Origin of the sequence: Pseudomonas sp. RA_15y_Pfl1_P11, assembly GCF_963970975.1 — a bacterium.
Taxonomy (GTDB): Bacteria; Pseudomonadota; Gammaproteobacteria; order Pseudomonadales; family Pseudomonadaceae; genus Aquipseudomonas; species Aquipseudomonas tritici.
Window position 1 is genome coordinate 56986 of record NZ_CAXAOY010000019.1, and the last position, 57671, is coordinate 114656.

Consider the following 57671-nt stretch of genomic DNA (forward strand, 5'->3'; position numbering starts at 1 on the left):
CTCGAGGGCACGACGCAGCTCATTGGCAATTTCCACGCGGTTCTGCGCAAGGGCGGTGAGTTCTTCGGTGTACAACGCGTAGCCTTCGCGGCCGGCGCTCTTGGCCTTGAACAGCGCAGAGTCGGCGTTGCGCAACAGCTGTTCGGCGCTCAGGGCATCGCTGGGAAAGAGGCTGATGCCAACGCTGGCGCTGATAAACAGCTGATGGCCGTCGAAGATGAACGGCTGCTTCATCGCATCGAGGATGCGTTGCGCCAAGGCGGCAGCCTGAACCACCTGTGGACAACTTTCCGCGAGCACCGCGAACTCATCTCCACCCAGGCGCGCCAGGGTCATGCCGGGGCCGAACAACCCCTGCAGCCGTTCGCCCACCTGCTTGAGCAACTGGTCTCCAACATTGTGGCCCAGGCTGTCGTTGATGATTTTGAAGTGATCCAGGTCCAGCAACAGCAGGCCGCAACCGCGCTTGTGGACTTGCGCCGAGGCCAGCGCCTGCTCGGCGCGGTCGGTGAACAGCAGGCGGTTGGGCAGATCAGTCAGGGGGTCGTGGTGCGCGAGGTGGGCCAGTTCGTGCTCGGAATCCTTGATGGCGCTGATATCGGAGAACACTGCGACGTAATGACTGGCGTGGCCTTGGTCATCGTGAATCACACGAATGGTTTGCCACTGTGGATAAATTTCACCGCTCTTGCGCCGGTTCCAGATTTCTCCGCTCCATTCGCCGGTGCTCTCCAGGCTCTGGAACATCTGCTGGTAGAAATTCGACGAATGGCGACCGGACTTGAACAGGCTGGGACGCTGGCCCATGACGTCTTCGCCTTGATAACCAGTGATCGCCATAAAGGCGCGATTGACGTGGACGATCAGCCCCTGGGCGTCGGTGACCAGCACGCCCTCACGGGTACAATCGAACACGGCGGCGGCTTGGCGCAGGCGCTCGCGGTTTTCCTTCAGGGGTTGTTGCAATTCGTGGGCACGGGCAAACCGGGCGTAGATCAGGTAAATCGCCAAGGCGCTGAAGGCCACCCACACATAGCCACTTACTTGCAACCAGTGGTTCAGCTCGCTGGGGTCATCGAGAAACTCGATCAATACCTGCCGAGTGAGGCCTATCCACAGAGTGGAAACCAGCAGGTAAAACAGCCCCGCACGCAGGGCACCTCGGCATGAAAACAGCATACGTTCATCAATCCTTACCCAAAAAAACAGAATCGTCCTACAAAGGCTGGGGATTATAGAATAAGAAACATCCAGTCACTCCTATCTGAAAGAGCGGCTGGTTTTCTGTGTAGGCTTAGTGATAATGCGTAAGCTGTTCTTTTCTTTATCTGAGGGCCATACAGCCTATGTGGTACAACGGTTTTCTTGACTTGTCAGCCTGGCAACTGGTTGCAGTCACCCTGTTGATGACCCACGTGACCATCGTTGGGGTCACGGTCTATCTGCACCGCTATTCAGCCCATCGCTCCCTGGAGCTCAATGCCGGCCTGAAACACTTCTTCCGCTTCTGGCTGTGGCTCACCACGGCGCAGAACACCCGCGAGTGGACTGCCATCCACCGCAAACACCACGCCAAGTGCGAAACCGTCGATGACCCGCACAGCCCGGTCATCAAGGGTTTGTCCACCGTTATGCGCAAAGGTGCCGAGCTGTACCGCGCCGAGGCCGAAAACCCTGAGACCCTGCGCATCTACGGCAAGAACTGCCCGGACGACTGGATCGAACGCAAGGTCTACACCCCTTACCCATTGTTGGGCGTGGCGATCATGGGCGTGATCGACCTGCTGTTGTTTGGCACGATCGGTATCACCATCTGGGCGATCCAGATGATGTGGATTCCGTTCTGGGCCGCCGGGGTGATCAACGGCCTGGGCCATGCCGTGGGCTATCGCAATTTCGAATGCCGTGACGCGGCGACCAACCTGGTGCCGTGGGGCATCATCGTCGGTGGTGAAGAGCTGCATAACAACCACCACACCTACCCCAACTCCGCCAAGTTGTCGGTGAAGAAGTGGGAATTCGACATGGGCTGGGCCTGGATCAAAGTGTTCAGTTTCCTGCGCCTGGCGAAGGTGCAACGCGTTGCGCCAATCGCCCACCGCGTCGAAGGCAAGGGCCACCTGGACATGGACACCGCCATGGCGATCCTCAACAACCGTTTCCAGATCATGGCCCAGTACCGCAAGTTGGTGATCGCCCCGCTCGTCAAGCAGGAGCTGGAAAAAGTCGATCACTCGGTTCGCCACCAATTCCACCGCGCCAAGCGTCTGCTGTCGCGAGAAACCAGCTTGTTGGATGACCGCCACCACCTGCGTATCCAGAGCATGCTGGAACACAGCCAGGCACTTAAAGTGATCTACGAAAAGCGCCTGGCACTGCAGCAGATCTGGCTGAAGACCAGTTCAAATGGCCACGATATGCTGGCAGCTATAAAGGAATGGGTGCATGAAGCTGAGGCCAGCGGCATCCAGTCCCTGCGGGATTTCGCCCACCAATTGAAGACCTATTCGCTGCGTCCTGCGGCGGTCTGACCGTAAGGTGGGAGGGCTTCCCCTCCCACCTTACGGCTTTTTGGCGTCATTTCTCGGACACCGGCAATCGATCCTGTTGACGGAACTTCACTGCAATTCGCCTCTCTCAATGAACACTTCGCCATCATGGTGGCCCTTGTAGTGACCGCTGTTTCAATGTGCGGCGCGCCCAGAGAGAGTTGTGCCGATGGTTCACGAAAAACCCTACTTGTCCGATCCGCCCACCGCTGAACATCCGCGTCCGGCTGCGGCGGCGACCCTCTTGGCGCTGGTGCACGCCCAGGGTGAAGTCGAACGGCTGAGTGAGCGCGAGCAGTTGCTCAGCTCAATGCTGGTGAGCGTGAACGCCGTGCTGTGGGCCATGGACTGGGAAACGCGCCGTGTACTTTATGTGAGCCCGGCCTATGAGCGGGTGTTCGGGCGCTCCGCCGGCCTGCTGCTGGCAGACCATAGGGAGTGGCGCAACAGCATTCACCCCGAAGACCTCGACTACGCCGAACACAGCCTGGCCCGCGTGCTGGGACAAGGCGCCGTGGAAGACCGCGAGTACCGCATCATCACCGCCGACGGGCAAATCCGCTGGTTGAGCGACAAGTGTTACATCAACCAGCAAATCGAACCTGGTGAGCCCTTGATCGTGGTAGGCATAGCCGAAGACATCACCGAAAAGAAACAGATGGCGCTGGAGCTGCACCGTCTCGCCACCACCGACGTGCTGACTCAAAGCAGCAACCGTCGGCACTTCTTCGAATGCGCCAATCAAGCCTTCGACAGTGCCTGCGCGCAAGGCGCGCCGCTGGCGTTCCTGCTGCTGGACATCGATGACTTCAAGGACGTTAACGACACCTACGGGCATCTGGAGGGCGACCAGGTACTGCGGCGCATCGCCGAGAGCGGTCGAGGGGTATTGCGCCGTGGCGATCTGTTCGGACGCATTGGTGGTGAAGAGTTCGCCGCCGTGCTGCCGGGCTGCGCGCCGGAGATGGCGCTGCAAGTGGCCGAACGCCTGGGCAAGGAGATTCAAGCGCTGAGTTTCAGCTACGAAGGCCAGGCGTTCAAGGTAACCATCAGCCAGGGCCTGGCCAGCCTCACCGAGGCAGACTCGACCCTGGACAGCCTGTTCGCCCGCGCCGACGCCGCCATGTACGAGGCCAAGCGCCTGGGCAAGAACCGCGTAATAGCGGGTTAAGCAATCGCATCCCCCTGTGGGAGCTGGCTTACCTGCGATAGCATCACTTCGAACTGCCTGAAGCACCACGCCACCTGCATCGCAGGCAAGCCAGCTGCCACATTGATATGTGTCGCCCGCTAGGCCTTGCGCACCCGCATCAGCTCAGACAAGCCAACTTTGAGCAGCCACGCCGCCTTGCCCTTGGCAAGCGCTTCCAACCCTTCATGCTCGGTCAATCGCGCCATCTGCGCGGCCACATTCATCCAGCACGCTCACTCGGTAATGCTGCGACCTTAGACAATGCCGCGGCCCACTGACAATGAACACGGCCTGAATGCGCTGGAGTGTGCATAAAAAAACCCGCCGAAGCGGGTTTTTTTCTGTCGATCAGGTCAGCGTCCGCTTACAGCTCGGAGAAGCACTCTTCAATGATCGCCAGGCCTTTGTCCAACTGCTCGTCCGGCGAGGTCAGCGGGACCAGTACGCGCAACACGTTGCCATAGGTGCCGCAAGACAGCAGGATCAGGCCCTTGTCACGCGCCTTGGCTACCACGGAAGCAACGGCAGCGGCGTTTGGTTTGTGGCTATCGCCACCTTCAAACAGCTCGACCGCGATCATCGCGCCCAAGGCCCGCACTTCACCGATCACCGGGTACTTGGCCTGGATGGCCTTGAGGCCCGTGACCAAGCGCTCGCCAACCGCTTTGCAGCGGTCCAGCAGGTGCTCTTCTTCAAACACTTCCATCACCGCCAGCGCCGCAGCGCACGCGATCGGGCTACCGGCGTAAGTACCGCCCAGGCCGCCTGGCGCGATGGCGTCCATGTACTCGGCCTTGCCGCACACACCCGCCAGCGGGAAGCCGCCGGCGATGGATTTGGCGAAGGTGGTCAGGTCGGCAGCAACGCCCATCTGTTCCATGGCGAAGAAGGTACCGGTACGACCGGCGCCGGTCTGCACTTCGTCGGCGATCAGCAGGATGCCGTGCTTGTCGCACAGTTCGCGCAGGCGCTTCATGAAGGATTTTGGCGCGACGTAGAAACCGCCTTCGCCCTGCACCGGCTCGATGATGATTGCAGCGATATCACGCGGCTCGGCATCGTTCTTGAAAATGCGCTCGATGCTGGCGATCGAATCGTCGTCGCTCACACCGTGCAGTTCATTCGGGAACAGCGCACGGAACACACCGCCTGGCATCAGGCCCATGCCGGCCGAATAAGGCACGACTTTACCGGTGAGGCCCAGGGTCATCATGGTGCGACCGTGGTAAGCGCCAGTAAAAGCAATCACACCAGCACGGCCAGTGGCGGCGCGGGCGATTTTCACGGCGTTTTCGACGGCTTCGGAACCGGTGGTGACCAGCAGGGTTTTCTTGGCGAAATCACCTGGGACCTTGGCGTTGATTTTTTCGCACAGTTCCACGTAAGGCTCGTAGGCCAGCACCTGGAAACAGGTGTGCGTCAGCTTGTTCAGTTGCGCGGTCACAGCGGCGATGATTTTCGGGTGCACATGGCCGGTGTTCAGCACGGCGATGCCGCCGGCGAAGTCAATGAACTCGCGACCTTCAACGTCGGTTACGGTGGCGTTCTTCGCGGATTCAGCGAAGATCGGGTGAATCTGGCCCACACCGCGGGGTACAGCGGCTTCGCGACGTTTCATCAGGGATGCGTTGGTCTTGCTCATAAAGTCCTCATTCGCCACTCATCGGGTGGCGTGGTCCAAGGAATACGTGGCGGGGAGGCAACTACGGCAGCATGCGATGATCGACTGCCACAGCTTTCCCGGCCACTACGAAGTACGGTATGAAACACGCAAAGGGTCAGCGCTCTCGTGCCCTCTGCGTTTACAGCAATGCCATGCCGGGCTCGTTAGATGCCCAGGCAGAGGTATTTGATTTCCAGGTAATCCTCGATCCCGTACTTGGAACCTTCACGGCCCAGGCCCGAAGCCTTGATGCCGCCGAACGGCGCCACTTCATTGGAGATCAGCCCAGTGTTGACGCCGACCATGCCATATTCCAGAGCTTCAGCCACTCGGAAAACACGGCCCAGGTCACGGGCATAGAAGTAGGAAGCCAGGCCAAATTCGGTGTCGTTGGACATCGCGATCACTTCGGCCTCGTCTTTGAAACGGAACAGCGGCGCCAGTGGGCCGAAGGTTTCTTCCTTCGCGACCGCAGCGTTTTTCGGCACATTGGTAAGGATAGTCGGCTCGAAGAAGTTGCCTTCCATCACCTTGCCGCCAGCCAGCAATGTGGCGCCTTTGCTCAAGGCATCAGCAATGTGTTCCTGAACCTTGGCCACGGCCTTTTCGTCGATCAACGGGCCAGTGGTGGTGCCTTCTTCCAGCCCGTTGCCGATCTTCAACTTGGCCACGGCCGCTTTCAGTTTTTCGGCGAACGCGTCGTACACCGAATCCTGAATGTACAGGCGGTTGGCACAAACGCAGGTCTGGCCGTTGTTGCGGTACTTGGAGATGATCGCGCCTTCGACGGCCTTATCCAGGTCCGCATCGTCGAACACGATGAACGGCGCATTGCCACCCAATTCCAGGGAGACTTTCTTGATGTCCTTGGCGCATTCGGCCATCAACTGGCGACCGATTTCGGTCGAGCCGGTGAAGGACAATTTACGCACGATCGGGTTGCTGGTCAGCTCGCTGCCGATGTCACCCGCACTGCCCGACACCACGCTGAAAACACCCTTTGGGATACCGGCACGCTGCGCCAGCTCAGCCAGGGCGAATGCGGAAAACGGGGTTTGCGACGCCGGCTTGAGGACCATTGTGCAACCGGCGGCCAGCGCCGGGCCGGCTTTGCGGGTGATCATCGCGGCCGGGAAGTTCCAAGGAGTGATGGCGGCGGTCACGCCAATCGGCTGCTTGATAACGATCAGGCGCTTGTCGGGCTGGTGGCCAGGAATCACGTCACCGTAGACGCGCTTGGCTTCTTCGGCGAACCATTCGATAAACGAGGCGGCGTAGACGATTTCGCCCTTGGCTTCGGCCAATGGCTTGCCTTGCTCCAGGGTCATCAGGCGGGCCAGGTCTTCCTGGTTCTCGATGATCAGTTCGAACCAGCGACGCAGCTTGTTCGCGCGGTCCTTGGCGGTCAGTGCACGCCAGGCCGGTAGCGCCTTGTCGGCGGCTTCGATGGCGCGGCGGGTTTCAGCGGCGCCCATCTTTGGCACGGTACCGAGAATCTCGCCCGTGGCAGGGTTGTTGACCTTGATGGTTTGACCGTTGTCCGCATCGACCCAAGCGCCATCGATAAAGGCTTGCTGGCGGAACAACTGGGTATCTTTGAGCTGCATGTCGGCTTTCCTTAACAGCACCGCGCGCACGCGGAGCGAATTAGAGTTGTTGAAAGGCGCCTTGTGGGCTGCCGTCAGGGAAATCAGCCCCAGCGCGCGGAAGAAGTGAAAGAGCGCACGGGAGACAGAGCGTTTGAAATCTCAAACGAATCCTAGGATCAATGGGGGTACAGGGCAATAGGATGTTCGAAAAAAAGAACGAAAACGGCGCATTTGCCGGTTTTTTCTGATCAGCGTAGCTGGGCCAGATTTCATTGCATCGTTCGGTGGCGCCCAGCGCAGGGCCTCTATACCGCAGAGTCCTACACTCAAACGCCCAAAGACCAGCATGGACGCCCAAGGTCGACATGGGTATGATGTCGCCCGCACAAGCATCCGTAGCTCAGCTGGATAGAGTACTGCCCTCCGAAGGCAGGGGTCGTGGGTTCGAATCCCGCCGGGTGCACCATCTTCTTTCCCTTGTATTACAAGGGGATAGCGCTCCTGACAGAAACCTGTCCTAGTCCTGAAAGTCGTTTTTGCCACAAATTTGCCACACTCAAAAGTGGCGGGAATGGTCGAAATGGCAACAATCAGGAATCGCGGCGAGTATCAGTGGGAAGCGCAAATACGCCGTAAGGGCTACCCAGCCCAGCGCAAAACCTTCGAAACCAAAGCCGATGCTCAAGCCTGGGCACGCATGATCGAAAGCGAAATCGACCGGGGTATTTTTGTCTCTCGCGTCGAGGCTGAACGCACCGCCTTTCATCAACTTATTGATCGTTATATCTCTGAGATTGCTCCGAAGCACAAAGGCGTGTATTCGGAAATCAAACGTCTGGAAGCGCTCAAGCGTCATCCATTGGCAACACGTATCGTTGCAACCCTCACCTCTTCAGATTTTGCCCGCTACCGTGACGAGCGCTTGAAAATCCGCAAGGGTAATACGGTGAAGCGTGAGCTGGCTTTGTTTCAATGCGTGATCGAGGTCGCTCGACGTGAGTGGGGAATTCATATGGCAGAGAATCCCGTCAGGATGGTCAGCCGTCCCAGCTACAACGACGAGCGCTCGCGACGCCTTGACCCAATTGAAGAGCAATACATGCTCAGCGCACTAGAGCTTCGTGAGCGCCGAGCGGATGGCACCTACGCCGATGCATCACACAATCCATGGATACGGCCCATCGTCCAATTGGCGATTGAGACAGCGATGCGCCGTGGCGAGATTTTCGAGCTGCGCTGGAGGCATGTGAATCTGGATCGTAGAACCGCGCACCTGCCCGCAACCAAAAACGGCCTGCCCAGAACCGTCCCGCTTTCGCCGAAGGCTATTCAGTTGCTGAAGGACTTGCCGCGTTCGCTGTGCGGGCGGGTCTTCCCCACCACCGCTGATGCGCTCAAGAAGGCCTTTGTACGAGGTCTGGAGCGAGCCAGGCTGAAATACTTGGGAGATTGTGGGATGGCGCAGGTAACACCTCAGGAAGACTTCCTAGTCAATCTGCGCTTTCACGATCTGCGGCATGAGGCGACCTGTCGGCTTGCGACCAAGCTACCGAATCTGATCGAGCTTGCGAGCGTGACGGGGCATCGGGAAGTGAACATGCTGAAGCGATATTACAACATCACGGCCGAAGAGCTGGCTGCCAAGTTGGCTTGATCAGTCGAACTCAAAACCGAACTCAATAGCCATTTCTTTGAACTGGCTATTGGTTTGAGCTCGACTAACGGTAGCAGCACTCCGCTCAAGCGCTTTGGTTCTGTAAGCCGCATTGAACGCACTGATCAAATCTGCTTTCGTGAACGTAAAATTTGTAATTTGCCTCCGGGTCTTTTCCTTCAAACCGCGCACTGCAACTTGCGCAGCCTCTCTGCGGAATGATTCCATGATCAAAAACGCAAAAACGTAATCCTGGATCCAGCCTTCGGAAAGAGCCCAAATCAATATCCTTTGATACGTCGGCCAAGCCATATGCGTTTGACCGCTAACGTATCGCCGCACAGTCCTTCCGTTTTCCGTGCCTATGATGCTTATCAGTTGATCTTCTAGCGAAATTTTTGACATTCTCGACGTACGTAATACAAGCCCGACCAGGTATTGAATCCTGTCCGCAGGCACCCGAACCAAGAAATTTTTACGACCCGACTCGCTATGATTCGTGATTTCAATCGCCATAAAATCCAGGGCTTCATCAGGCGGCACGTCGGGTAAAAGTAGTTGGGGTTGAGTGCTTACGCTCATAAAGTGATATCCCTCTGCCAAAAAGCTGTCCTAGAAGTGAAACGCTTGGTTAGCGAAAACTGGAGTCACTCCAGAGCAATCGAGCGGAACCAAGATGACAGTAGATTACGAAACCATCCTGAAAATCCAGAAGCTTGGAGATGACGTTCTCATTGGTGTCGCGGAGGTAGCAGCGCTGACCGGCTTCAGCTTGCTGACAGTGCGCCAACGAAAACTGCCCGGGCTTGATCCTGTTCCTGGCCTTTCGCGGTTGAGATGGAGGCTGGGTGACTTGAGGCAGTGGATGCGTCACGGGTCGGCGGCGACATCTATACCAGGCTCCCCTCCCACTCAAATAACCGATCGGCGCACGGTCGGACGCCCGACCAAAAAGGCTCAGGTGGAGGGGCGAAAATGAGTAATTTGGAGATATCGGTTGATACCAGTGATCGACAAGGACCAGAGGACCAACTGAATGTTGGCGCCGGCGCCGAATTGACCCAGGTGCCGAGATATCACTGATCCGGGCAGACTCCTCGCGAACCACTACTTTTACTGGATTTGTGTTGACTTGAGGGTGGGTTCATCCCACGTCAGCACGTGGGTCAATTGAGCGTTGGCGTTAATAGACCTGCTGCCCGGCTTCAATGCAGCCCCCACCAATTGGCACCGGCAGAACAGCAAAAACTGGTGCCCCCCTTGCCCCGCTGCTACCTGTGGCCAACGGCGTGTGGTACTGAGCGAAGGCGGGTCGAAACGGCATATGCTGTTGGTACTGGCCTTAAAGCGTTGGGTCTCGCGGTTGGTCTGTAGCCTGACGAGCGAAGCACCCCCCCGTTCGCCGTGACTGCGAACGGTTGCTCGACCGGCTGGACCCGCGCAATCATCTGCCAATCAGCATCTAACTAATCGAGCACAGGACCCGCGACTAGCCTATTGCAATGAGGCGGCGCGGATCACTTGAGCAGTCCGCTACTCGATCAAGTGGACCGAAGTTCCAGATGCTAGCGCACGTGCGTCGGCTGCGTGTTTCAGGATCCAATCATCAGTCATCACGTTTACTTGACCAACACTTTATCGATTTCCTGAACCAGGGACCTTGGTGCGGGCGTATCGGCGTACTCCTGAGCCATCTGCATTGGGTCGACCATTGGCGTGGTTACCCCGTCGAAGGAGAAACCGCCGACCACATAACGTGCGAAGGTAGGCGACGCCGGGTCTTCGTCGACCTGCCAATACCCGTCATACCGTGTCGCCAGGTACTCGCCGATGTAATAACCGATACGGGTAATGAACCATACACGGTTGGCCTCACTGATCACTGCACTTCGAAAACCGCTGTCCAATTGGGCCAAAAATTTACCGGGAGTGTTAAGGACCTCGTGAGGTCGTTCAAACCCAAGGCTGGTGCAGAATTCATGGAGCACCGGCAGGCGCTCGGACTTGAATGCTGCAAAGCCTGCTATGCGGCGGGTCAGGCCTTTCTCCGATGATCCTTGAAAAATATCCATACTACTTTTCATCATAGTTGAAGCTTGTTTTAACCTGGCCTCCACGCCGATAAGACATAACAAAAGAACGCCAGCACTCACCGCGGTCCTTGGCATTTTTATTGAGCTGCTTGGCAAGCATATACAGCGCCGTATCATCGAAATCAGTTCTGGCATCAGTGACCTCAACGCCTTCTCTCTCGACTGCCAACCCTGTATCGATGAAGCCGTCTCCCACTTCTACGTCATAACAAAAATAATCATAACCATCGACAATACCGGCATCGATGATTGAAAAAATCTTTTTAACGACTTCAATATCTTCAGTAATCATTCTTCAACCCTCTGGAATTCTATTGGGCTCATTTGCAAAAATTCTGGTTCTGACTTTACCATCAACCGTATAGGTCACGGACAACGTATCCGGCCTCGGAGAGCCAGGCATAGACCTATTGAATTTGATGGTGGTCAACCCCACTTCCTTTGTAGAGTCATTCAGCGCGCGTTTGATCTCGTTTTCATAGAAGACCTTGTAGGCCGAGTTGTTGAAGTTTCTATCCTGAGGAAACAGGTTATATCCATCACAGGTTCCACCCTGGCTACAAGCTTGTGCGTGACCACCCACATCGGTCTCTCGACCTTGCTTGCCGGCCTCTGTTTGCCTTACGTCTCGAGGCACCTTCGTATCGACTGGAGTGAACGTTAACTCGGCCACCTGACCTGCGCCGTTGGTTGTGAAGGTGTTCCCGTTATCAAGCTCGTATCGAGTATTCGCGGCCCTGGCAGCGGGGTCATTAAGCAATGCGTACTCCGGAGAACCTTTAATAGAGTTACTTGTATTCACTCGGACGATTGGCGTATCCGCGCCCAAGGTAATCTTCGTTTCATCGGCTAGCTTAACGGGTGGCTCAGGCTCAAACTCAATGTTTTCCAAACGCTGCCCGCCGCCGGCAACCTTGACATTCGGCTCGTCCACCACCAGTCGGCTTGGGCTGCCACCGTCAACTTTATCAAGCACCCGCTCGGTCGTACCCAGCTCTTCGCTCGCCTTGACCAGACCGCCCAATTTCGCCGCTTTTTCCGCGCGGTTGATGGGCAAGAAGGCCAGCGCCCACTCTGTCTTGTACTTTTCGATCACCGCGGCACTGTTGACCGGGTCACCCTGCAACTCGTACAGCTTGCCCAACCCGTAAGCTGTTTGGCCTTCAGCCCAGAGCCCACCGACCAGGTCGACAGGGTGGGAAGCCGTGTTGATCAGCCCAAAAGCGATCTGTTCCGAGGTGTCCACCGGATGGGTCAGCAAGTTCTTGCCGAGGGTAAAGATACCTTCTGCAGTACCCAAGAGCGCCTCGCGCTGACCTTTAAACGTACCCTCGGGGCTGGTGTAGCTCACAGGGCCGTAAGGCTGCCCTGTGTTTGCCCCTTCTGCAAAGTTCAGGTTTCGGTTGTAGAAGTCCAGCGCCTCGGTTTGATCCGAGTCGAACCTGGCAATCGGCATCAGGTAGTTGAGGTTGATTTTTTCGTCGGCAAACGCCGCCGCGTGGGTGAACTGGTAATTTTGCACCAAGCGCAGGGTTTCTTCAGGCGTGTAGTTTTTAATGGTTGGTGTAAGCGTCGGCACGTCGCTCGTCGGACCTGGATCGTACATATTGCCCAGCGGTGCCAAAGCCTGGCCAAGGTGGGTCAGGGTGAGATCGTCCGGTGGCAGGCCTTTACTGCCCAACAGACTCTGCCACCCGGCGTCGGTGTAGTACGCCAACGCCCTTCCCAAACGGGCCTGCGCTTCTTCCACACTGATACCTGCCGCCAGCGCCAACGCAGGCGCTTCGCTTATAAGCAGAGGGATTTCTTTCGGGTGCAACTGGCGGTTGTAAGCATCGACGGCGTTGCCGGTGTTCGCCGCCGTCACTTGCCCGCCCACATTGCCTCCCGAGGCGGCGACCGCACCAACCCCCGCCGAGATCAAGGTAGCCAGTGAGTTGCGCTCGCTTTCCTTGACGCCGCTGTCTTTGAGCGCCTTGTCCACCATCGGCATAAACGTCGCCGACGCTGCCGCACCCTGTGCGCCGGCAAGCGCATTGCCACTGGACAGCCCCTGCGTAGCGCCTGCCAGGGTATGCAGCAGGATTCGCGCCGCGCCGCCTTCGCCCCAGGCCTTTTTGACCAAGCTGTCAGTGGCTTCGAATTCGCGCTGATCGGCGTAGTCGCCAATGGCTTTGTAGGTATGGGCTGCCGTGGTGTTGGCGAGAATGCCGACGCCGGTGGTGCCGCCTGCCCCACCCAACCCTGCCGCGACCAGGCCGGTGGCGATGTCGGCCATGAGCCGCTTGTTGCCGCCTATGGCCCAGCTGTTGGCGTCTTCGACGGCACGCGCCGCGCGAGCCTGTTGTTCCGGGGTACTGTCAGGGTTGTTACGGACACTTTCGCTTTGCGCCTCGGCCTCGGCCTGCTTCGCTGTGACGACCGTCTGGACGATGCTTTGCCCCAGTTTCGCCGAGCTCTGGATCAGGTCCATGCGCTCCTGCAGGGCTTTTTCGTCGGGGCGATCCAATTGCTCGTTGGCATTGGCCGTATCGCGATTGAGGCCGACCAGGTCGCTGGCACCGAGCGGGTTACGCACAATAATCGTGCCTTCACTGACCGCGCTGCGTGTGCGGCTCTGTTCCGACTCGCGCAACATCAACGGAATACTGCCGCCTACCCCTGTTTCGGTGCCGCCATTTTCCAGGGCGGTATAGGACGCACTGAGACCGACCGACTGGCTCTTGATCTCGCTCTTGTTCTTGATGTCGCTGACGATCAGTCGATCTGTATCCAAACGGTTTTTGTCGGCCGTAGCGTCACTGGCGATCACCGCGCCGTCGAGGCGCGTTGTGCCACCGACGTGAATGTCATACCCACCCTGCCCGGCAAACAGACCACTTTGATCCGTAACAGCAGCGAAATTGCTGTTCATCTTGCTGGCCGCAATGTTGGCCGAGACCGTCACCGGGTCGCCAATGCAGAAAGGAGGAACGCAGATGCTGCCGCCGAACCCGCCACTGGTCTGGCGATTTTTCTGCGTGGACTCGTCCTGTTGGGAGGCGATATTGAGGTTGCCGCCGATGTCCGCCTTGAGGGTTTCAGCACGCACTTGCGCGCCCTTCAAGGTAGTGTCCTGACCACTGCGAAGCACCAGCAGGCCGGTGTCCAGGGTCGAGTTGACCTGGGTCAGATCACTGCCGGTGCCCATGCTTCTCGCCAACTGGGCGCCGAGGTCGAGCGTAAAGCCGTTTTGCGAGCCGATGTTGAAGCTGGCACCGATGGCGACCTTGCTGTCGCTGCTGTCGTTGTTCCACTCGCGTTTGTTCTGGGCGCTTTGCAGCAAGATATTGTTCTTGGCCACGAGCATCGTCTGCTCGGCCTTGAGGCTGCTGCCAATGACGTCGATGTCACCACGACTGCCCTCTTCCTTTCCGGTGGCAATCATCGACAGCGTGCCGCCACTGTTAAGCGTCGCCTGCTTGGCGGTTTCGCTGCTGTAGTCGCTGGTGCTCTTGCTGCGAGTCGACGCCAGCTCGGTGCCGATCTTGATCAGTGAGCCGCTGCTGTTGGCCGGTCGCCCTGCCGAACGATTGGCCGAATCGGTGCTGCCAAAGCCCAGTGCGTTATAGGTCGACAGCGCCGCCTGCGCGTATTTCACGGCTTTGAGGCGGCCATCCTCGGCGTTCTCGGCGGCCTGTACGTCGTCACGGATACTCTTGTAGGTATCGACGATGATCCCGCCGATCACACGGCCGACACCGACACTGCGCGAGGTATCGGTGCTGCTCTGTTGGGCGGTCTCTGTGCCCGCCGCAACCGTCACGTCACTGCCGGTCAGGGTCATGTCGCGGGTACTGACCAGGTCACTGGCGATGACATTAAGCGAGCGCCCGGCGCTGAGCGATACGTCACCGGCACTGGAGCCGATGGTGCTGCCGGTGAGGGTCGTTTCCTTGGCCTGGCCGACGTGGGTTTTGCTGCCGATCGAGAGGTGCAGGTCGCCGGTGATATCGTCCAGACCACCCCGGTTGGCCGTCACCATACCTGTCAGATCCCGGGTTTTCTCCTTGTGGGAATCCTGACGATCAAAGGTGTTTTGCGCGGCGTCGACACGCAGGTCGCGCCCGGCACTCACGCTGAGCTCGGCGGTACTGACCAATGACGAACCACTGATCAGTCCATCACGGCCGGCCTGAACGTCAAGGCTGTCACCCGAGATCAGGCTGCCCACCGCCGTGGTGCGGTTCTCATTGACCTTGTCGTCGATTTTGCTGGCCTTGAAACCACCGAGGCTGCGGCTATTGCTGTGCTTCTCGTGATGTACCTGAGTGCTAAGGCCTGGGGCTTTTTTGTTTTTGAACTCTCCGGAGTCTCCGGAGAGTTCAAAACGAGCGCGTCCGCTTAGCGCTTTTGCAGTGCCTCCAACCGCGCAGGTAAATCTTCTTCGGGGAAACGCTTGTAGAGTGCTAGCAGGTATTCATCTGCTGCTTTGCTTTCTCCCACCTCACGCAACCTCACAATCTCCTGCAACCCCTCCTCCAACGAAGGCAACGCCACAGGCGCGCGTTTGCTGAGCTTGGCTGTCGACTCATCCGCCATCGAACCCATGACTTGCGCACGCTCGGCCTGGGGCGGGGCGGCCATTCGGGCCACTGGCGCAGGCGCGGACATTGCTGGCGGGGCCGGGCGCGAAGCTTCCTCATGAAGTGCGGAGAAGGTCGCGATGGAGATTTCGGGTTGCGGCACGGGTGAACGTGTTACCACACCGATCATCAGGGCCAAGCCTGCGACAGTGGCAAACGCCATCTGCCAGCGTGGCTGCTGGCACGCTCGCACCCAACGCTGCCATAAGCTCGGCTGCGGCACCGGGGCTTCGCGGCGGGCGGCGTTGAGGATGAAGGCGTCGAGGGACGCGGGCGGCTCGCCGGTGCTGTGTTGACGAAAGTGCTGGATGAGTACGTCGTCAGGATCCGGGGTGTGTCGGGAGTCGGTCATGCGGGTATCTCCTCGGCCAGCAGGCGGCGCAGTTTCTGCTGGGCGTAACGCAGGCGGCTTTTTACGGTTTCCAGCGGGGCGCCGGTGAGGGCGGCGATTTGCGGCACTTCGAGGTCGCCATGCAAGCGCAGCAGGAAGACTTCGCGCTGGTCTTCGGGCAGGTCTTGCAGCGCGGCGTCGAGGCGCGCCTGGTCGCGGCTCAGGCTCAATTGCTGTTGGGGGCCGGCGCTGTCGTCGGCCTGGGCGTGCAGTTGCTCGTCGTAGCTGTCGTGCAGCGGGTTGTGGATGCCGTGCTTGCGCCAATGGTCAATCAGGCGGTTGCGGGCAATCTGGAACAGCCATGTGCGAAAACTCGCCCGGCCTTGTGGCTGGGTGGCGCTGCGGATCAGGCTGAGCCAGGTTTCCTGGTAGATTTCCTCGGCCAGTTCGGTCTTGTTGCTCAAGGACACGAGGAAGCGGTACAGGCCCTGGCGGTGCCGCGCATACAGCGCTTCAAACGCGGCAGCGTCACCGGTTCGGTAGCGGGCCAGCAGCGATTCGTCGCTGGGTGAAGCATCTGGTACGGCCATGTAAGTGGCGAACTCCTTCTAGCCAGTAAAACAGAACCCTTGTGGGAGCTGGCTTGCCTGCGATGGCATCAGCTCGGTGTCTCTGATGGAGCGAGTCGCTTGCATCGCAGGCAAGCCAGCTCCCACATTGGATCGTCGTTGCATACGCGATCAGTGTTTGAGGCCCTGCGCCAGCTCTACCAGTTGCACAAACTCGCTGCGCAACCCGAACGGGTCATCGCCTCGGGCCGAGCGGGCCAGCGCGGCGGTGTCTTGCAGGTTCATGCTGCCAGTGTAGCGGCCATCGCCCTTGAGCTGTTGGGCGAACGCTGCCACGGCCGCCGCAAAGCGCAGGTCGTCGCTGGCCTTGGTGGATTCGGTGCTGATGGGCCGCGCGATCAACTGGCTTTCACCGCCCGCAGCGGGCTTGTAGCGCACACGCAACATCGCCAGCTCACCGGACTTACCCTCGCCTGCAGGCGCAGCGGCGTAGCGTAACGGCTCCAACCAACCCTTCTCGCCCTTCGGCACAATCTCGTACAACGCAGTTACCGTGTGCCCTGCACCGATTTCACCGGCGTCGACTTTGTCGTTGTTGAAGTCCTCACGCTTCAGGGCGCGGTTTTCATAGCCAAGCAGGCGATATTCGCTGACACGCGCGGGGTTGAACTCCACCTGCAATTTCACATCCCGCGCGACCACGGCCAGGGTCGAGCTGAGTTGGTCGACCAACACTTTGCGGGCTTCGCGCAAGTTGTCGATGTAGGCGTAGTTACCGTCGCCCGCGTCGGCCAGTTGCTCCATCAGGTGTTCGTTGTAGTTATCCACGCCAAACCCCAGGGTGGTCAGGGATACGCCGCTTTTGCGCTGCGACGCGGCCATCTGCTTGAGGCTGTCGAAGTCACTGATGCCCACGTTGAAGTCACCGTCGGTGGCCAGCAGGATGCGGTTGATGCCCTTGTCGATAAAGCCTTCGCGGGCCATCTGGTAGGCCAATTCGATGCCGGATGCACCGGCTGTGGAGCCACCCGCAGTCAGTTGCTCGATCGCATTGCGGATCTTCACCTTGTCGCGACCGGAGGTGGGCTTGAGCACCACGCGGGACTCACCGGCATAGACCACCAGCGAAACACGGTCCTGTTCACGCAGCTGATCCACCAGCAATTTCAGGGTGCTTTTTACCAGCGGCAAGCCTTCGCGGCGGTCCATGGAGCCGGACACATCCACCAGAAATACCAGGTTGGCCGGCGCCAGGTCCGCCACGGCGCGGTCGGACGCCTTGAGGCCGATTCGCAGCAGTTGGGTACGTGGGTTCCACGGCGTGGCGGCCACTTCGGTGGTCACGCCAAAGGGCGAGCCATCGGTGGGCAGTGCATAACTGTAGGGGAAATAATTGACCATTTCCTCCAGTCGCACAGCACCTTCGGGCGGCAAGCTGCCTTGGTTAAGGAATCGCCTTACGTTGGCGTAGCTGCCGGTGTCGACGTCAGCGCTGAAGGTGGACACGGGCGTTTCAGCCACGCGATGCACCGGGTTATCCGGCAGGTTTTCGTATTGCTCGCGGGGCTCCCTGCGGTAGTCGAGGTTGGCCGTCTCGCGCATCTGCATCGGTACCGGCATGGCCATGCGTTTGACCAAGGCACCTTGGGTGGACGCGCGTTGCAGTTCGACGGTGGGCTCAGCCGGTTTGGCCAGTTCAGGGGATGAAGACAGCCCGCAGCCGGCCAGCGTTACCAGCAGGGTAACGGCGAAGCCCTGGGCAGCAGGACGCAGGTAGAGCAGAGGACGGGACATGGGCTGAACCTCGTGAATGAATGATCCGTTCACAAGGTCAGACGCAAGGTGTGGAGGGTTCGGGTTAAACCTGATTCGGAATAACACCACCCATCTACTGTGGGAGCTGGCTTACCTGCGATGCAGGCGCCTCGGTTTTTCAGTTAGACCGAGGTGATGCTATCGCAGGCGAGCCAGCTCACACATGGGCCGGTGCCCACAGTGGATGTGTGGTGTTCAGAGCCTGGGATCAGTCCGTACCGTACTTCGGGTTACGCGGACCATACAGGATACCCGCGCGCTGCCCCGGCGACAGCAGGCGCGCGCTGGTGATACCGGCAATCGGGTGCGCCGCATCGGTGGAGCTGTTGATCACCTGTTTGACCGCCGCGGTGATCAGCATGCCGACCAGGCCGCCGCCGTTGTTGTTGCCTTCCTCGCTGGAAGCATGCGCAGAGCCGGTCCACAGGGTGGTGCCGGTGCGCAGGTCGACCAGTTTGGCCGAGGCCGTGACGGAGGTGTCGCTGGAGATCAGCATGTACTTGGTGCCGTAATTGGTAACGGTGATGTACAGCGCCGCGTCCGCACCAAAGATGTCATGCAGCTTGGCCGGTGCCACGCCCTGGATATCGTTGGCGGTGGTCAGGCCGTTCTGGCGGAAGGTTTCGTCCACCAGGGCGATCGGCAACACGTAGTAACCGGCTTCGGCCAGCGGGTAGGTCACTTGCGAAACCAGGCTGTAGGACGCCTGCACTTCCGGCGATTCATTGATCGGCGGCAGTACCAGGATCGACTTGGGTCGCGACTGTTTGTACGCCGTGTAATCAATCGTCTTGGGGGCCGCGCAACCGCCGAGCAAAGCCAGGGCCAGCAGGGCGCCAGTGAGTTTTAACAGGCTCATTTAGTGGCGACTCCGGTCTTGGCGTTTTTCAGCAGGAAATCCATGTAGGTGGCGGACTCAGGGAACAACGCCTTCTCGGTGCGGAATTCCTGCACCATCTGGTCATCCTTGCCCATGCTCAGGTACAGCATGCCCAAGTGGGCATGGTAACCCGGCGGGGCCTTGCGGCCGCTGGCGTTGATCTTCTGCAGATCCCGCTCCAACGCCTCGACCTGCGCTTCCTTGGGCTCGCCCTTGAAGTACTCGTAAACCTGTGGCTGGTAGCTTTCCCATTGATACAGGGGCTGGGGCGCCGTCTGGCACCCGGCAACCGCCGCAACTGCTGTCAGCATCAGCGCCAACTTAACTGCCTTGCTCATCCGTGTACTGCTCCTTGAGGTGCTGCTGATCAGTTGCGTGGGTTCCAGGCGCCGGCGTTGATGCCGTCGACAAGGCGATTGATCGCTTCGCGCATGGCCAGGTCGAGGACCTTGCCATTGAGGGTGGAGTCGTAGCTGGCGGTGCCGCCGAAGCCGATGACTTCACGGTTGGACAGCGCGTATTCACCGGCGCCCTGGGTGGAATACACCACTTCGGAGGTGCTGATGTTGACGATATTCAGCGCGACTTTGGCGTAGGCCACCTGGGTCTTGCCTCGGCCGAGGATGCCGAACAGCTGGCGGTCGCCGGTTTCTTTGCGGCCGAACTCGGTCACATCGCCGGTCACCACGTAATCAGCGCCCTTGAGCTTCTGCGCGGTACCTTTGATCGCGGCTTCCTGGGAGATTTCGCCCATGTTGTCGCGGTCCAGCACGCTGAAGCGGTTGGTCTGCTGCAAGTGGGTGATCAGGATGGTCTTGGCTTGGCCACCGAGGCGGTCGACGCCGTCGGAGAAGATGCCGCGCATGTAGCTGGAGCGGTTGTCGAACTTGCCCACGGCAATCGGTACACGCACGCCGGAATAGGCAACGTTGGCGCTGGCGACTTGTTCCACCGGCAGCGCGCGGTTGCTCTCGGTGGCGCAACCGGCCACGGTCAGCAGCGCTGCGGCGGTGAGGCCGGACAGCAGGATTTTGGACAGTGTGTTCACAGGGTGCTCCTAAGTGGGAAATCGGGTGCGGCGGCTAACGCTAGCGGGACGGAATGTCGCGCAGGTCGTCAACGATGAATCGGCTCAATAATCCGGTGTAGAAAGTCTCGACGCTGGAGTTGCCAGAGTTGGTCAGCACCCCGGCCATCGTTTTCATGTTCTGCCAGTCGCCCTTGTACCCGCCTGGCATCAGCCCTTGGCGAGCCTGAGAGAAATGCAGCACCTCGGCGCCGGCTTTCTTGATCTTGACGAGGTAGTTGAAGTCGACACTGGCGAGGATGGTCTTGTCATCGACGATGGCCGTCATGAAACCGCCTTGGGTGTCTTGTATGCGCCGGGTATAGATGACATTCACATCCAGCAGGTAGTCGGCCTTGTCCTTGCTGCTGGCGTAGCGCTTGGCCTTGAGCAGGCGGTCGATCAGATCGACACCGAGTTGCTGGCGCACTTTGTCATCCGACAGGAAGCGTTCGTTCTTGCCCACCACCTCAACATCGAAGGTGTCGAGCCAGTAAGTTGCAGTCTTGGGGATGGTAACCGGCGTCGGTGAGATGTAGTAATCCGGCTTGGAAGCACAGCCCGCCATGAGGCAGGCCGCAAGAAATACGGCAAACAGGCGCATGTCTGAATTCGTCCCTGAAAAGTATCGTGCTTTAAACAATCGCGGCATTTTACGGAGTTAAAAGCCGTTCTCAAGTTGTTTTGACGCCCGCGCTGCGCCGTTTTACTGGCACTCACGCCCAAGTCCGAGGAGAAATGTCCTAAGATGTTGTCAGCAAAACAAAAACAATGATGGCTATTAGCCTGCATCGATCAAATAAAAAATGCATTCACGTTCTGCATCATCCCCTACCACTGCGAAGAACATTTTTACCCTCGAAACGGTGTTCAAGGACAAGGACGGCAAGGAGTTAGGCCGCCCTGCTCAAGTGTTGATCACAATCGTCTTGGCCAACATGTCGCCCAATCGACGGCGCAACCCGAACAGCACAAAAAGACCGTCCAGCATACTGAACAGCAGCTTCGGAACATTACGCAGAAACGATTGAAACAGCGTGCACTTCGTTGGATACGGGTAACCCACCACCGCCGTGCGGCACACCCGCTTACCCAGGCTCTGGCCTTTGGGCAAGGCATCGCAAAACAGAAAGTACGCGAAGGCTAAAAACATCAGCACATAGCGGATGCCATCGAAAAACAGCGGGCCCACCGAGCGCAAAGACAGATACACGTAGTCCAGGTTGCGGATCAAAAACAGCAGGAAAAACACCACGGCCATATCGACGACATAGCCGAGCAGTCGCCTGAACGGGCTGGCGAGGTCCCAGGTTTCTGCCGCCGATGCTGAATCGTTCATAACGTGCTTATCCCATGCCTTTGTCATAAATATCCGCCAGGCTGCGAACGCTCGTCAGGTTACCGGTCTGGATCACGATGGTCTTGGCGAACATGTCGCCCAGGCGTGTCCTCGATTCCATGAGGATCCACACCCAATCGATGACCACCAGTGCACCGGAGTTACGCGTGAACGACTGGGAAACGCTGCAACCCTTGAGGGTCTTGCGGTCAACCGTGGCAATGCTCAGCAGGCGCTTACCCAGGCTCTGGCCGTTGGGGAGTGCATCGGCCAGCAGGAAGTAGGCAAAGCCCGCAAAAAACGCGCAGAGGAAACCGGCCTTGGGCGTCACCCCAGGGACATAGGCAGACAACGCCTCTGCGACATATTTGACGATGAAAAAGATCAGCACCGCGATGGCGCAGTCGATCATGCGTGCGGCCAGGCGACGGCCAATGCTGGCCAGGATTGTCGGGCGTTTAGGGGTGCTATTTGCGTCCATACAGGATTACTCCAACTTCAAAGTGATTGCGTCTATTCCGGGCGGGGGCAATTGCGCTCCCAGCCTTTTTCAATTGTGCCGCCGTACTTTTCACAGGACGCCCTTTCCAACAGAGCGTCCAAGGCATCGCGCCCAGGCTCAACCCATAGCAGACCGAGCAAGTAGGCCGCCGTGGCCGCGAGCACCAGTATCGCAGCCATCCGAGTCAGCATGAATCGAAGCGTTGCTGCGGTTGTGCGCGACCGCTCAAACACGAACGCGAACAACAGCCCAATGCCGCACCACAGGAAGCCTGCGACTGCCACGCCCAACGGCGTCGAACCAGGATCGAGGTAGGCCCAGGCCAGCATGAACCCCGTGGCGCTGGCGAGCATCACCAACAGGCACAGCCACTGGGCAACCCGACACCCGATGCTGAAAAAGCGCGCCGAGCGCATTTGAGCATTCACGGGAACGTCGTACCGATGCGTGCCCGCTCTTTGGAAAACCAGATGCCGATGACCTTACCGACCACCTCTTCAACGGCCACCTGCCCCATAAAGCGGCTGTCATTGCTGTTATTGCGGTTGTCACCCAGCAGGTAGACGTGCCCTGGCTCGACCTTGAGCGGAGCCAACTCCATCGACGCCGGCCCATTCACACGGTCTGCCGGCGCATGAAACAGGCCGAGGTTTTCACCGTTGCGGATCAGTTCGCCGTTGACGATGGCCAACGTATCTCCCCCGACACCCGCCACGCGCTTGATCGCCTCGGGGAAAATAGGGGTCAGACCACAATTGACGTTTGAAAATCATCTCTTTGGGCGGCCAGCGAATCCTCTAACGGTTCGCTTACCCAAAGCTTGTGCTATCTGCGACGCAAACTTTCCCGTTCCGAATACGTAATTTCCATTTGTAGCATCTCTGATTTGGTCGATTACTTCTTGCTGAAGCTCATCCTTGAAAATACGACGATACGCCTCAGCCCTCTGATCGACATTACTACCCAATTCTTTATAACAATCATGAGGCGTTATAAGTGCTGAAGGTTCCAGCTGTGCATTTGCTCGGTAGCTCGTCCAACGATACTCAGCGGGATGATCCACCATTCGCGCTCTGACGGGATTCATTTCTATGTAACGATAACAGGCCAGCAAATAGCTTTCGTGCTGCACCAAACAAGAACGATAACGACCTTCCCACAGAGTTCCTGTTCGTTGATAAGTACGATTTATATTTTGGACATAACGCTGACCAAGCCCTTTCATTAATGAACAAGCACTTAGAGCGGTAGTTGGAGTCAGCAATAAATGCACGTGATTCGTCATGAGACACCACGCGTGAATTTTGCAGCCATGCGTTTCCGACAAGAGCTTTAAGAGGTGGATATAGAAAACATAATCATCTTCTGAATAGAAACAAACCGAACGATTATTTCCGCGCTGAATGATGTGCAGCGGAAGACCTGGTACCAACAACCGAGGACGACGAGCCATAACAACCCCCTGATTTCTGAAAGAGATCAGCTTAGTCGTCCGCAACAAAAACAAAGGAAAATAATGATTTCAAAAAATAAATCAAATTTTTAAAGAGCACGAATCGTTATAAATAGCGGAAACCGTTATATACGTTAATGAAACATCACAAAAAAGTTAAACACTTGTATGGATTTCGCTGAAAACGTGGTCTGACCCCGATTTCCCTATTCAACTCTTCAATGCTGGCAAAGACAGCACTTCATCGTACTGTGGCCAGTCTTCCCTTGCGCGCTTGAGCACACCTTGCATCAACTCGTCCAACTCAGGCACTGGTTGCTCGGGCGGCAATTGGTCAAAGGGCGCGGCCAGCAGCGGATGATCAATCTTCTGCGGATTGGCTAAACCTTCCCACTGGCGTAGGCGCAGGATATAGAGAATTTCCACCGGCACGCGCTCCAAGTGCCAGTCCTGATTGAAGTCGTAGGAACTCTTCTGGCTCTCTTTGCCGGTTTGCCAAGTGTGGCGGTCACACGCGGCCAACAGGCAGGGCATCAGGTCGTCGGGGCTGGGAGTGCGCCACTTGGCCAACAAGGCTTCGTAGATGGGTTCGTCGTAAGCATAAGCAGGCCATTGATGCGAGACATCGCCCACCCAATCGGCAAACACACGCAGCATAAAGGCTTGGGCGCGGCGGTGTTGCTCTTCGTACTCAATCACTAATTGATGCCCACGATTGAGAGCCGCATGGGTGAGATAGCCCTGATCGATGACGGCATCCTTCCAGCCTAGGATCGCCATGGCGGCCATCATATTGGTGGCGGTTTGGATGCTGTAGTTTTGGCGGCGTCGATCATTGCCTGCCGCTTTGGCAATAATGTCGAACTGACCCGCCCAGAAGAACAACTGCCAAATTCCTACTTGGTAATAGCGCAGCCAATGGGCCAATTCCAGAAGCCATTGCGGGTTATCTGGTGCGGTTGCCAATACCTTGTGGGCTCGTGTGACGGCCATCCATTCGGAGCTACTACGCGTAACGTTGTCACTATTCGGTACAGGCATTGATGGCTTCGCAAATGCATCGCCGCGCTCAACATATTCACGGATGCCATTCAACTCGTATTCATCTGAGACGTGTGGCCCCTTGGCTATGCGCCCCAGCACACTTTTGAAGGAGGTCCATTTCGGGTTTACGCCCGAGCGCTCGCACTGAATTACTTCTTGGTCCATGGTTCCACCTTAAATTCTGCTACACCTGTTTTACTGGGGGCGGGAACACCGACTTTGACTGTTACACCTTGAACCTTGGCTTTTCCTGAATCCAACGCCGCTTGCAAAGCATCGCGTAAAGCAGGATCAGAGTCGACAATTCGAGAAATAGGGGTCAGACCACCAATATACATTGGTGCACTAATCGTGGTCTGACCCCTATTTCCTTATTAAACTCATTACCCGCATCAAGCCGCTGCAACCATTCAGGTTTAGACGATGGAGCTACAACATCATCTACCTTTTCTGCAGCAGCGCCTGTAGCTTTTGCACCTAACCCTGTATTCTACTTGCACCTTTTTTTTTGCTCTACACATTTAATACTGATAAACTTACATCACCAGAGCTTAAAAACTCTTGAAAACAAGAAATAACGACCCCTATATCTCTCGTAATTGAATTCGCTTGATAGCAATCACCCAGAATATCAATCAGTTTTGTTCCGGCCGACGTATTATTAAGGGTGCGTACAACGTGCCCCCCATCATCCAGATATTGATTTAACATCAGAAGATAATTTCCAGAATCAGCATAAAGATTGATTTCGTAAGGCCCAGCTTCAGGTGCAGGGGTAATAGACAATGAAGTGACGCCATCGAATTTACTATATTCATATATAATCGATTTAACATCTTCCATAGTCGGCTGATGAACAAGAGGGATTTGCAATCTACCGTGTTCAGGACTAAGCGTATACCCTCCAATTATCATCTATTTTTTCTCCTTTATGGACTTCATACCTGACTCCCAGTAATAATTTTTCGGAAGTCCTGTTTTATCATCTATAGCTCTTACGGTTAAAGATTTCAACTCAGCCTTTTCTGCGGCAGCGGCTATGTCACCTTTGCAGAATCCGCATACATCCTTTCCTGCAACTGTCATGGACATGTCCGCTCCGGCGGTTTTACCAGAGCTATATGCTTGCTGAATCACACCAATTTCAGCGTGGGCATCTTTCATATTTCCGTTTGGATAAAGCTTGCCAGGATTCGTCGCGGCTTTATCTGCAATTCTATCCGTGATCAACGACGGTATTTTTGGGTCCGCTTCATTGAGCGGACGAGAGGTTTGATTGACATCTTGGAAGGTCTGCCCTCCTACCTTTCCCTCTGCCGCCACTTTTGGTGCAGCTCCCTTAGCCGTTCCTTCTATTACATTTCTCTCGACCAGCGCAGCGGCTTCCGAATCCGTAAGCATGCTTGTTGCATTCGCATTCCTGGACGCAGCGTCTTTTGCGCCGACAACTTTGGTCTCTCCAGTAATCAAAGTCGATGCAGGCACTTTTACACCGGAGGTTAACCCTTTTAATCCGTACCCACCAGCCATCGCCACCGTGATTGCATGCATCGTCATGACAAAGTCATACTGCTACTCAACTTCCGCCCGCGTCTTTTCAGAGCGGCTCGCGAGGTCCGTTATTACGATGTCGCGGAGAATGCTATCGGCGTCCAAACCCCGGAGGACGGCTTCCGCATTCGCCGCATCAACACGGTAAACATCTTTATAAAGTAAGTTGTACGCGACATTTTCCCCATATCCGTCGAGGGCTTTCTGAGCAGGGGCAATCAAGTTGCCGCACGCGGTACTGGATAAATTCCCGGCAGTGCACGCCCCACGAATCGCTTCGTCTCGACTTTTATCGATAACGTCTATGAGAAATAGGGGTCAGACCACCAATATACATTGGTGCACTAATCGTGGTCTGACCCCTATTTCCATACATCTTTACCTGCAACGCTCATAGCCATATCAGCACCTTGAGTCTTGCCAGCATTATATGCCTGCTGTATGACGCCAATTTCTGCATGAGCGTCAGCCATATTTCCATTCGGCAAAGATTTTCCTGTTGCTTCAGTTTTGGCCGTTACTCGATCAGCTATCAGAGTTGGCTCATCTGGATTTGCCTGAGCTACTGGACGAGCTGTTTGGTTTACATCAGTAAATGCCGCATCTCCAATTTTTCCCTCTGCGGTGACAACCGGAGAAATACCTTTTGGACCAATTAATCCCCGCCATAGTAACTGTAAAGATCCGCATCAGGCCAACGTTCGTCGTATGCGGTTAATGTGCTTCTTAGGGCCTCACTACGAGGGTCCTCAGAAGGATTCATGTTTGAAATTACAAATTCTTTAATTTCGGGCCACTGAAGCTCACGCATACAAAATGCCACAACTTCAAATGGCGAGTTACCAGACATTAAAATCAATTTAAATCTATTTATAAAACCCTCTCTACAGCCAGGATGTTTTTTTACAAACTCCAAAATATTTAACAAGGACATCTCGTAGGTAATGTCTAGCTCTTCACCAAAAGCGGCCATAGCCATATCGCAAAGTTCGTCAAACTCTTTAATGACGTCATTCATCTCGGCACCCAGGCACCTTTTCTGGAATTGCCAGAATCTGGCACCCAGACTTTTTCTATATATTTCCCTCCCACATCAAACCCTTTTTTAGAAAAAGCTTCTTCTGCTGCGGCTTGAGCAGCCCGACCAGAGGGTTCATAGTGCCCTGATGTATTATCAATATACTTAACTTTGCCGCTCACAATTTTCACCTCTCCCGCAGCAACAACGGGTTTGCCATTCGCTAGATCAATGTGACCACCACCTACCTCATTAAACTTCCGCCCGATCACTAACTGACCATCCTGAAGAACGACATAGTTATATCTTCCTGTGCCTTGGGTCAATTTTGTATCTGAGATTAGCTTTGGAACACCGGTTGGATGATCTGGGAATTGATTGGAAAAACTAGGCGGCGCTTGCTTGTCTACAGAACCGGCTGTTGCTTTTGCCCCGGCCTCCTTTACCGGATGGGTGTACGGCATGCCAGCCTCAGCATCCGGCGAGGCAGTCGAGGAGTATGGTGCCTTTCCTGCACCTGTCTTTTTTGCACCGTTTGCCCCAAGGACGAAAACCTCGCCTGACGCCTCCGTCGCCAATTTCCTTTTCGCAAAGGCAGCGGCAACGATCTCTGAAATTCTCGCTGCCAGACCTACACCTGTGAGCGAAATGGCCGTCTCATCGATCGCCGTGACCGGTTCAGCCGATTTCCTGGCTAGTACCAACAGCCTCGACATCGCGTCTTTAGGAGCCAAGTCGTTGGTCGAGACGTTAATGATTTCCGTCGCATGCGCTTCTGCCTGTTCCCGACCGTATTGATTCCATTTGTCAGCCATGGGCAATTCGCCATAAAGGCCTGTGCCCAGACCATTAAACAGGCTTGTGTCTACAAACTGCTCTTTGGTCGAATTGAACGCATACACCGCTGAGCCATTGGCGATAATTGCGGTGCCGTCCTTCCACGTCAGTGGAATCTTCTGGTCAGCCAGCTCCTGAACCGCCCCCCTGGCGATCGCCAAATCACGATCAAGCCAGTACCGCGTCGGGTCGCTGCCCCATTTCTTTTCCAGCGCATCCAAACGGTTTTGTTCGACGGCATCGACCTTCGATCCTGCTGCCATACGCAGCAAGTCTTCCCATAAGGCATCCGATTTCGGCTTGCCCTTGGTCTTCTCCAACTCTTCAGCTTTCTTCTTGAGAAGTGGCACCTCTTGGGTGAGGTGAAGCTGTCGATTGAAGACTTCGACGCCGTAGCCTGCGCCGCTCCCAACAGCGGCGCCGCCGATACCATTCCCGGCGCCTGCTCCAGCGCCTATCCCGGTCGCGACCAAAGCTGCGAGGTTGTCCTGGCTGGCCTCAGATAATGTGCTGTTTTCCAGCGCCTTTGCGATCGAGGGCATCAGAGCCGCGGAAGCTCCAGCTCCCAACGCACCACTTTGCACATTACCGCTGGACAACCCAATGGCGGCGCCTGCCAACGCGTGCAACATGACACGTGCCGCGCCACCTTCAGCCCATGCCGCCCGGGTGGCCGCGTCCGATTTCGGGTTCAGGGATTGCGCCTCGGCGTAATCACCTACTCGCTTGAAGATCTCGCTGGACGCTGTATTGGCAACGATACCCACCGTCGTACCCGCAGGCGCGCCACCCAGGCCGGCGGCGATCAGGCCCGTCGCGATATCGGCCATCATTTTCTTGTCGCCACCAAACTGCCAACGCTTGGCTTCCGTATAAGCCATATCGGCGGCACGGGCGGTCTCAGCGGCACCGGGCGCACCAGCGTCAGCCTGCTCTCTCGCTGCCAATCCAAGCTTCTTAGCCTCATCCGCCTTCGCCTTGCCCACCGCACTGATCACCCCACTGGCCAACTGCGCCGAGCTCTGAATCAGGTCGATACGTTCCTGCATGGCCTTTTCATCAGGCCGGTCGAGCTTCTGATTGGCATTGGCAGTGTCGCGGTTCAACCCCACCAGATCATTGGCGCCTTCGGCATTGCGAACCACAATCGTGCCTTCGCTGACCGCGCTGCGGGTGTAACTGTGGTCTTTATCCTTGAGTGCTATCGGGATGGCGCCGCCCGGCGAGGTGCCGCCACCGCTGCTGGTGGAGACCGAGATGCTCGCCGACTGGCTCTTGATCTCACTGACATTCTTGATATCGCTGACGATCAGCCGATCCGTGCTGAGGCGGTTCTTGTCAGCGCTGGCTTCGCTGGCAATCACCGCGCCTCGCAGGGTGGTGGTCTTGCCGACATTGATGTCGTAGCCGCCCGTGCCCGCATACAAGCCGCTCTGGTCGGTCACGCCCTTGTAGTCGCTGTTCATCTTGGCGGCGGCAAGGTTCGCCGAGGCCGCGACGGTGGAGCCGTAGCAGAACGGTGGCACGCAGATGCTCGCGCCAAAGCCTGCGCTGTTCTGTTTGCTGCGCGACGACTCGGTGTCCTGGAGGGAGATGATAGTGAGGTTGCCGCCAATATCCGCCTTGATCCTGTCCGCGCGAACCTGGGCGCCTTTGAGGGTGGTATCGCCACCGCTATGCAACAACAGGCTGCCGGTATCGAGGGTGCTGTTGACTTGAGTAACGGAGTTACCGTTGCCATTGTTCTTGGCGCCCTGCGCACCGAGGTCGAGGGTGAAGCCGTTTTGCTCGCCAATATTGAAGCTGGCGCCGATGGCGGTTTTGGTTTTCGACCCTTCGCTTTTGCGGTCGCTGGTGTTCTGTGCGCTTTGCATCAGCACATCGTTTTTGGCCAGCAACAGGGTGTTGGCGGCTTTCAAGCGGCTGCCGGTGATCTGGATATCACCCTGAGTACCCACCGCTGCGCCCGTGGCGACGATCGACAAATCTTGCCCTGCGTTGAGCGTGCTCTGCTTGGCGGTGGCGCTGTTGTATTCGCTGCTGTTCTTGCTGCGGTTATTGGCCAGTTCAGTGCCGATCTTGATCAGCGAACCGTTGCCGGGCGTGCCGCCAGTTTTGTTTTTGAAGCCGGAGCTTTGTGCATTGGCGTCCGATGCCTGGCCGTTCAGGTTGTAGGCGGCGAGCGCTGCCTGGGCGATTTTGACGGCCTTGAGGCGTGGGTCATCAGCACTACGGGCCGCTTTGACGGCGTCGCGCATGCTGGTGGCGGTGTCCACTACCGAGCCCGCGATCACTCGCCCAACGGCCAAGCTTTTTGAGCCGTCCTTATGAGGGGTGGCGATCAATCACGTGCAGGTCGTAGCCGGCTTGCAGGATGACGTGTTGGCTTTTTGATGCCTTGCGCGCTTTTACGCTGAGGACTTATAGTCCGCCGGTCGCCCACATGGCGATTCAGGTTTGGCGACCTGACGGTAGAGAATGCGCAAGCTGGGGGCTTTTTTGCAGCCACTTGCGCGCCTGCAAAGTCGTTTTATGACGGCTGTGCGCGGGAGACCTTCGGGTCTGCCGGTTTTCTCTACTGCCGGTTCGCCAACCTGCGTACAGCTGTCACCCATTCGTTTGGCGACGTTTGAGTGATGGCATTCATCACTTAAGTAGAGAGTCCAAAAATGAACAGATACATGCCCCTGACAGGCCACGATTCAAGCATCCCCGCGCTGGTGATCGACACGCAAGCGCCCCTTGATGTTCTCTATGACGCCGCCGCGTACCGCATTCGTGCGGTGACTCAGTTTTTGGAGAACCTCGCGTTTCGGGAGGAGATCAGCAGTGATGCGATTGTGCTTCACGATTTTGCGCTGTTGCTGGCAATTCCGCTGAGAGATGGGTGTGATTTGCTGGATGTGATTGGACGGAAATTGAATTCGCAAAGCTTATAAATAAAAAACGGGCGGTTATTTTTTATAACCGCCTTGTTTGAACCATTTCAAACAGATAAAAATAAAAAGCTATTTTTTAAAGAACGTAATATTTCTAGGCCAGCACCACAGATATTTAAAAAAAAACATTATCCGCCACCAATTACCTTGGTTTTCTGTAAGAAATCATGAACTTTTTACGGCTGATTCTAGCTATCTATATGACAGAGCAGACTACTAATAATTCAAGAGTGAAGAATCCAGAAATCCATACCATTGACCACCCAGTACTTATTTTCAGCAGAGATTAATTCATCAAAATCACTTGATGCCTTCGCGTCCCAATCTAAAGGAGCATAGTCTTCATGAGCTCTATCCCAATCAGTATGCCGCAGCACTTTATTATCAAGATCAATAAAGAATTTCGGAAGCCTCATCCTCAATTTATCAAGTTCATTAAACCGCCCCTCTGCTTTATTAGACAAAATAGCTTCGACATGTTGATAAATATCAAAAAGATGTTCCGGAGAATGTCCAAAGCAAAAAAAACCACGCATTTTCTCAACAGAAAATTCAATCACACTTGCAGTATCTAAATATCGAGAAAAGGTATTAATATCCAGAACAGGGATACCACCTCTAAAATTAGCCACGGCCTCATCATAAAAATTTGCATCCATTTCGCCAGTAGCCAAATAAGCTTTGTACTCTATTTCAACATCGATGCAATAGTTTTCTTTATCATCAACCACATAATAATATTTACCACCTAGTACAAATACCGCCACATCTTTTCGCCCCTCAAAAATATCATGGAGCACATCATTGAAGTCATTTTCCAAACTCATCAAAAAACTCCTTGCTCGTTAACACTCGAGCCTTTGAAGAACTCTGCTCTATCAGCTTATCCCAAACCTTTGGAAGTTCCAAAGAAATACTTGGTTCTCCTTTGCCTGGATCGACAATTTTTGGTGCATTGGGATCTCTGGGTAAGCTATTAGTCGGTTTTTGCGTAATTACGGAATCAATAATTTGTTTATGCAGTGCCGCATCAACCTCAAAAACAACCACATTTCCATCAGAATGTAACCGTGGTCTGACCCCGATTTTTACTTAAAAGTAGAACCATATCAACGCTTAGCTTTAGCCGACAGATAAGAGCTCAACACATCAGACAAGCCTACCCGCTCAATATAATCAACAATATATACAGCAGAGCTCTCGTCAGCCTCACATATCGGCTCAGACATTTGCTCTTGTAGTCCTGCAGTTTTATAGGCCCTATTAGCAAAAAAACCGACCACCAACAAAATCAAAATCAAACTATTTTGCTCTACACTTTCAGATGCGAAATTTCCTTCTGCCAACGGTCCGCCCTGCATCTCATCGGAGTCTAGGTAATATGCTAACTCATCAGCACTGAGCCCTCGATCAGACAACCATTGCCAACATCTATCAACTGCCTCCTGACACTTTTCTTGCGTACCACTCGCCGAGTCAAGATTACGTAGCGCATAATCAAGCAACAAAAGAAAAATTGAGGCTTTCTTTATCCACCTCATACTGTCAATAAGATTAAGAGCTTCTTTATTGTCCATTAACTATTTTCCCACCTTTAACTAGGACTGTTAGACGATTTGGCATTGCTGCGCCTCCCTCAGCGGTAACTCTTAGCAGGAGGGTAGGATAGCGCTCGCTGAATTGTTTAACCACCCCATTCAGGTCACTACTACCAGTTAAGCCTGCGCTACACTTATTGCAGATACCACTTGCATTAGAAATTTTCACATCCACAACGCGACCATCTAACTGGACAGACGTTAATCCTTGCCTGTCAATTTTATTAGCCACGTTATTAAATAGATCTTCTTCCGCATGCCGAGTAAATAACGGATTATTATAAGGTGACTTGATCGCTCTTGCCTCTCCGTATAGTTCATCTAGGCTTGGCAGCCCAGAATTGCGACGCAGTACTGGTGAAAGGCCTTCGACAACCTCAGATTCAAACCCAGGAATATCTGTTCTAGCGACACCTATTGTGTTCCCATCTGGCAAATTATATTTTGCTCTAATTAAAGCCAAGTCATCTGCAGTAGCAAGTTCAAAAAACTTCGCTGTATCTTTTGCACCGCTTTACTTTGTGTTCAACAACCTATATTTTCAACCACAATTCCGTGCGCAGCTTTCATATAAAAGCAATATTCTTCTCCTGCACGAATCAATACACCTCTCTCCCACCATTTCTCACCCGCCCTTATAAAAAGGTCGGGCTGCAGCAGACTTTTAAACATATCATCAAGGCAAGCCAGCTCATAAAAAATCTCTTTAAACTCATCTGCGCTAGCAATTTTTGGCTCTTCTAGCAAGCGCTGCAGCAAGGACCTACATCTAATATCATTAAGGTATTCAGAATAATCCCAACGATATCCATCTTTGCACTCCTCAATAAAAAACCTCCACTTCTGAATTAAAGACACCAGACTTTCACCACCAAACCCAAGGCGCGTTAAAACACTCGCACATAGTTCAAATACACTTTCATCTTTCATAACTGATCCTTAAAGTATTTTAGCTGTGCGGCAGCATCACCGCTTGGCCTAAAGAAGGTATTTATTTTTCCTCCTCTCATAACACCAAAGTATCCAGTCGACGGTTCGAATCTAAGCATGGAGCCATCTGCCCGAGTTCCTTGCATTACTCCTCCGCGACCAGCGGGAGACCAAAAAGATCGTGCGGCACTAACGTAAGAGTCTAACGAAGTAAATTCTGGTACATCCGCACCATCTGGCTTCGCTGTTGCTTTACCCTTTCCGCCCAGTATGACCCCTTGAGAATGTTTGGCATAATGCTCAAATGCTTTTCGCCCATTTGAAAAATTAGGTAATGAAAAATAGGGGTCAGACCACCATTAATGTAACCGTGGTCTTACCTTATTTTTTATATTTTTTACATAACGCTGACCAAGCCCATTCGTTAACGAAAAAGCACTTAAAGGGGTAGTTAGAGTCAGTAATAAATGCACGTGATTCATCATCAGACACCACGCGTGAATTTTGCAGCTATGCATTTCCGACAAGAGCTTTAAGAGGTGGATATAAAAAATATAATTATCTTCTGAATAGAAACAAACCGAACGATTATTTCCGCGCTGAATGATGTGCAGCGGAAGACGTGGCACCAACAACCGAGGACGACGAGCCATAAAAACCCCCTGATTTCTGAAAGAGATCAGCTTAGTCGTCCGCAACAAAAATAAAGGAAGATAATGATTTCAAAAAAATAAATCAAATTTTTAAAGAGCACACGTCATTATAAATAGCGAAAACCTTTATATACGTTAATGAAACATCACAAAAAAGTTAAACCCTTGTATAGATTTCGCTGAAAATGTGGTCTGACCCCGATTCCCACTGAGTGTCAGCGCCGATATGCTGCTATTCGATGAGGGAGAACGTGGGCCGGATGACCGCCTAAAACTTCAGTTCGAGGCAATTTCCAAGCTGGATGACAAAGAGCGCGAAGCCCTGGAGACAGTTATCAGCAGCGTATTGCACATGCACGACGCCAAGCGCTGGACACAAGCTGCGACTAAAAGAGACAGCTTGACGGTCCAATAAAACGGGCCAACCTTGAAAAAGGAACCAGTTCTGTGGGGCTGCTGCTGTGTATAACAAATGCTATACAACCCACGTCAGTGTTTGCTGGGTAAAACCCTCGTTTTGTATTACAAATGTATAGCAGCCATTTAACGTGAAAATCTGTTAACCCGTTGATCTAGAAAGAAACATCTACCCCGGACGGGGTGCGTGTTGTGTATTGAGATTTTGCTCCTGTTAAGGAGCGAAAAGTCATGCTGAAAAAGGACGTATTGAGCAGATAGACCATAGGTCGTCAGGGTGGGCGCAAAATGGGTGAAACTTGCCTGCAGAAAGGGTGCAGATAGGGTGCAAAAACACCCCATATTCAGCCTAAGTTTCTACATCTAAACCTGCTGCTCAATTTTCAAGGATAAATAAAGTCTATACTTATTTTAACTTTAACTAAGTCCAAGGTTACCTCACAGCCACTCCACGCTGGCAGCCCTCCTGTAAGTTTATTCTCGACATACCAACTGCGTAGCTCTGTTAAAAGGTCTAAAATATCTGTATTGGCTCGCCCGCCTGCCGTGAGCCAGGCAACGTTACCTTGCTCATCAATGTAGTCATACTCATACTCACAGCTATCTAGCTCTTGGGATAACTGTGCGCGCATTATAATTTTACAGGCTCCGCGGGGAGCAATTTCAAATAAAATACCCCCAATGTCATTGTAGATATCATCATCACTACGCATCAATTTCCACCCGGTGAGTTTTTAAATACAATCTCTTTTGGACGAGCGCCGCCTATTGAATACTCCACATTAAAGCTATCTGACCGAACACTTTTGCCAGAATACACAGGCTCAATTTTCACGCTAACCTGCTTGCCCTCCTTAAGTGCGGACGCCCATGTATTCTCCATAGACTTCCAAGTGCCTTTATTCAAGTTCCCATTCATGGGAAGGAGGTTCAATCTCTCCCCAGGCCCGTTGAATATACTAGCAATCAAGTGCCCACCCTCGTCCCCACTGACGCCACACTTACCTGCCACACATTGCTGATATGTATTCCGATCATTTTTAGTCAATGAAAGATTTGACTCGACTTTCTCAACGCGGCCCAAGCCATCTGTTTGGAAAGTTTTATTCCCATCGACTTTATATACGGTATTCGGCACAGGATTATTCAGCTCTTTATTCCATGCACCTTTACCACCAGAACTAATCTCGACTTCCCGTAAAGTTTGCCCAGTTGCTTTTGCACCTAGTCAATGACTTGAAAAAACGTAACAGTAGGACCGTAATCCTGATCTGAATTCGAAACATCAACAGAAAATTTACGTTCTGGGAATTTGTCTTTTAGGACTAGCCGCCATGACAAGGCAATAGTTTCAGCTAGCTGTTCAAAAACAACATCATCAACCTCATCAGTACAGCCTGAAAAAACATCGTACAAGTGAGTATGATTTATTATTTTTTCAACTGCGCGCGCATCACCGTCAAACTTTTTTAGCCATACAACGAAAACATCATGATCGTATTTAGCGCTTAAAAAAATCGCGCCTTGGCTAACAAAAAAATCAGGAAACAACAGCCTGCAAAATAGCAGACAGTCTTCAGGATTGCACATGGCGCTAACATAAGAAAATATATCTATATTATCTTTCTTAGCCCAGCCTGACGCCCATAACTCGTATCTGCTTAAACCACTAAACTGTCTAAGAGTATCAACTTTCATCATGGAATCTCATTCGGATTGGTAGGCCGCGGAGCCAGTTTCGTAGAAGGCGACTGAACTCTTATTGTCCCGTCCGGCAACGTATTTCTACCATACTCTATTACATGTGGTGTCGACACATCAGCATGAGCTGCACCTGTAACGTCAACCCGCTTAACAATCATCCCAGCTGAATCATAGACAGCGTAGCTGGTGATATTTCCTTGATTATCGGCCCGATACACAGCTCCATTCGCTGGGCCACCGTCTAGCTTAAAGCGGCCGCTAATCTGAGTAGCGTTTTCAAGCGGACCTCCTGCAAGATCATTTGCGTTGCGAGGAACAGAATTGAAGCTCGTCGACCCTTTTGGACCGCCCCCCTGAACTCCCGCTCCTCCCTTACCCTTCCCAACAATCGAAGCAATAGACGTTTTATCACGCCCTATCGAAGCGCCAGAAGCTGTCAGCACTTCCTTCCCAATTAAAGCCGCTTTCTCCCAGGCCGGCAGCGAGTTGTACAACAACCCCATATCGTTCTGGTTTTCTTCGGTGACAAACTCCTTCAACCGTGATGCGTCTGCCTCAGAAAGGCCGAAGTACCAGCGCAAGCTACTGACACTATCTGCGGTCTGTATCCCCCCCTCATACTCAGACTGATAACCGACGCTGCAAAGCCCTACCTTACCCGCACAGCCTGCCAACATCTCTGCCCGCTTCTCAGCGCTCAGTTTTTTGTATTTCTCCCAAATGGCCTCTGTTGGCTCGCCTTTCTTAGTGGCGTTTGCGAGTTCCTTCTGTAAATCAACGACATCTTTCGCGCTCAGTTGGTTATTTTCAACCGCATTCTTCCCAACCTGCGCGGCTGCCACCGCATTCAGCGCGTCCTTGCCAACCAACGATCCGGAGAGTCCAGCCGCCAACGTCGATAGGCTGGAGATCGTCTGCTTTTGCTCTTGGGTCAAATTTTCGTTACTGACATCGCCATACAGCTTCTCTTTGATCAGCTGTGCGGTTTTCTCCGCCACCACGGCCCCAGCGGCTCCTGCCAACGCCGAGTTACCACCTGCCCGCGCCAACACCGCACCCAATACCGCATGGGCCATCAGGTTGGCCTTGGGGTCATCCTCGGTCATCTTTTTGACCGTCTGCGCCAGATACGGCGCCGCCGCCCCCGCCAACGCCCCACCTACGCTGCCACCCATCGCCGCTTGCACCACGGCAGTCACCGCCTGGCTGGCCTTCTGGAAGCTGCTGCCAACGCCATAATCCTGCTGGGCACGCTGGCTGATCTGAGCCTGTGTCGGATTGGCGATACCCTCATCAATCAACTTCAGGCGCGTGGCTTTGCTCACATCGCTGTCTGAGTCGTTGGCGGCCCTGATCCTGGCCGCAGCAATCGCGTCGCCAATGCCCTTGGTCAGCTCCATCGAGCTTTTGATCAGGTCCATGCGTTCCTGCATGGCCTTTTCATCAGGCTTGTCGAGACGCTGGTTGGCGTTGGCGGTGTCGCGGTTCAGGCCGACCAGGTCACCCGCGCCTTCAGGGTTGCGCACCACGATCGTGCCTTCGCTGACGGCACTGCGCGTGTAGCTGTGGTCCGAATCGTTCAGCGACATTCCATACAAGGCACCCGGCGTGAGGGTACTCGCGCCGCTACTGTAGGAACCGGAGACGCTGACGCCGGCCGATTGGCTCTTGATCTCGCTCTTGTTCTTGATGTCACTGACCAGCAACCGATCGGTGAGCAGCAGGTTCCTGTCGGCCGCAGCCTCGCTGGCAATCACCGCACCTTGCAGGGTGGTGTTTTTGGCCACATCGATGGTGTAGCCACCCTTGCCGGCAAAGAAGCCGCTCTGGTCGGTGACGGCCTGGTAGTCGCTGTTCATCTTCGACGCCGCCAGGTTCGCCGACGCGGTTACCGGGGAGCCATAACAGATCGGCGGAATACAGATGCTCGCACCGAAGCCCGCGCTGTTCTGATTGCTCTTGGACGTTTCGGTGTCCTGGCGCGACAGAATGTTGAGGTTGCCGCCGATGTTGGCATCGATACGCTCAGCGCGTACCTGCGCCCCGATCAGGCTGGTGTCCTGGCCGCTGCGCAGCACCAGCGAGCCGGTGTCCAACGTGGTGTTGACCTGGGTAACCGAGCCACCCGAGCCAAGGTTCTTGGCGGTTTGTGCACCGAGGTCGATGGTGAAACCGTTTTGCTCGCCTATGTTAAAGCTGGCACCGATAGCGGTCCTGTTGCGCGAGCCATCGTTTTTACGGTCAGTGGTGTTCTGTGCGCTTTGCATCAGGATGTTGTTTTTCGCATACAACAACGTGCTGTCGGCTTTCAACGTACTGCCGGTAATCGTCAAGTCACCCACAGTGCCCGGCGCATCGCCCGCAGCGATGATCGACAGTTTGCCCCCGGCGTTGAGGTTGCTCTGGTGAGCGGTCTGCGCCGTGTATTCGCTGCTGTTTTTGGTACGGGTATTGGCCAGTTCGGTGCCGATCTTGATCAGTGAGCCGTTACCTGCAGAGCCACCGGTCTTGTCTTTGAAGCCGGTGCTTTGCTTGGCGAGATCGCCCGCCTGGTTATTGAGGTTGTACATCGACAGCGCCGCCTGGGCGATCTTCACTGCCTTGAGACGTGGGTCGTCGGAGCTGCGCGCCGCCTCGGCTGCGTCGCGAATGCTCTTGGCGGTATCGACGACAGAGCCCGCAACCACTCGGCCTACTGCCAAGCTTTTTGAACTGTCCTTACTGGTCTGACTCGCAGTCTCCATCCCCGAAGTAACGGTGACATTCGCCCCGCTCAACTCCATGTTCTTGGTGCTCACCAGATCGCTGGCCACCACCTTCAACTCACGCCCCGCCGTCAGCGACACATTGCCCGCACTCGAGCCAATCGTGCTGCCGGTCAAGGTCATTTCATTGGCGGTGCCGTTGTGCTTGGAGCTGTTGATGTAGAGCTTCTGGTTGCCGGTCATGTCGTCCAGACCGAGCTTGTTGCCGGTCAGCACGCCGGTGAGGTCGCGATTTTTTTCCTTGTGCATGTCGGTGCGGGCGAAGGTGTTTTGCGCCGCGTCGATGGTCAGGTCGCGGCCGGCTTGTACGGCGAGGTCGCCGGTACTGACCAGGTTGGAACCGGTGACGGTGGCATCGCGCTTGGCGGCGACGGTGACGGTTTCGCCGGAGACCATGCTGCCCAGGGCGGTGGTGCGTTTTTCGTCGACTTTGTCCTGGACCTTGCTCGACTTGAGGCCGCCCCAGCTGCTTTTGCTTTCCTTGCGTTCGTGGCGGGCACTGTCGGCGTTGCTGACGGCGAGGATGTTTACGTCCTGGCCGGCCGCCAGTTGCGTGGCGCCTTTTTCGGCGGTGACGGCGCTGCCGGCCAGCAGCAGGTTTTCACCGGCCACGACGGTGCTGTTTTTGCCCGCGCTGACGAGGCTGCCGACGTTGTTCACGGCGTCGGTTTCATCGAGGCGGAATTTTTTGCCCTGGGAAGTTTTCTTGGTCTTGCTGTAGAAGCTGTAGTCCTGGTTTGCAGCGGCTTTGAGCTCGAGGTTTTTGCCGGAGACCAGGTACGCCTCGTTGCCGGCGTTGACCTGGCTGGCCACTAGTTGCAGGTTCTGCCCGGCGCTCAGGGTGGCGTCGCCGCCGGCCTTGATCACGCTGGACACTTGCTGCACGTGGTCTTCGATGCTCTTGACCTTTTTCGTGTTGCCCGTGGAGTGTTGCTCGTTGGCTGCCGCAATGGCGTTGAGGTCGCGGGTGGCAATCAGGTTGACGTCGCGTTTGGCATTGACCTGGCTGGCCACGGCGCTGATGTCGCGCCCGCCAATCACGTGCAGGTCGCGGCCGGCTTCCACCACGGAGCCTTGCTGGGCGATGGTGGTGAAGTTCGAACGGGTGCCGATGGCGCCGCTGTCGAGGCTCTTCGAGGCGGTGATGTTGACGTCGCCTTTGGCCTGGACGGCCATGTCGGCGCCGCTCTTGAGCACGCCGCCGATGTTGTTGATGTTGCCCCCGGCTTTCAGCGCCAGATCGTTGGCCGATTCGATGCGCGCGGCGCTGTCGACGAAGTCGCTGCGTTCGGTGCGGTAGCTGCTGGCGCTTTCGTGGGTAGTGACGCTGCGTTCATTGAGCAGGTCGGCGCCCGCCGCGAGGTTGACGTTGCCCGCGCTGATCACACCGCCCGCACGGTTGCTCAGGGTGTTGCCGGCCAGCACGTCGAGGCGACCGCCGGCTTGCATCAAACCGCTGTTGGCGAGGTTGCCGCCGACGTTGGCCAGCAGGCTGCCGGTGGCGCGCAGGGTGCCGGCGTTATTGAGGTTGCGGCCGGTGATCAGGCTCACGTCACTGCCGGAAATCAGCGCGCCATTGGGCGCTAGGCGGTTATTTGCCTGGGCCAGGTACAGCACCGGCACCAGCACTTGTTGACCGGCGACGGTGGTGTTTTCCAGCCACACGATGTCGTGGGTCAGGGCCGCGACCTGTTCGGCGGTGAGGCTGACGCCCACCGACAGGTTGAGCGCAGTTTTGCTGCTGATGGCGTTGTCCATCAGGTGCTTGAACAGGTCGGCGTCGCTGGTCTGGCCATCGATGAAGCGCTGGCCGGTGCGGGCGAGCACGGCTTGCTGGATCAGGCGCTGTTCGTAGAAGCCATCACCGAGTCGACGTTGTGCCGTCTCGGGGTCGTAGCCGAGCCGGGTCAGCATGTAGTCCGAGCCCAGGAACTGGCGCATGTCGGTAAACAGCGGGTTGGTTTCGATCAGGTACTTATGCGGGCTGGCCGCGAACTGGCTGGTGGGCAGGCCGGTGGCACCTTTGCCGTCGTTGAGGTGGAACAGGCCGTTTGGCCCGGTGGGCAGGTCGAAGCCCGGCAGGCCCAGTGGGTTGACCTGTTGCTGGGCGAGGTCCGGCGGCAGCTGCGCGTTGAGTTTCACCTCGGTCGAGAAGCCCGGCTTGGTGGTGTTGGCGCCACTGCCGACGTAGGTGTAGCCGCGGTTTACGACACTGTTATCGATGCCGTCCTGGGCCTTCAGGTCAACGGCGCCGCCGGCCTGGATCACGGCGGCGTAGCTTTGGTCCGGCACCATCAATTGGGTGGTTTTGCGCAGGGCGGTCTTTTCGCTTTCCATCTTGCCGATGAACGAGGCCAGGCCGGCTTCGACACCGTCCATGTTCTGGCCCGCCGCATAGCGCTGGGTGAACGCCGCCGCCTCGCGGTACCAGCCGCCCGGCTTGCGCTCACGCGCCGAGGTAAAGATACGGTCGTACTGGGTGTCGTGGGTCACCAGGCCGACGTTGCTCAGTTGGTTGACACGCACGGTCATGGCGCCGCCGGCGGCAATGCTACTGCTGCTGTTGAGCAGGTTGCCGCCGCTCAACAGCATGTCGCCGCTCGAGGTGATGCTGGAAGCGGGCGTGGCGTCGCTGACAATAAAGTGGTCACGCACGCTGATCTGGAACGGACGGTTCTGTTTGCCGCCGTCGCAGTCGCCACCGGTCACGCCCTCGATACAGGCCGTGGGGGTAATAGAGGCGGTGTAGATGCCGGAGTGGGTGTTGAGCACGGTGCGGATGTTGTCGATCGTGCTGGCGGCCAGGATAAGGTTGCGTTCGCTTTCGATCGTGCCCGAGCTGTTGATGATACTGGTGGCGGCCGCGCCCTGCCCATCGCGGTCGACGCGCAGGTTGCCCATGGCGTAAATCGTGGCACCGAGGTTTTTCAGGCGGTCCACGCGCAGGTTCATGTCGCCGCCGCTGAAGATCAAACCGTGGTCGTTGAGCAGGTTGTCCACGGTCAGGTCGAGGCTGCCCTGGCTGGCGACGGCGCCGCCGACGCTCCAGTCCAGGCCTTTGCCGACCAGGCTACGCGTGCCGAGCAATTGGCCGGTGGCGGTCTGTTTCAGGTTGTCGACGTTGACGGTCAGGCGCCCGGCCTGGATCGCGGTGCTGTTGGTCCAGTCGGTTTTGTCGAGGGTCAGGTCGCCGTTGGTGACCAGGCTGCCGCCGACGTCATCCAGGCTGATGTCGCTCAGGTCAAGCAGACCGGTGCCCACGTGCAACACCTTGCCGCCGGTGTTCTGGAACGTTTTTGCCGCGAGGCTCAATTGGTCGTTGGCGGTTTCCAGGCTGCCGCTGTTGTTCAGCAGGCCACCGATGGCGTAGCGGGTTTTGCCTGCGGTGCCCAGGGCACGCATCTGGCCGCTGTTGTTCAGGCCGACGGTGTCGACATCAAGGGCCGTGGCGCTTTCGATCAGGCCACGGTTGGTCAGGGCGCCGTCCAGGTTGACGTCGATGCGGTTGCCGGCGATCTCGCCGCCGTTGTCGACATTCAAGCCGGTAAGACTCACAGCGCTGCCGGCGAACAGTGTGCCGTTGCCGTTATTGAAGTTGATCGCGTCAACCACTGCATTACCGGCTTTGGCGGCGATGCGCCCACCGTTGTTATCGAGCGTACCGGCGGTGATGTTCAGGCCGCCCTGCTCGCTGTGGATCAAGCCGTCGGCGCCATTCTGCAGCAGGCCTGTCGTGGTGATTGCCACCCCGCCGTTGGCGGCCAGGGTGCCTTTGTTCTGGTTATCGATGCTGTTGGCGAACAGCGTCAGCAGGCCCTGGCTGGCGAGCTTGCCGCCCTGGTTGTCGATGTGGGCGGCGCGTTGCACCAGCAGCGGCCCGACACTCGCCAGCTTGCCGTTGCGGTTGATCAGGTCGCCGAGCAGGTCCAGGGTGATCGAGCCGCCACCGGTGAGGCTGCCGGCGCTGTTGTCGAGGCGGTTGCCGTGCAGGGTAAACGCGCCGGTGCTGTCGATGATGCCGCCCTGGCGGTTGTCCAGCAGGCCGCTGACAGTGAGGGTTTGCGCACCGTCGCTGAGCAGTTGGCCTTTGTTGCGGTTATCGACGCTGTCGGCGGTGATGTTCAGCGCCTGCCTGGCGCTCAGTGTGCCGCCCTGGTTATCTACGTGGGTGGCGGTGGCGGTGAGGGTGCGATTGGCGATCACCGTGCCGGTGTTGCTGATGTTCTGGCTGTCGAGCGTGACGTCGCCAACGGCGTTGCGGGTGTTGTCGGCGTTGACCCCAGCTTCGATGATGCCGGTGTTGGTCAGTTGGCCGTTGCTGGCCAGGGTGATGCTGTCGCGCGCGGCGAGGGTCTTGCTGTTTTTCAGCGTGCCCTTGGTCGTCTGCGCCTTGAGGCGGGTGCCGGCGTAGACCGCGCCCTTGGTCTCCAGGCTCGCGGCCTTGATATCAATCGCGCCGCTGGCGGCCGCCTGGGCCATGCTCAAGTGGCCGTTGGCGTCGAGTTGAATATCGCCGCCACTGGCGGCCAAGGTGCCGTCGAGCTTCACGCCCACGCCGGCTTCAGTGCCCACCAGCTTGATGGCGCCGGCGTACATGCCGCCCAGGGCCGAGGAGTCGATGGCCAGTTCCGGCTTGGCGCTGCCGTCGTCGGCGCGCGTGGTGGTGTTCAAGCTTTGGGCATCGACGTCGTTGCGCCCGGCAATCACGGTGAGCTGACGCGCGTTGATCTTTGCATTGATCTTGGCGGTGCGGGTGATGATCTCGAAACGGTCGACGTTGCTGGCATTCAAGCCCTGGCCGTCGATGGTCACGGCGCCCCCATCGACCTGGTAATGGTCCAGGCGACCGACTTTGTCGATGACCGGTTTACCCGTGGTCAGGGTGACATTGGGCGTGTTGATGAACCCACAGCCGTTGCAACTGATGCCGTAAGGGTTGGCCACGATGACTTTGGCCGACTGCCCCGCCACTTCGGTGTAGCCGCGCAACTGGCTGGGGCTGCCGCCGTTGACTTCGTTGAGGATGACGTTCGCCGCGCCACCCTTGAGGTTCGGGTTGCCGACAATGATCCCGCCCAGTTGGGTGCTCTGCACCGCGCCCGTGGCGTTGTTGAGAATCACGCCATTGGGGCCGACGTTGTAGTCCTTGAACTGGTTATGGGACAGGCCGCTGCCATTGGGCGTGGCGATGTTCACCACCGGCACGCCGTTGCCTGCCTGGCCGAGCGTAGTGCCCGGGCCGCTGACCGCGATGCCGTCGGCCTGGGCCAGCAGCGGCTGCCAGAACAGCGCGTTGGCCAGGATCAGTGCCAGGCCGCGTTGGGTCAGGCTTTTCAGGGCGGTAGCAGGGCGAGCATCCATATTCAAAATCTCAAGGCAGCGGTGTTGATTACAGGATGAAATCCAGGCGGAAATAGATCGGCGCTTCGCGCTCGGTCACCACGCCAGGTCGCTCCAGGGAATGGGCAAAGGTCACGCTGGCGCTGACGTTTTTACCGCGCGCGAACAACTCCAAAGAGTTACTCGAGACGCGACCATGCTCGTCATCGTTGTAGCGATCGTTGCTGATTACGCCCTGGTCATAACCGACGCTGGCGCCGTATTCGGCGAAGGCCGGGCGCATCCAGTCGAGGGTGACCGGGCGCGCCCAGCGCACTTCGTTGCGCCAGTAACCACCGCTGTCGCCGTTCAGTTGCTGGTCCTTGAAGCCGCGCACCGAGTACGAACCACCCAGGCTCATGCGTTGCGCCGGGTACAGCACGTCTTCACTGCGCTGCCCGGTGGCGAGGCTGGAAAAACTCAGCGACTCGCCCCACAAAGTAAAGGGCTGCAGGTAGCTCATCGTGGCGGTGTATTTGCGATAGCGCGGGGTCGCCGTGAGGTTGCCGTTGGCATCGCGCCCCTGCTGGTCGCTTTGCGCGTCAAAGGCGCCAATGCCGTTTTGCATGCCCACGTCCAGGTTGACGAAGGCATTGCCGATGCGTCGACCGTGGGTGATGCCGACCTGAAATTCGCTGAGGCGGTTGCTGCTGGTCGCCAGCCGCGAATCGAGCAGGTAGTTGTTGGTGCGCAGGTGAGTCAGGCCGACGTTGACCGACGTCTTGCTCACCTCGTCGCGATGGATCACCCGCTCGGCACGCAGTTGATGGTTCTGGCTGTCGCCGTTCTGCTTGACCTTCAAATCGTCCAGCATGAGGAAGGTGCGGTATTCGCTCTCGCTGTAGGTGTAACTGAAATTCCACCAGCCCCACGGCACGTTGTAATAGAACATGCTGCTGTTGGAGGTTTTCTGATGGTCGCTGATGGCGTCGTGGCCACCGCGCAAAATCAGCTGATCGGCCAGGCCCAGTGGGCTGTCCCATTCCAGGCCGGCGCCCCATTGTTGTTCGCCGGTGCTCTTCTGGCCGTCGTTGTTGCGCGACAGGCTGGCGCGCCAGGGCTTTTGCGGGACGTTCTTGACCCGCACTTCACTGCCGCCGATCTGGCTGCCAGGGGTCAGCTCCATTTGCGCCTGCTTGGAGGGCAAACGGCTGAGCTGGTCGACCAGTTGCTCGATTTCCCGCAGGTTGAGGGCTCCGCCGATGTTGCCGGGAAACGCCATGGCCAGCTCGCGGTCGGTCAGGTTGCTGCCTTGCGCGCCCTTCAAGTCTTCGAGCGTGCCTTCCACCACCAGCACCTGCAGGTGACCGCTGGAAAGGTCCTGCTGCGGCAAATAGGCACGACTGGTGACATGGCCTTTGGCGATGTAATAGTCGGTGATGACCTTGAGCAGCTCATTGAGCTGTGGAACGCCCAGGCACTGGCCGATATAAGGTTTGAGCAGGAGGGTGCGGTCTCCGACGGAGAGGCTGTCGGCGCCCTTGAGTTCGATGTCTTTGATCGGGAAGCAACGGGTGTCGGCGGGTGTGGCCGGGGCCTGGGACTGATCGCCTTTGCCGGGCAAGTCCTGGAGTTCATCCAGGCGCCGACGCTGCTCTTCCAAGAGACGGTTCTGGCGGTCGCGAATCAGGTCCTGATCCCCTGGCGTAGGGGCGGCTGTGGCGCTGTTCAGGCTCAGATAAGCGAGCATGAAAGTGCATAGCAGATACCGAGTCCGTGGTAATAACAAAGACATGTTCAATCCGTCGAAAATCAAAGGGCGGCAAACTAACATCGAACTTCCGCTCACTCAAAGAACCGAGCACGTTGAATAAGCGTGCAAGGTGCTCGCGCAACCCGTTGATTATTAACAATTAAAAATTGTCAAACAGGCATACGGCTTATTGCTGGAAGTTATATTCCGACAAGCGGCAGCTGTATTGATGACGATTTCGTCGGAGAACTTAATAATTGCCACTAGTTGGCCATCAAGTTCTTACCGAGATAAGTTAGTACCGAAAAGGGCAGTAAAGTTCTCGGAGGTTTTGTGAATTGGATCCCACTTATCGGTATTTACCAAAATCGCTCCCACGTTGCATGGGAACGATTTTCCAGCGTTCTTCTTAGCTGGCGCCTTTGTTCTGATCCTTGCCTGGCACCAGGATCAACCCCGGTTTTTCTACCTCACGGGAGACATGGGATTTCACCTGCGCGACACCGCCTTCCTCGTCGTTATGGATCACCAACACCCCAGGCCGACGCAGCTGCTCAAGGTCACCTTCGCCGAGACTGAAGCTCTCGCTCAGGTTTTTGTCAGTAAGCGCCTTGGCCTCGGCCCGGCGCTGGGCAAACTTGCGACCTCGGCGTTGTTGGTGGCGCGCCCAACTGATCAGGATGACGGCGTTGAGCAGGGCGATCCACAGGTAGATTTGCAGGGTATTGAGCGCGGCAAATATCGGCGCCTCGAATCGAGGACCGCCATGGGTATCGAGCATCGAGGTAATCCCACGTGCCAACAACCAGATCAAGCCGGCCCAGGCCATCAGGGTCAACAGCGCATCGATGACCCACATCACGGAACGTTGGCGGGTTCTGACCAGTTTCATGATGACGCCTCCTTATTTTCGAGCGGTTTGATACCACGGTCCGGGCTGACCCAGCGCGCACGCTTCTGATGCTGGTTGAACAGCACTTTTGGAAAACTGACCAGGGTGGTAAACAGGCTGACCAGCCAGAACACCATCGGGTACCACACCGTCCAGAACAGGGTTTTCCACAGGTCTTTCTCGTAGCGGCGGTCAATCAGGATGCTCACCGCAAACTGCAACAGGCACACCATCGCCAACACCAACCCGGTAAACGCCGGCGGCATCAACGACTCGACAGTAATCGCTTGTGGCAGCGGGATGAATTTGCCCACGCCCCAGAAGATGACCGACAGCAAAAAGGTGAAGGCCCAGCCGGTGGACAAGCAGTATTCGAACAGCAGTGGCCACAGGTAGCGGTGACGCCATTGCCAAATGCCGCGGATGTTCTTGAACAGCACTTCGGCGCCGCCCTGGGACCAGCGCAGGCGCTGTTTCCACAGGCCGCCGACGGTTTCGGGCATGAGGATCCAGCACAGGGCACGGGGCTCGTAGAAGATGCTCCAGTGATCGAGTTGCAGCTTCCAACTGACATCGATGTCTTCGGTGATCATGTCGGTGCTCCAGTAGTCGATGCGGTCCAGCGCCTTTTTACGGAACGCCACCACTACACCGGACACCGTGAAGATTCGACCGATTACCCGTTGCGTGCGCTTGATCAAGCCGATGATCGAAGAGAACTCGCCGACCTGCACCCGGCCGATCAGGGTTGAACGTGTGCGGATGCGTGGGTTGCCGGTCACGGCGCCCAGGCGCGGGTTGTCGAGCATCGGCGCGACCAAATAGGCAGCCGCGTTTTTATCCAACAGCGCATCGCCGTCAATGCACACCAGGTATTCGCTGCGCGCGGCAACGGCGCCCATGCGCAAGGCCACCGCCTTGCCCTGGTTCTGCGCCAGGTGCAGCACGCGCAAGCGTGGATGCTGCAAGGCCAGGGCATCCAGTACGGCTGCGGTGTTATCCGAGGAACCGTCGTTGACGGCGATCACTTCAATGTTCGGGTACACCTGGGCCAGCGCGGCCTCCATGGTGTCGGCGACGTTCTCCCCTTCGTTGTAGCAAGGGATGATGATCGAGATCAGCGGGTTGCCAGCCAGTGTCGGCGCCGGCGTGTCCTCTTTCCAGGGCCAGTGGCGCTCCCAGTGCAGCCAGAAATACAAACCGCCTGCAATCCACAATGCCGACATGAACAGCGGGTAGAAAAACACAAAGTCCATCAGGAACTGCCCGGTGACCAGGAAGATCAGGCCCAGGGGCACACCCAATACCAAAGCCAGCACGAATAAAGCCAGGATTCTGTCGAACATGGTCAAGGGTTCCATTGGTTGGAAAGGGCCGGACGCACAGTCTTCAGGTCCGGGGAGTTTTCCAGGAAGTTGTCCGGGTAGTAACCGAAACTCGTGACACCCTGGCGCTTGAGCACGCTCATCCAGTGCGCCAGTTGCTCACCGCTGATATCCGGCGCGGCCTCGGTGCGCCAGTCTTTGGCTTGCAGCTCGAACACGGTGCGCTCCAGCGCGCCGGGGCGCCGCTTGACCGTGGCCACCAGTTTTTCCAGCCAGGCGTCGGCGTTATTCAATGCCTGGCCTTCCATCAGCGGCATGGCCATTGGCGCGGTCCAGTCGTAGGTCTGGAGGAAATCGTCAAGGTTCTGCGCGAACCAGGCTTCGCTGCCGGGGTTGAGCATCGGCTCGGCGAAGATATTGCGCGCAGTTAGTATCTGCGGGCCACGGATGGCGCGGAACTTGGCGGTCAACTCGTTGGTGAAGTCGATCAGGTAGCGGCTCTTGAAGCGGGTCCAGCGCTGCATCACGACAGGGTCGGCACGCAGGGCGGCGATGTTGTCCGGCAGGCCCTGGGCGGCGTAGGCCTTGAGTGCTGCGGGGCTGGCGTCTTCAAAGTCGCTCAGCTTGGCATCGTCGTGGTACAGCACGCCGTCGACACCACTGTTACCGGAGCTCGCCAGGTCCTGGTAGATCTCGCCGATCATCTGCCGCACTTTTGGATCGAACGGCGACAGGCGCTTGTAATCATCCGGATCGGTGCCCACCTTGCCGGTTTGCGGGTCCCAACGTGTCACGCGAGGCAACTTGGAATCGAGGTCGAAACTCAGTACCGGCATCCACGCAAAAACGCTGGCACGAGCCCGGGTATGCAACTGCCAGGCGACCCGGTTGAACAGGTCGGCGCGCATCGGCAGATGGCGGTTGGGGAAGTACAGCGAACGCACCAGGCCGTCACCCGTGGGGTCGGCGTAGGCTTGCAGGAATACTGTCGGCGAGCCCATGTCCACTACACGCTGTACCAGTACATCGAGGTTACGCGCCTGTTGCGCCGGGTCGGGGTCGTAGACGTGGTCCAGGTCCACATGCACGACGCGCATCGGCGCCTTGGCCTGCACCGAAACGATGCTGCTGGCGAAGTGCTCGCCGTCCGGATCGGAGGCAACCAGAAAGCGCGGGCTCCTCATCAATTTGTTCGAGTCGTCGAGGCCGTCGTCCAGCGTAAGCGCCATCTTGTAACCCTGCTCGTCCACAACCGCGAGCGTGGTGCCGTCGGCGGCGCCATAGGGCCATACCCACACCCGAGGCGCCTTGCCGGTAACGGCGCGAATCTTGTTCGAGATCGCGACCACGTCAGCCCGCATCCGCGCCTGGAACTGTGCCTCGGTTTCATAGCGATTGGTCGCCGGATCGAAGCGCCGCGTGGTGGCGGCCGGTTCCAGGTTGCCCTGGGGGTTGGCCAGGATGCCCTTGTGATTGGCGTCGGTGTGGGCGGCGATTTCCACCAGGCCGGAGCGCGACACTTCACGGATCTGCTGCCAGGTCAGGAACTCGCCGCGTGGCCGTGGCAGACCGGCGAAGTCCACCGGCTGGTTCAGCGGCGTATCGATCCAGGAGCCGACCGGCGCGAGCACTGCTGGCCAGTTATAGGCGCGCAGAATCGGCATCACGCGGGTGTAGAAGCTGGAATAACCGTCGTCGAAGCTGAGCATGACGGCCTTGGGCGGCAAGGCCGGCCCACCCCGGCGAGCGGCGAGGATCTGGTCCACGCTGACCGCCTGGTAGCCGTTCTCGCGCAGCCAGGCCAACTGATCGATCAAACGCTCGGTGCGCACCGCCACCACCGCCTGATCGGGATCGGTGTCATTGACGTCGTGGTAGGCAATGCCCAGGAAATGGTTTTTCGGCCACGGCGCTTCGCTGGTCTGTGTCGGGCGCTCGGCGGGTGGCGTGAATGGCGCGGGTTGCTGGGCGCAGGCGCTGGCCAGCAATACGCCCAGGACCAGCAGATAACGGCTGAGGAGGGTCATGATCAGGCTCTTTTAAAAACGGTAAGTGAGGTCGACGAGCAGGCGCAGATCGCGTTCGCGATCACCGTCATACGTTCGGCTGACCAGGCTCAGGTTGGCGCCGGCTTCCAGGACGTCGTTCCAGCGAATGCGCTGGCCGTAACCGATCAAGCCGACACCGCCGCTGGAGTAATCCTGCTGGCGATAAGTGCCCGCGCCGACCTGGAACTGCTGACTCCACTGGGTCTCGTAACGGTGATAAAGCACATGGTTGACGTTGACGGTGGGCATCACGCCGAAGTCCGACTTCGGGTTGAAGTACAGCGTGTCTTCCTTGCTGTTGCGGCTGGCACTGACTTCCAGGCCTAACTCCACTTGCACCTTGGGCGAGCTGTAGATGCCTTCGCGGCCGGCGAGCAAGGCTTCGAGGCGATCGTTGCCATCGCTGAAGTGCGACGGGCTGACGGTCAGTTTCCATTCGCGGCTTTCATTCGCGCGCCAGCGGATGAAACCGCTGCCGCCATTGGCCGTAATGTCGGTATTGAGCGCCCGCAACGGCGTGGTCGCCGTGAGGTAGTCGAGGCTGCCGCCGTATTGCCAATGGTCATTGATGTCGCGGGCAACCGCTACGCGTGCGCCTTGCTTGGAGCCAAAGCCGTAGGAGTGGTTGGAGACTTCGGCTTCGAGGGTCATGTCACGGGTACGCCGCTCCACGCCCACGCGCTGCCAACGGTGATGGCCGCTGCCTTCGGTAAAGTCGGCGGTGCCGTAGCCGGCACCGGTGAACAGGCGCCAGTCTTCGTCGATGGGCGGCGTGTAGATCACGGTCTCAATGCCCCAGTCGCGGCTGCCCCTGATCGCGCCGGCGTCTGCGTTATTGCTGCCACCGTAGCTTTTACCCGTGTAGGCCTCGACGCGGACTTCGGCCATGTCGTGCACTTTGCGCAGGCGATCGAGGCGCTGGACCTGGCGGTTTTCCGGGGCGCGGGCGACCACGTCATCGGCAAGCAGGTCGAGCTGGCGCCACTCCTGCAGGTCCAGCGCGGTGAAGCCCTGGGACATTTCCACGCCGATGTCGCGCGGGCTCTGGTTTTCGGTTTCCTTGAGTGACGCTTCGGCGCGTCTTGGCCATTCGCGGGCACGGTACATCTCGGCCTGCGCCAAACGCACGCCGATGTTGCCCGGGGCTTTATTGCCCAAGGCTTCCAGGCGCTCTTCGCTGGTCTGCAGGTCATCGCCATAGGTACCGGCCTGGGCCGCCAATTGTTGCGCGTCCGCCCACTCGTCGTTAGGGTCGCCCAAGGGCAGACCCTTGAGTTCAAGCCGCGGTTTCTCGCTGCGCGCCAGGTTGTCGGCGACCGCGCGCGCCTCTGCCACCTGGTCGTTTTCCAGCAAGGCGTAGAACAGGGCGGAACTGTCTTTGACATGATCGCCTGGGTCGGCATCCGCAGCGGTCACCGCCTGGCGATACAGGGGGGCGGCCTTTTCCGGCAGGCGCTGGTCGAGGTAGGCGGCAGCGACCCAGCGCAAGGCGTAGGTCGGCAATTGCACGCCTTCAGCCTTGAGGGCTTCGTACTCGCGAATGACCTCGGCGGTGCGCGCCCGGGCCTTGAGCGCGCCGAGGCGGTCGATGCGCCAAATCATCACGTCGCCCTGGGCGCTGGCGTCGGGGGCCCAGCGGGCGAGCAGTCTGTCGTAGTCCGCGAGCGCGCGGTCGGCGATCACAAAGCGTTCTTTCTCGGTACGCGTGGCGAACTCGGCCATGCGTACGCGCTCGGCGGCCAGGTCGCCTTCGAGGCGACGCTGGGTCACAGGGTCGACCAGCCCCGGGCGCTGGGCCGACAAGCGCAAGGCGGCTTCCGGCAGACGGGCCTTTTGCAGGGCAACGAGGTATTCGCGGGCGACTTCGGGCTTGTCGCCGGCGCGGATAAAGGCCTGGTCGAATTCAAACAGGGCGTCGTAGTTCGAACCCGCACGAGTCAGTGCGTAGCCCAGGGCCATGCGCCGATTGGGATCATCCGGCTTGGCCGCCACCAGAGCGCGTGTGCGTTGCACCGCTTCGCTGACTTTGCCGCCGTCGGCCTGGGTAAGGGCCAGGCCCAGTTGCAGGTCGACATTGTTCGGTTCACGCAACAGCGCTTTGCGATAGACCGCCTCGGCCTGCGCCCACTGCTTCTGGTTGCGATAGGTTCGCGCAACCGTGGCCAGCGCCTGGGCGGTCAAGTTGCGATGCTGGCCCTGTGCCTCGTACACCTTCAGCACTTCGGCACCCTGTCCGGCCCAGCCAGCGATCACCAAGTGGTCGCTGATCTGGCCTGGCGTCTGGCGCTCGGCAGGCAATTGGCGCAGTTGAGTCAGGGCGGGTGTGAAGTTGCCGTTGCGCGCCTGGATGATCAGGGCGTCGTAGGCCGGGTCGGCCATGGCAAAGGTGGGCATCAGCAACTGGCTGCACAAGGTTACCCCGATGAGCAGCCGTAACCGGCCGGAGGCACTGAGTGGGAGGTTTCGCAGCATATCGTGAGCTTCCTTACACACGGAAAGCTGTAGCGATAGGTGGTCCTGAGCGATTTGCATCAGGGTGTCGGCGTCTCGTGACCCGACCTAGCTTTCCTGTATGAACTATCCCTTAGCGGAGAAAGGGGGAGGGAGATTCAGAACAATTGTTCAGAATTGCCTGACCAGTGCCACAAACCAAATGTGGGAACGGGCTTGCTCGCGAAGGCGATGTGTCAGTCAACATCTAGAGTGACTGGTACACCGCGTTCGCGAGCAAGCCCGCTCCCACAGTTTGATTGCATTTCAATCGGGCCGCTTTGCGCGGCCCCGAGGCTTATCGGGCGCCGCTCACTGAGCCAACCTTGGACATCACAAAGCCAATGAACTGCTCGACGGTCATCTTCTGGCCGTTGAAGGTCACTTCATTGTTGGCGTAATGCAGCTTGGACACCACGTCGCTGCCCACCAGGGTCGCCAGTTGTGTGCCAACGGCCATGCCGCTGACCATTTCGCTGGCCATCTGGGATTGCTGCTCGATGGCTTTAGGATCGGTCACACCGCCAAGCTGCGCTTGCAGGGCGGCAACGTCGGCGATCATTGGCTTGGACAGGGTCAGGTTGGCGTCCAGCAGCGCGACCATTTGCTTGCCCAACTCAACCGGCGGCAATTCCATGGAGGTCGGCTTGGCCAGGTCCAGCACCAGGTTGAACTTGCTTTCACCGTGGGTGGTTTTCAGCGACAGGTTTTCCAGCGCCACGTGTGGCTTGGCAGCCAGCAACTGGTCGACGTTGGCTTCAGCCAGGGCCTGCTCAGCCTCAGTCAGTTGCAACTCCGGCACCGGTTGGCCGGCGGCAGCAGCGGCTTGCACCGGCTGCATCTTGTCCTGATACAGCTTGGTCAGCAGCAGGCCAGAGGGCACATCGATGTTTTTCACGCTCAGGGCCATGGCGGCGGAACCCACGGGTTTGCCCTGATAGCCGATCTCGTCGATCTTGTAGTCGACGCGGCCGGCCATGTTGTTGTCTTTGACTTCGCTGGTATCTTTCTGCTCGAAACCCTTGAGGGTCATTACGGCTTTCTGTGGGCCGAAGGTGAGCTTGGTGTCGGTCAGCTCTATCGTGTTCTGCCCGGTGTAGAAGCCGAAGGTGGATTTCTCCAGGTTGCTGGCCACGGTCAGGCCGGCGAATTCAGCGTCGAAGGGTGCGCCATTGGCATCGACCACAGCCAGTTTGAGGCTGTTCATGTAGCCGTCGACCTTGACCTTCTTGCCCTCGGCGGTGCTGTCGAAATCCAGGTTGAGGCCAGAGAAGTTCACCGAAGCCGTCTCGTCCTTGAACGTCAGCGGCAGCAGTTCGAGATTACCGCTCACCGAACGGCTGTAGCCGATATTGGCCACGCCTTTGAGCGGTGACACGTCTTTGGCGGCGGCGAACCATTTCTCAGTGGTGGCGTTCTTTTCCAGCTCGTAGTGACTGGTAGCCATGACCGGTAGCCATTTCAGCGATACCAGGCGCGAGAACGGCAACGGGCCGTGTTCGATATGGTCGACAATCAGCAGCTCGGGGTTCGGGTTCTGCTCGCCGAAGAACGAGCCCTGGCCCTTGAGGCGATAGTGCGCGGTGCTGCTGAACAGGCCACGGTCCAAGGACACCAGCTCCAGGGCAACAGTGCCGTCGACGCCGGCCATGGAACGTTGCAGTTCCTTGTTGGCGTCCTGCACCGCCGTCTGCAGCACGGGCTCCAGCTGCTTACCGGTGTACCAGGCACCGCCTGCACTGACGACGCCAACGGCGACAACGAAACCCAAAAGAACAACGGCTGGCTTATTCATGAAGTGACCTGATCAAATCCTGTGAGAAGTGGGCTGTCTTCCTTGAACCCTGAGGGGTTGGCTCAAGCCCGACGAAAACGGGGGAAGATTAGCATAGGCACCGTAGCAGCGGTCGAGCGCAGCGAGGCCGCATTCGGCTGCGAAGCAGTCGTAAAACCCGGCAACCTGGTTTATCAGAAACCATAAGTGCTGGCTTTACGAGGACTTCGTCCTCGAACGCGGCCTCGTTCTACTCGACCGCTGCTACGTCAGGAGTACTCCAGCTCAATTTCATCGAGTTGGTGGTCGAAGCTCTTCAAGCGCGCCGTCCAGGTGTACACCAGCACCTCAAACTCGCGGTGTATGACCGCATTGCCGGGGGTGTCCGACTTGGGGTCGCAGACGTCCAGCCGATAGCGCTCGCGGGCCATTTGTGTGGCAACGTCGGACAGTTCCCGCGCGTTGTTCAGCCAGTGCCTACCGTCAGCGACCTGCTGATCAAGTGCCACGCACTGTTTTTTCAGGACTTCGAGGCTTTTCTCCAGAGGCGTGCCAGTGAGGTCACCCATGACTTCCTGGAAGGTCCGCCCCGGCTGCCAATAGCTGCCCCAGAAATAGCGGTCGAACACGGTCTCGACCCGGCGCAGGGCGACCTTGGTGTCCCAGATCACCACGCGGGTCTTGCCTTGTTCGAGGAGTTTTTTCTTCACCCGTTGATTCTGGTAAGAGGCCCACGCCACTACGCCAATGGACAGGGTGCCGATCACCAGGCAGGCACTGTCGAGAAACACCATCGCCTTGTCGAGCTGATGGGCGAGCATCACGCCGTAGAAATAGGTCGCCGATAACAACACCAGTGCGAAACACACGCACCAGAAAGCGGGAGCATAAGGGTTTTTCATTATTGGAATCCCCATGAGCAAACGCGAGCAGTGACAGGCGGATCGTCGCGGCGGTCCGCCTGTCAAAGCATAGCTATTCGCTCAGGGTTTGCCGGGTTGTGACGCTTGCGTTCGTCCGCTTTCCCAACCGCCGCCCAGGGCCAGGAACAAATCGATCTGGCTCATGGCAACCTGGGTGTTGGCCGCCGCCAGTTGCGCGCGCACATCGGTGTAGGTGCGGGTGGCTTGCAGGTCGGCCAGGAACGACGCGCGGCCGGCCTGGAAGAAGCGGTGGGTCTGCCCTGCTGCTTCCTTGGCCGATTCGCCGGCTTCGGCCAATGCATCGCGGCGTTGCAGTTGCGCAGTGTACTGCGCCAGGCCGGTCTGGGTTTCGCGGATGGCATTGAGCACCACGCCGTCAAAGTGCGCCAGGGCGCCCTGGGTGGCGGCTTCGGCTTCGTGAACGCGCGCGCGGGCGCCGTTGGTCGGCACTGTCCAACTGATCATGGGGCCAAAGCCCCAACGGTTGGTCGCAGGCTGGCCAAGGTTTTCGAGCAGGCCAACGGTCCCCACCGTGGCGCCAATACTGATATCCGGGTAAAGCGCGCCCGTCGCCACGCCGATCCTCGCGGTGGCGGCGGCCAGTTGACGTTCGGCCTGACGCACATCGGGACGGCGCTTGAGCAACGCCGCGCCATCGCCAACCGGCAGCAATTGGGCGATGTGCGGCAGCTCGGCGCAAGTGCCCGTGCCCGCCGGCAGTTGGTCCACCGGCTTGGCCAACAGCATCGACAGGCGGAACAGCCCGGCCTGGCGCAATGCTTGGTAGCGCGGCATGTCGGCGCGCAAGGATTTGTATTGGGTTTGCGAGCGCGTCACCTGGGTTTCATCGCCACGTCCGGCGTCACGCAGACGCTGGGTGAGCTTAGTGCTTTGGGCCTGCAGGTCGAGGGACTCATTGGCAATCGCCAGCTCTTCGTTCGCGGCGCAGACCTGGGTATAGGAGCGCACGACATCGGCTACCAGGGTGATGCGCGCAATATCAGCAGCCGCCTGGGCCGCATCGGCACTGGCCTGGGCACTTTCGATGCCGCGTTGCAGCGTACCGAACAGATCGAACTGGTAGGACGTGGTGATACCAACGCTGCCAATATTGCCCACCGGGACTTTTTCCGTCAGCAAAAACGCTTCGCCAGACTCTTGCAGACGCTGGGCTTCAGCCTTCGCGCCGAGGCTCCAGCCGCCTGCGGATTCCGCTTGCTGGGTCTGAAAGCGCGCACGCTGCAAGTTCGCAGCCGCCACGCGCAAGTCGGTGTTCGACGCCATCGCCTGGCGCACCAGCTCATCCAGGCGTGGGTCTTTGTACAGTTTCCACCAGTCGGCCGGCACCGGCGCCGACACCACATTGTTGCCCTCCCCAGCGATTTGCCCTTGCAGATCGCCACGGTTGACGGCGGCTTTATCCGGCAGTGCGTAATCCGGGCCCACCACTTGGCAGGCCGACAGCAGCAAACCCAGCGCGGCGCTCGCCAACAGCTGCTTCATGGTTTGTCTCCGTCTTTAACCTTATCGCCGATGATCGAGACAGTCGCCGTACGCCCGGCGATCATGCGGAAGTCCGCTGGCACATCGTCAAACGCAATGCGCACTGGAATCCGCTGGGCCAGGCGCACCCAGCTGAACGCCGGGTTGACGTTGGGCAACAGGTTGGAGCCGCTGCTGCGGTCGCGGTCTTCGATACCGGCGACGATGCTTTGCACATGGCCACGCAGGCGAGCGTTGTCGCCAACCACGCGGATATCCACGCTCATGCCGACATGAATGCCGTCGAGCTTGGTTTCTTCGAAATAGCCATCGATATGGAAGGAATTGCTGTCCACCACCGACAGTACCGGGCGCCCGGCGGTGACGAACTCCTGGGCACGCGGCGCACGGTCGTTGACGTAACCGTCCACGGGGCTGCGGATCACCGAGCGGTCAAGGTTGAGCTGGGCAGAGTCCACCGTCACCTGGGCTTCAGCCAGGGCAGACTGGGCCCGGGCCACGCGCGACTGGCTTTCTTCCAGTTGCTCGCGGGGCACCAGGTTGCCGAGGCCGCGGTTACGCTTGTACTCGCGCTGGGCCTGGGCCAAGGTTTCCTGGCGGTCGGCCACGGCGGCCTGGGCTTGGCGCAGGGCCAGCTTAAAACGGTCCTGATCGACGGCGAACAGCACCTGGCCCTTGGTTACCAACTGGTTGTCGCGCACGTCGACGCGCTGGATCAGCCCGGACACGTCCGGGGCGATCTGCACAATGTCGGCACGGATGTGGCCGTCACGGGTCCAGGGGGCAAACATGTAGTACATGACCATGCGCCACACAACGACGACCGCAAACGTCACGATCAACAGCGTCAGGACGACACGGCCGATGG

The 57671-nt window shown here is 57.4% G+C and carries 49 protein-coding genes, 1 tRNA gene and 1 pseudogene (2 of these 51 only partly in view); 5 read left to right on the top strand and 46 right to left on the bottom strand.

The window, feature by feature from the left end:
- Positions 1 to 1179, bottom strand: the 5' portion of a protein-coding gene (dibA, locus tag AACY44_RS21995; protein ID WP_339427366.1) for a phosphodiesterase DibA. The gene continues 735 nt to the left of window position 1, outside the view; the window shows 1179 of its 1914 coding nt (coding positions 1-1179); the start codon lies at positions 1177 to 1179; its stop codon lies beyond the left edge, outside the window.
- 167 nt (positions 1180 to 1346) lie between these two features.
- On the opposite strand from dibA, the gene desA reads away from it, so the two are divergent.
- Both desA and AACY44_RS22005 read left to right on the top strand, forming a co-directional pair.
- Positions 1347 to 2531, top strand: a complete 1185-nt coding sequence (gene desA / locus AACY44_RS22000) for a delta-9 fatty acid desaturase DesA (protein ID WP_065872791.1) — start codon at positions 1347 to 1349, stop codon at positions 2529 to 2531.
- A 187-nt stretch (positions 2532 to 2718) separates the two neighbouring features.
- Positions 2719 to 3720, top strand: a complete 1002-nt coding sequence (locus tag AACY44_RS22005; RefSeq protein ID WP_339419867.1) for a GGDEF domain-containing protein — start codon at positions 2719 to 2721, stop codon at positions 3718 to 3720.
- A gap of 119 nt (positions 3721 to 3839) precedes the next feature.
- Here the strand turns inward: AACY44_RS22005 and AACY44_RS22010 are convergent.
- The 3 genes and pseudogenes from AACY44_RS22010 to gabD form a co-directional block, all read right to left on the bottom strand.
- Positions 3840 to 3965, bottom strand: a pseudogene (locus tag AACY44_RS22010) (histidine kinase); the annotation flags it as partial.
- Positions 3966 to 4105: 140 nt separating this feature from the next.
- Positions 4106 to 5383: a 4-aminobutyrate--2-oxoglutarate transaminase gene (gene gabT / locus AACY44_RS22015; RefSeq protein WP_049710644.1), complete on the bottom strand. Its 1278-nt coding sequence runs from the start codon at positions 5381 to 5383 to the stop codon at positions 4106 to 4108.
- A 185-nt stretch (positions 5384 to 5568) separates the two neighbouring features.
- Positions 5569 to 7011: an NADP-dependent succinate-semialdehyde dehydrogenase gene (gene gabD / locus AACY44_RS22020; protein WP_339419866.1), complete on the bottom strand. Its 1443-nt coding sequence runs from the start codon at positions 7009 to 7011 to the stop codon at positions 5569 to 5571.
- Positions 7012 to 7382: 371 nt separating this feature from the next.
- Here gabD and AACY44_RS22025 point away from each other — a divergent pair.
- Positions 7383 to 7459, top strand: a tRNA-Arg gene (locus AACY44_RS22025).
- 105 nt (positions 7460 to 7564) lie between these two features.
- Complete coding sequence (locus AACY44_RS22030; RefSeq protein ID WP_339437370.1) at positions 7565 to 8647, top strand: site-specific integrase; 1083 nt, start codon at positions 7565 to 7567, stop codon at positions 8645 to 8647.
- On the opposite strand, the gene AACY44_RS22035 is transcribed toward AACY44_RS22030, so the two are convergent.
- The 23 genes from AACY44_RS22035 to AACY44_RS22135 all read right to left on the bottom strand — a co-directional run bounded on the left by AACY44_RS22035 (position 8648) and on the right by AACY44_RS22135 (position 30046).
- Positions 8648 to 9229 (bottom strand): hypothetical protein, encoded by a 582-nt coding sequence (locus tag AACY44_RS22035; protein ID WP_339531030.1) that lies wholly within the window; start codon positions 9227 to 9229, stop codon positions 8648 to 8650. It lies immediately after the preceding gene.
- Between the two features lie 1037 nt (positions 9230 to 10266).
- The gene (locus AACY44_RS22040; RefSeq protein ID WP_131697024.1) at positions 10267 to 10719 is read right to left on the bottom strand and encodes a hypothetical protein; all 453 of its coding nucleotides are present in this window, start codon (positions 10717 to 10719) and stop codon (positions 10267 to 10269) included.
- A 1-nt stretch (position 10720) separates the two neighbouring features.
- Positions 10721 to 11032 (bottom strand): hypothetical protein, encoded by a 312-nt coding sequence (locus AACY44_RS22045; protein ID WP_339437368.1) that lies wholly within the window; start codon positions 11030 to 11032, stop codon positions 10721 to 10723.
- Between the two features lie 3 nt (positions 11033 to 11035).
- On the bottom strand, positions 11036 to 15199 hold the full coding sequence (locus tag AACY44_RS22050) for a hemagglutinin repeat-containing protein (RefSeq protein ID WP_339531077.1): 4164 nt from the start codon (positions 15197 to 15199) through the stop codon (positions 11036 to 11038).
- Entirely contained in the window at positions 15124 to 15717 is a 594-nt protein-coding gene (locus AACY44_RS22055; RefSeq protein ID WP_339531033.1) for a hypothetical protein, read from the bottom strand. Before AACY44_RS22055 ends, AACY44_RS22050 begins: the two co-directional genes overlap by 76 nt.
- On the bottom strand, positions 15714 to 16286 hold the full coding sequence (locus AACY44_RS22060; protein ID WP_339419843.1) for an RNA polymerase sigma factor: 573 nt from the start codon (positions 16284 to 16286) through the stop codon (positions 15714 to 15716). Before AACY44_RS22060 ends, AACY44_RS22055 begins: the two co-directional genes overlap by 4 nt.
- Before the next feature lie 150 nt (positions 16287 to 16436).
- The gene (locus AACY44_RS22065; protein ID WP_339531035.1) at positions 16437 to 18059 is read right to left on the bottom strand and encodes a vWA domain-containing protein; all 1623 of its coding nucleotides are present in this window, start codon (positions 18057 to 18059) and stop codon (positions 16437 to 16439) included.
- Positions 18060 to 18288: 229 nt separating this feature from the next.
- Positions 18289 to 18939 carry a DUF799 domain-containing protein gene (locus AACY44_RS22070; RefSeq protein WP_339419841.1) on the bottom strand — a complete coding sequence of 217 codons (651 nt, stop codon included), beginning with the start codon at positions 18937 to 18939 and terminating at the stop codon, positions 18289 to 18291.
- Positions 18936 to 19298: a DUF4810 domain-containing protein gene (locus AACY44_RS22075; protein ID WP_339419840.1), complete on the bottom strand. Its 363-nt coding sequence runs from the start codon at positions 19296 to 19298 to the stop codon at positions 18936 to 18938. The genes AACY44_RS22070 and AACY44_RS22075 overlap by 4 nt, the downstream gene beginning before the upstream one ends.
- A gap of 29 nt (positions 19299 to 19327) precedes the next feature.
- Complete coding sequence (locus tag AACY44_RS22080; protein ID WP_065872771.1) at positions 19328 to 20008, bottom strand: CsgG/HfaB family protein; 681 nt, start codon at positions 20006 to 20008, stop codon at positions 19328 to 19330.
- 40 nt (positions 20009 to 20048) lie between these two features.
- Positions 20049 to 20630, bottom strand: a complete 582-nt coding sequence (locus AACY44_RS22085) for a hypothetical protein (protein ID WP_339419838.1) — start codon at positions 20628 to 20630, stop codon at positions 20049 to 20051.
- A 303-nt stretch (positions 20631 to 20933) separates the two neighbouring features.
- A complete protein-coding gene (locus tag AACY44_RS22090) occupies positions 20934 to 21365 on the bottom strand; it encodes an RDD family protein (RefSeq protein ID WP_339427376.1) in 432 nt (143 codons plus the stop codon).
- 7 nt (positions 21366 to 21372) lie between these two features.
- Entirely contained in the window at positions 21373 to 21846 is a 474-nt protein-coding gene (locus AACY44_RS22095; protein WP_339427377.1) for an RDD family protein, read from the bottom strand.
- 32 nt (positions 21847 to 21878) lie between these two features.
- Entirely contained in the window at positions 21879 to 22295 is a 417-nt protein-coding gene (locus AACY44_RS22100) for a hypothetical protein (protein WP_339427378.1), read from the bottom strand.
- The gene (gene lepB / locus AACY44_RS22105) at positions 22292 to 22615 is read right to left on the bottom strand and encodes a signal peptidase I (protein ID WP_339438831.1); all 324 of its coding nucleotides are present in this window, start codon (positions 22613 to 22615) and stop codon (positions 22292 to 22294) included. The genes AACY44_RS22100 and lepB overlap by 4 nt, the downstream gene beginning before the upstream one ends.
- Before the next feature lie 21 nt (positions 22616 to 22636).
- Entirely contained in the window at positions 22637 to 23320 is a 684-nt protein-coding gene (locus AACY44_RS22110; RefSeq protein ID WP_339428531.1) for a transposase, read from the bottom strand.
- Between the two features lie 210 nt (positions 23321 to 23530).
- Positions 23531 to 24205 (bottom strand): hypothetical protein, encoded by a 675-nt coding sequence (locus AACY44_RS22115; RefSeq protein ID WP_339437376.1) that lies wholly within the window; start codon positions 24203 to 24205, stop codon positions 23531 to 23533.
- A 672-nt stretch (positions 24206 to 24877) separates the two neighbouring features.
- On the bottom strand, positions 24878 to 25279 hold the full coding sequence (locus tag AACY44_RS22120) for a DUF6911 family protein (RefSeq protein WP_339421376.1): 402 nt from the start codon (positions 25277 to 25279) through the stop codon (positions 24878 to 24880).
- Positions 25280 to 25921 (bottom strand): cytidine deaminase-like fold-containing protein, encoded by a 642-nt coding sequence (locus AACY44_RS22125; protein WP_339531038.1) that lies wholly within the window; start codon positions 25919 to 25921, stop codon positions 25280 to 25282. It lies immediately after the preceding gene.
- 15 nt (positions 25922 to 25936) lie between these two features.
- A complete protein-coding gene (locus AACY44_RS27820; RefSeq protein ID WP_445261931.1) occupies positions 25937 to 26221 on the bottom strand; it encodes a DUF6862 domain-containing protein in 285 nt (94 codons plus the stop codon).
- Positions 26222 to 26277: 56 nt separating this feature from the next.
- A complete protein-coding gene (locus tag AACY44_RS27825) occupies positions 26278 to 26571 on the bottom strand; it encodes a cytidine deaminase-like fold-containing protein (protein ID WP_445261730.1) in 294 nt (97 codons plus the stop codon).
- Positions 26571 to 26933, bottom strand: coding sequence for a hypothetical protein (locus AACY44_RS22130; RefSeq protein ID WP_339421370.1), 363 nt, complete (start codon positions 26931 to 26933; stop codon positions 26571 to 26573). The genes AACY44_RS27825 and AACY44_RS22130 overlap by 1 nt, the downstream gene beginning before the upstream one ends.
- The gene (locus tag AACY44_RS22135; protein WP_339531040.1) at positions 26930 to 30046 is read right to left on the bottom strand and encodes a hemagglutinin repeat-containing protein; all 3117 of its coding nucleotides are present in this window, start codon (positions 30044 to 30046) and stop codon (positions 26930 to 26932) included. The genes AACY44_RS22130 and AACY44_RS22135 overlap by 4 nt, the downstream gene beginning before the upstream one ends.
- A 393-nt stretch (positions 30047 to 30439) precedes the next feature.
- Between AACY44_RS22135 and AACY44_RS22140 the strand changes: the two genes are divergently transcribed.
- Positions 30440 to 30709 carry a hypothetical protein gene (locus AACY44_RS22140; protein ID WP_339531042.1) on the top strand — a complete coding sequence of 90 codons (270 nt, stop codon included), beginning with the start codon at positions 30440 to 30442 and terminating at the stop codon, positions 30707 to 30709.
- 224 nt (positions 30710 to 30933) lie between these two features.
- On the opposite strand, the gene AACY44_RS22145 is transcribed toward AACY44_RS22140, so the two are convergent.
- The 19 genes from AACY44_RS22145 to AACY44_RS22230 form a co-directional block, all read right to left on the bottom strand.
- A complete protein-coding gene (locus tag AACY44_RS22145; protein ID WP_339531044.1) occupies positions 30934 to 31536 on the bottom strand; it encodes a hypothetical protein in 603 nt (200 codons plus the stop codon).
- Positions 31520 to 31759 carry a hypothetical protein gene (locus tag AACY44_RS22150; protein WP_339531046.1) on the bottom strand — a complete coding sequence of 80 codons (240 nt, stop codon included), beginning with the start codon at positions 31757 to 31759 and terminating at the stop codon, positions 31520 to 31522. The genes AACY44_RS22145 and AACY44_RS22150 overlap by 17 nt, the downstream gene beginning before the upstream one ends.
- Before the next feature lie 59 nt (positions 31760 to 31818).
- Positions 31819 to 32286 carry an Imm6 family immunity protein gene (locus tag AACY44_RS22155; RefSeq protein WP_101220797.1) on the bottom strand — a complete coding sequence of 156 codons (468 nt, stop codon included), beginning with the start codon at positions 32284 to 32286 and terminating at the stop codon, positions 31819 to 31821.
- On the bottom strand, positions 32276 to 32770 hold the full coding sequence (locus tag AACY44_RS22160; protein WP_339531050.1) for a hypothetical protein: 495 nt from the start codon (positions 32768 to 32770) through the stop codon (positions 32276 to 32278). The genes AACY44_RS22155 and AACY44_RS22160 overlap by 11 nt, the downstream gene beginning before the upstream one ends.
- A gap of 62 nt (positions 32771 to 32832) precedes the next feature.
- Complete coding sequence (locus AACY44_RS22165; RefSeq protein ID WP_339531052.1) at positions 32833 to 33237, bottom strand: hypothetical protein; 405 nt, start codon at positions 33235 to 33237, stop codon at positions 32833 to 32835.
- A gap of 359 nt (positions 33238 to 33596) precedes the next feature.
- On the bottom strand, positions 33597 to 33890 hold the full coding sequence (locus AACY44_RS22170) for a transposase (RefSeq protein WP_339531054.1): 294 nt from the start codon (positions 33888 to 33890) through the stop codon (positions 33597 to 33599).
- Between the two features lie 800 nt (positions 33891 to 34690).
- Positions 34691 to 35020: a hypothetical protein gene (locus tag AACY44_RS22175; protein WP_339531056.1), complete on the bottom strand. Its 330-nt coding sequence runs from the start codon at positions 35018 to 35020 to the stop codon at positions 34691 to 34693.
- Complete coding sequence (locus tag AACY44_RS27830; protein ID WP_445261130.1) at positions 35020 to 35445, bottom strand: DNA/RNA non-specific endonuclease; 426 nt, start codon at positions 35443 to 35445, stop codon at positions 35020 to 35022. The genes AACY44_RS22175 and AACY44_RS27830 overlap by 1 nt, the downstream gene beginning before the upstream one ends.
- A gap of 86 nt (positions 35446 to 35531) precedes the next feature.
- Positions 35532 to 36008, bottom strand: coding sequence for a hypothetical protein (locus tag AACY44_RS22180; RefSeq protein ID WP_339531058.1), 477 nt, complete (start codon positions 36006 to 36008; stop codon positions 35532 to 35534).
- The gene (locus AACY44_RS22185) at positions 36005 to 44137 is read right to left on the bottom strand and encodes a two-partner secretion domain-containing protein (RefSeq protein ID WP_339531060.1); all 8133 of its coding nucleotides are present in this window, start codon (positions 44135 to 44137) and stop codon (positions 36005 to 36007) included. Before AACY44_RS22185 ends, AACY44_RS22180 begins: the two co-directional genes overlap by 4 nt.
- Before the next feature lie 28 nt (positions 44138 to 44165).
- The gene (locus AACY44_RS22190) at positions 44166 to 45890 is read right to left on the bottom strand and encodes a ShlB/FhaC/HecB family hemolysin secretion/activation protein (protein ID WP_339531062.1); all 1725 of its coding nucleotides are present in this window, start codon (positions 45888 to 45890) and stop codon (positions 44166 to 44168) included.
- Positions 45891 to 46257: 367 nt separating this feature from the next.
- Positions 46258 to 46740, bottom strand: coding sequence for a poly-beta-1,6-N-acetyl-D-glucosamine biosynthesis protein PgaD (gene pgaD, locus AACY44_RS22195; protein ID WP_339421182.1), 483 nt, complete (start codon positions 46738 to 46740; stop codon positions 46258 to 46260).
- Positions 46737 to 48086: a poly-beta-1,6-N-acetyl-D-glucosamine synthase gene (gene pgaC, locus AACY44_RS22200; protein WP_339421184.1), complete on the bottom strand. Its 1350-nt coding sequence runs from the start codon at positions 48084 to 48086 to the stop codon at positions 46737 to 46739. Before pgaC ends, pgaD begins: the two co-directional genes overlap by 4 nt.
- 2 nt (positions 48087 to 48088) lie before the next feature.
- Positions 48089 to 50092 carry a poly-beta-1,6-N-acetyl-D-glucosamine N-deacetylase PgaB gene (pgaB, locus tag AACY44_RS22205; RefSeq protein WP_339428486.1) on the bottom strand — a complete coding sequence of 668 codons (2004 nt, stop codon included), beginning with the start codon at positions 50090 to 50092 and terminating at the stop codon, positions 48089 to 48091.
- Between the two features lie 12 nt (positions 50093 to 50104).
- On the bottom strand, positions 50105 to 52585 hold the full coding sequence (pgaA, locus tag AACY44_RS22210; RefSeq protein ID WP_339531065.1) for a poly-beta-1,6 N-acetyl-D-glucosamine export porin PgaA: 2481 nt from the start codon (positions 52583 to 52585) through the stop codon (positions 50105 to 50107).
- A 316-nt stretch (positions 52586 to 52901) separates the two neighbouring features.
- Positions 52902 to 54398 (bottom strand): YdgA family protein, encoded by a 1497-nt coding sequence (locus AACY44_RS22215; RefSeq protein ID WP_339421188.1) that lies wholly within the window; start codon positions 54396 to 54398, stop codon positions 52902 to 52904.
- A 248-nt stretch (positions 54399 to 54646) separates the two neighbouring features.
- A complete protein-coding gene (locus tag AACY44_RS22220) occupies positions 54647 to 55279 on the bottom strand; it encodes an NADH:ubiquinone oxidoreductase subunit N (RefSeq protein ID WP_339421190.1) in 633 nt (210 codons plus the stop codon).
- A gap of 81 nt (positions 55280 to 55360) precedes the next feature.
- Entirely contained in the window at positions 55361 to 56803 is a 1443-nt protein-coding gene (locus tag AACY44_RS22225) for an efflux transporter outer membrane subunit (RefSeq protein WP_339421192.1), read from the bottom strand.
- Positions 56800 to 57671, bottom strand: the 3' portion of a protein-coding gene (locus AACY44_RS22230) for an efflux RND transporter periplasmic adaptor subunit (RefSeq protein ID WP_339421194.1). 19 nt of this gene lie beyond the right edge of the window; only the last 872 of its 891 coding nucleotides appear in the window; its start codon lies off the right edge, out of view — the gene reads right to left on this strand; it ends in the stop codon at positions 56800 to 56802. Before AACY44_RS22230 ends, AACY44_RS22225 begins: the two co-directional genes overlap by 4 nt.

Bases quoted from the DNA above. Each gene is read 5' to 3' on its own strand.
- AACY44_RS22165 (WP_339531052.1), bottom strand. From the start codon at position 33,237: ATGAAAGATGAAAGTGTATTTGAACTATGTGCGAGTGTTTTAACGCGC.
- AACY44_RS22040 (WP_131697024.1), bottom strand. From the start codon at position 10,719: ATGGATATTTTTCAAGGATCATCGGAGAAAGGCCTGACCCGCCGCATA.
- gabD (WP_339419866.1), bottom strand. From the start codon at position 7,011: ATGCAGCTCAAAGATACCCAGTTGTTCCGCCAGCAAGCCTTTATCGAT.
- AACY44_RS22085 (WP_339419838.1), bottom strand. From the start codon at position 20,630: ATGCGCCTGTTTGCCGTATTTCTTGCGGCCTGCCTCATGGCGGGCTGT.
- pgaC (WP_339421184.1), bottom strand. From the start codon at position 48,086: ATGTTCGACAGAATCCTGGCTTTATTCGTGCTGGCTTTGGTATTGGGT.
- AACY44_RS22060 (WP_339419843.1), bottom strand. From the start codon at position 16,286: ATGGCCGTACCAGATGCTTCACCCAGCGACGAATCGCTGCTGGCCCGC.
- AACY44_RS22125 (WP_339531038.1), bottom strand. From the start codon at position 25,921: ATGACGATGCATGCAATCACGGTGGCGATGGCTGGTGGGTACGGATTA.
- desA (WP_065872791.1), top strand. From the start codon at position 1,347: ATGTGGTACAACGGTTTTCTTGACTTGTCAGCCTGGCAACTGGTTGCA.
- AACY44_RS22035 (WP_339531030.1), bottom strand. From the start codon at position 9,229: ATGAGCGTAAGCACTCAACCCCAACTACTTTTACCCGACGTGCCGCCT.
- AACY44_RS22075 (WP_339419840.1), bottom strand. From the start codon at position 19,298: ATGAGCAAGGCAGTTAAGTTGGCGCTGATGCTGACAGCAGTTGCGGCG.
- AACY44_RS22215 (WP_339421188.1), bottom strand. From the start codon at position 54,398: ATGAATAAGCCAGCCGTTGTTCTTTTGGGTTTCGTTGTCGCCGTTGGC.
- AACY44_RS22055 (WP_339531033.1), bottom strand. From the start codon at position 15,717: ATGACCGACTCCCGACACACCCCGGATCCTGACGACGTACTCATCCAG.
- AACY44_RS22170 (WP_339531054.1), bottom strand. From the start codon at position 33,890: ATGGCTCGTCGTCCTCGGTTGTTGGTGCCACGTCTTCCGCTGCACATC.
- AACY44_RS22225 (WP_339421192.1), bottom strand. From the start codon at position 56,803: ATGAAGCAGCTGTTGGCGAGCGCCGCGCTGGGTTTGCTGCTGTCGGCC.
- pgaD (WP_339421182.1), bottom strand. From the start codon at position 46,740: ATGAAACTGGTCAGAACCCGCCAACGTTCCGTGATGTGGGTCATCGAT.
- AACY44_RS22130 (WP_339421370.1), bottom strand. From the start codon at position 26,933: ATGAATGACGTCATTAAAGAGTTTGACGAACTTTGCGATATGGCTATG.
- AACY44_RS22005 (WP_339419867.1), top strand. From the start codon at position 2,719: ATGGTTCACGAAAAACCCTACTTGTCCGATCCGCCCACCGCTGAACAT.
- AACY44_RS22070 (WP_339419841.1), bottom strand. From the start codon at position 18,939: ATGAGCCTGTTAAAACTCACTGGCGCCCTGCTGGCCCTGGCTTTGCTC.
- AACY44_RS22095 (WP_339427377.1), bottom strand. From the start codon at position 21,846: ATGGACGCAAATAGCACCCCTAAACGCCCGACAATCCTGGCCAGCATT.
- AACY44_RS22220 (WP_339421190.1), bottom strand. From the start codon at position 55,279: ATGAAAAACCCTTATGCTCCCGCTTTCTGGTGCGTGTGTTTCGCACTG.
- AACY44_RS22045 (WP_339437368.1), bottom strand. From the start codon at position 11,032: ATGATTACTGAAGATATTGAAGTCGTTAAAAAGATTTTTTCAATCATC.
- AACY44_RS22030 (WP_339437370.1), top strand. From the start codon at position 7,565: ATGGTCGAAATGGCAACAATCAGGAATCGCGGCGAGTATCAGTGGGAA.
- AACY44_RS22140 (WP_339531042.1), top strand. From the start codon at position 30,440: ATGAACAGATACATGCCCCTGACAGGCCACGATTCAAGCATCCCCGCG.
- AACY44_RS22190 (WP_339531062.1), bottom strand. From the start codon at position 45,890: ATGTCTTTGTTATTACCACGGACTCGGTATCTGCTATGCACTTTCATG.
- AACY44_RS22120 (WP_339421376.1), bottom strand. From the start codon at position 25,279: ATGATAATTGGAGGGTATACGCTTAGTCCTGAACACGGTAGATTGCAA.
- AACY44_RS22090 (WP_339427376.1), bottom strand. From the start codon at position 21,365: ATGAACGATTCAGCATCGGCGGCAGAAACCTGGGACCTCGCCAGCCCG.
- AACY44_RS22145 (WP_339531044.1), bottom strand. From the start codon at position 31,536: ATGAGTTTGGAAAATGACTTCAATGATGTGCTCCATGATATTTTTGAG.
- AACY44_RS22110 (WP_339428531.1), bottom strand. From the start codon at position 23,320: ATGGCTCGTCGTCCTCGGTTGTTGGTACCAGGTCTTCCGCTGCACATC.
- AACY44_RS22175 (WP_339531056.1), bottom strand. From the start codon at position 35,020: ATGCGTAGTGATGATGATATCTACAATGACATTGGGGGTATTTTATTT.
- gabT (WP_049710644.1), bottom strand. From the start codon at position 5,383: ATGAGCAAGACCAACGCATCCCTGATGAAACGTCGCGAAGCCGCTGTA.
- AACY44_RS22180 (WP_339531058.1), bottom strand. From the start codon at position 36,008: ATGATGAAAGTTGATACTCTTAGACAGTTTAGTGGTTTAAGCAGATAC.
- AACY44_RS22065 (WP_339531035.1), bottom strand. From the start codon at position 18,059: ATGTCCCGTCCTCTGCTCTACCTGCGTCCTGCTGCCCAGGGCTTCGCC.
- pgaB (WP_339428486.1), bottom strand. From the start codon at position 50,092: ATGACCCTCCTCAGCCGTTATCTGCTGGTCCTGGGCGTATTGCTGGCC.
- AACY44_RS22155 (WP_101220797.1), bottom strand. From the start codon at position 32,286: ATGGACAATAAAGAAGCTCTTAATCTTATTGACAGTATGAGGTGGATA.
- pgaA (WP_339531065.1), bottom strand. From the start codon at position 52,585: ATGCTGCGAAACCTCCCACTCAGTGCCTCCGGCCGGTTACGGCTGCTC.
- AACY44_RS22185 (WP_339531060.1), bottom strand. From the start codon at position 44,137: ATGGATGCTCGCCCTGCTACCGCCCTGAAAAGCCTGACCCAACGCGGC.